General features: G+C 69.3%; 53 protein-coding genes. 35 read left to right on the forward strand and 18 right to left on the reverse strand.

Annotated features, from left to right (window positions below; translation table 11 throughout):
- Positions 1-94: hypothetical protein (locus ASC76_RS26675; RefSeq protein WP_371262165.1), on the reverse strand; the 94-nt coding region annotated here is incomplete at its 3' end.
- Positions 95-248: 154 nt separating this feature from the next.
- On the opposite strand from ASC76_RS26675, the gene ASC76_RS20690 reads away from it, so the two are divergent.
- The gene (locus ASC76_RS20690) at positions 249-752 is read left to right on the forward strand and encodes an RcnB family protein (RefSeq protein WP_056471240.1); all 504 of its coding nucleotides are present in this window, start codon (positions 249-251) and stop codon (positions 750-752) included.
- Positions 753-763: 11 nt separating this feature from the next.
- Here the strand turns inward: ASC76_RS20690 and ASC76_RS26285 are convergent, their stop codons facing one another.
- Positions 764-1,567 carry a PEP-CTERM sorting domain-containing protein gene (locus ASC76_RS26285; protein WP_056471243.1) on the reverse strand — a complete coding sequence of 268 codons (804 nt, stop codon included), beginning with the start codon at positions 1,565-1,567 and terminating at the stop codon, positions 764-766.
- 195 nt (positions 1,568-1,762) lie between these two features.
- On the opposite strand from ASC76_RS26285, the gene minC reads away from it, so the two are divergent.
- The 5 genes from minC (at position 1,763) to zwf (ending at position 5,691) form a co-directional block, all read left to right on the forward strand.
- Positions 1,763-2,551, forward strand: coding sequence for a septum site-determining protein MinC (gene minC / locus ASC76_RS20700; RefSeq protein WP_056471245.1), 789 nt, complete (start codon positions 1,763-1,765; stop codon positions 2,549-2,551).
- 19 nt (positions 2,552-2,570) lie between these two features.
- Positions 2,571-3,386, forward strand: coding sequence for a septum site-determining protein MinD (minD, locus tag ASC76_RS20705; protein ID WP_056471248.1), 816 nt, complete (start codon positions 2,571-2,573; stop codon positions 3,384-3,386).
- Between the two features lie 3 nt (positions 3,387-3,389).
- Positions 3,390-3,653 carry a cell division topological specificity factor MinE gene (gene minE / locus ASC76_RS20710; protein ID WP_056471251.1) on the forward strand — a complete coding sequence of 88 codons (264 nt, stop codon included), beginning with the start codon at positions 3,390-3,392 and terminating at the stop codon, positions 3,651-3,653.
- A gap of 147 nt (positions 3,654-3,800) precedes the next feature.
- A complete protein-coding gene (locus ASC76_RS20715) occupies positions 3,801-4,115 on the forward strand; it encodes a hypothetical protein (RefSeq protein WP_235580556.1) in 315 nt (104 codons plus the stop codon).
- A gap of 112 nt (positions 4,116-4,227) precedes the next feature.
- On the forward strand, positions 4,228-5,691 hold the full coding sequence (gene zwf, locus ASC76_RS20720; RefSeq protein ID WP_200947196.1) for a glucose-6-phosphate dehydrogenase: 1,464 nt from the start codon (positions 4,228-4,230) through the stop codon (positions 5,689-5,691).
- A gap of 9 nt (positions 5,692-5,700) precedes the next feature.
- On the opposite strand, the gene ASC76_RS20725 is transcribed toward zwf, so the two are convergent.
- The 6 genes from ASC76_RS20725 to ASC76_RS20750 all read right to left on the reverse strand — a co-directional run bounded on the left by ASC76_RS20725 (position 5,701) and on the right by ASC76_RS20750 (position 14,944).
- Positions 5,701-6,687, reverse strand: coding sequence for an LLM class flavin-dependent oxidoreductase (locus ASC76_RS20725; RefSeq protein ID WP_235580544.1), 987 nt, complete (start codon positions 6,685-6,687; stop codon positions 5,701-5,703).
- Positions 6,688-6,729: 42 nt separating this feature from the next.
- On the reverse strand, positions 6,730-7,971 hold the full coding sequence (locus ASC76_RS20730; RefSeq protein ID WP_056471262.1) for an HD-GYP domain-containing protein: 1,242 nt from the start codon (positions 7,969-7,971) through the stop codon (positions 6,730-6,732).
- 37 nt (positions 7,972-8,008) lie between these two features.
- Complete coding sequence (locus tag ASC76_RS20735) at positions 8,009-11,116, reverse strand: efflux RND transporter permease subunit (protein ID WP_056472099.1); 3,108 nt, start codon at positions 11,114-11,116, stop codon at positions 8,009-8,011.
- Positions 11,117-11,126: 10 nt separating this feature from the next.
- Entirely contained in the window at positions 11,127-12,263 is a 1,137-nt protein-coding gene (locus ASC76_RS20740) for an efflux RND transporter periplasmic adaptor subunit (RefSeq protein ID WP_056471265.1), read from the reverse strand.
- Complete coding sequence (locus ASC76_RS20745; RefSeq protein ID WP_235580545.1) at positions 12,260-13,696, reverse strand: efflux transporter outer membrane subunit; 1,437 nt, start codon at positions 13,694-13,696, stop codon at positions 12,260-12,262. The genes ASC76_RS20740 and ASC76_RS20745 overlap by 4 nt, the downstream gene beginning before the upstream one ends.
- Positions 13,697-13,843: 147 nt before the next feature.
- Positions 13,844-14,944 carry a hypothetical protein gene (locus ASC76_RS20750; RefSeq protein ID WP_157615937.1) on the reverse strand — a complete coding sequence of 367 codons (1,101 nt, stop codon included), beginning with the start codon at positions 14,942-14,944 and terminating at the stop codon, positions 13,844-13,846.
- A 162-nt stretch (positions 14,945-15,106) separates the two neighbouring features.
- Here ASC76_RS20750 and ASC76_RS20755 point away from each other — a divergent pair, with 162 nt between their 5' ends.
- On the forward strand, positions 15,107-16,138 hold the full coding sequence (locus ASC76_RS20755) for a YafY family protein (RefSeq protein ID WP_056471271.1): 1,032 nt from the start codon (positions 15,107-15,109) through the stop codon (positions 16,136-16,138).
- Here the strand turns inward: ASC76_RS20755 and ASC76_RS20760 are convergent.
- The gene (locus ASC76_RS20760) at positions 16,125-17,267 is read right to left on the reverse strand and encodes a ScyD/ScyE family protein (protein WP_056471274.1); all 1,143 of its coding nucleotides are present in this window, start codon (positions 17,265-17,267) and stop codon (positions 16,125-16,127) included. The genes ASC76_RS20755 and ASC76_RS20760 overlap by 14 nt on opposite strands.
- A gap of 169 nt (positions 17,268-17,436) precedes the next feature.
- Between ASC76_RS20760 and ASC76_RS20765 the strand changes: the two genes are divergently transcribed.
- Entirely contained in the window at positions 17,437-17,715 is a 279-nt protein-coding gene (locus ASC76_RS20765) for a DUF427 domain-containing protein (protein ID WP_056471277.1), read from the forward strand.
- A 90-nt stretch (positions 17,716-17,805) separates the two neighbouring features.
- Here the strand turns inward: ASC76_RS20765 and ASC76_RS20770 are convergent, their stop codons facing one another.
- Positions 17,806-18,921, reverse strand: a complete 1,116-nt coding sequence (locus tag ASC76_RS20770) for an extracellular solute-binding protein (RefSeq protein WP_056471282.1) — start codon at positions 18,919-18,921, stop codon at positions 17,806-17,808.
- A gap of 203 nt (positions 18,922-19,124) precedes the next feature.
- Here ASC76_RS20770 and ASC76_RS20775 point away from each other — a divergent pair, with 203 nt between their 5' ends.
- Positions 19,125-19,982, forward strand: coding sequence for a transporter substrate-binding domain-containing protein (locus ASC76_RS20775; RefSeq protein WP_056472103.1), 858 nt, complete (start codon positions 19,125-19,127; stop codon positions 19,980-19,982).
- 48 nt (positions 19,983-20,030) lie between these two features.
- Here ASC76_RS20775 and ASC76_RS20780 read toward each other — a convergent pair whose 3' ends face one another.
- The gene (locus ASC76_RS20780; protein ID WP_056471285.1) at positions 20,031-22,085 is read right to left on the reverse strand and encodes an NADPH-dependent 2,4-dienoyl-CoA reductase; all 2,055 of its coding nucleotides are present in this window, start codon (positions 22,083-22,085) and stop codon (positions 20,031-20,033) included.
- Positions 22,086-22,130: 45 nt separating this feature from the next.
- On the opposite strand from ASC76_RS20780, the gene ASC76_RS20785 reads away from it, so the two are divergent.
- The 8 genes from ASC76_RS20785 to ASC76_RS20820 are packed head-to-tail and all read left to right on the forward strand — an operon-like array spanning position 22,131 to position 31,575.
- Complete coding sequence (locus ASC76_RS20785) at positions 22,131-22,847, forward strand: hypothetical protein (protein ID WP_056471287.1); 717 nt, start codon at positions 22,131-22,133, stop codon at positions 22,845-22,847.
- A gap of 5 nt (positions 22,848-22,852) precedes the next feature.
- Positions 22,853-23,842: a DMT family transporter gene (locus ASC76_RS20790; protein WP_082549359.1), complete on the forward strand. Its 990-nt coding sequence runs from the start codon at positions 22,853-22,855 to the stop codon at positions 23,840-23,842.
- Positions 23,843-23,884: 42 nt separating this feature from the next.
- Entirely contained in the window at positions 23,885-25,546 is a 1,662-nt protein-coding gene (locus ASC76_RS20795; RefSeq protein ID WP_082549360.1) for a thioredoxin fold domain-containing protein, read from the forward strand.
- Positions 25,543-27,486, forward strand: coding sequence for an extracellular solute-binding protein (locus ASC76_RS20800; protein WP_056471289.1), 1,944 nt, complete (start codon positions 25,543-25,545; stop codon positions 27,484-27,486). The genes ASC76_RS20795 and ASC76_RS20800 overlap by 4 nt, the downstream gene beginning before the upstream one ends.
- A 25-nt stretch (positions 27,487-27,511) precedes the next feature.
- Positions 27,512-28,552 (forward strand): microcin C ABC transporter permease YejB, encoded by a 1,041-nt coding sequence (locus tag ASC76_RS20805; RefSeq protein ID WP_056471291.1) that lies wholly within the window; start codon positions 27,512-27,514, stop codon positions 28,550-28,552.
- A 1-nt stretch (position 28,553) separates the two neighbouring features.
- Positions 28,554-29,642 carry an ABC transporter permease gene (locus ASC76_RS20810; RefSeq protein WP_082549361.1) on the forward strand — a complete coding sequence of 363 codons (1,089 nt, stop codon included), beginning with the start codon at positions 28,554-28,556 and terminating at the stop codon, positions 29,640-29,642.
- A complete protein-coding gene (locus ASC76_RS20815) occupies positions 29,639-31,237 on the forward strand; it encodes an ABC transporter ATP-binding protein (protein WP_056471297.1) in 1,599 nt (532 codons plus the stop codon). The genes ASC76_RS20810 and ASC76_RS20815 overlap by 4 nt, the downstream gene beginning before the upstream one ends.
- A gap of 59 nt (positions 31,238-31,296) precedes the next feature.
- Entirely contained in the window at positions 31,297-31,575 is a 279-nt protein-coding gene (locus ASC76_RS20820) for a DUF3297 family protein (RefSeq protein WP_056471300.1), read from the forward strand.
- 13 nt (positions 31,576-31,588) lie between these two features.
- Here ASC76_RS20820 and ASC76_RS20825 read toward each other — a convergent pair whose 3' ends face one another.
- Positions 31,589-32,179 (reverse strand): 2-hydroxychromene-2-carboxylate isomerase, encoded by a 591-nt coding sequence (locus tag ASC76_RS20825; protein ID WP_056471304.1) that lies wholly within the window; start codon positions 32,177-32,179, stop codon positions 31,589-31,591.
- Between the two features lie 108 nt (positions 32,180-32,287).
- Here ASC76_RS20825 and ASC76_RS20830 point away from each other — a divergent pair, with 108 nt between their 5' ends.
- Together ASC76_RS20830 and ASC76_RS20835 are read left to right on the forward strand one after the other, a co-directional pair.
- Positions 32,288-32,851 (forward strand): TetR/AcrR family transcriptional regulator, encoded by a 564-nt coding sequence (locus ASC76_RS20830; RefSeq protein WP_056471307.1) that lies wholly within the window; start codon positions 32,288-32,290, stop codon positions 32,849-32,851.
- 65 nt (positions 32,852-32,916) lie between these two features.
- Complete coding sequence (locus tag ASC76_RS20835) at positions 32,917-33,657, forward strand: SDR family oxidoreductase (protein ID WP_056471310.1); 741 nt, start codon at positions 32,917-32,919, stop codon at positions 33,655-33,657.
- Between the two features lies 1 nt (position 33,658).
- Here ASC76_RS20835 and ASC76_RS20840 read toward each other — a convergent pair whose 3' ends face one another.
- Positions 33,659-34,036 carry a hypothetical protein gene (locus ASC76_RS20840; RefSeq protein WP_056471312.1) on the reverse strand — a complete coding sequence of 126 codons (378 nt, stop codon included), beginning with the start codon at positions 34,034-34,036 and terminating at the stop codon, positions 33,659-33,661.
- The gene (gene gstA, locus ASC76_RS20845; RefSeq protein ID WP_056471315.1) at positions 34,033-34,644 is read right to left on the reverse strand and encodes a glutathione transferase GstA; all 612 of its coding nucleotides are present in this window, start codon (positions 34,642-34,644) and stop codon (positions 34,033-34,035) included. The genes ASC76_RS20840 and gstA overlap by 4 nt, the downstream gene beginning before the upstream one ends.
- 138 nt (positions 34,645-34,782) lie before the next feature.
- Here gstA and ASC76_RS20850 point away from each other — a divergent pair, with 138 nt between their 5' ends.
- The 10 genes from ASC76_RS20850 to ASC76_RS20895 all read left to right on the forward strand — a co-directional run bounded on the left by ASC76_RS20850 (position 34,783) and on the right by ASC76_RS20895 (position 44,410).
- Positions 34,783-35,697: a pirin family protein gene (locus ASC76_RS20850; RefSeq protein ID WP_056471319.1), complete on the forward strand. Its 915-nt coding sequence runs from the start codon at positions 34,783-34,785 to the stop codon at positions 35,695-35,697.
- Between the two features lie 42 nt (positions 35,698-35,739).
- Entirely contained in the window at positions 35,740-36,108 is a 369-nt protein-coding gene (locus ASC76_RS20855; RefSeq protein WP_056471321.1) for a glutaredoxin, read from the forward strand.
- The gene (locus ASC76_RS20860) at positions 36,105-37,589 is read left to right on the forward strand and encodes an alpha/beta hydrolase (protein ID WP_056471323.1); all 1,485 of its coding nucleotides are present in this window, start codon (positions 36,105-36,107) and stop codon (positions 37,587-37,589) included. The genes ASC76_RS20855 and ASC76_RS20860 overlap by 4 nt, the downstream gene beginning before the upstream one ends.
- The gene (locus ASC76_RS20865; protein WP_082549362.1) at positions 37,586-38,392 is read left to right on the forward strand and encodes an ATP-binding cassette domain-containing protein; all 807 of its coding nucleotides are present in this window, start codon (positions 37,586-37,588) and stop codon (positions 38,390-38,392) included. Before ASC76_RS20860 ends, ASC76_RS20865 begins: the two co-directional genes overlap by 4 nt.
- A complete protein-coding gene (locus ASC76_RS20870; protein ID WP_056471326.1) occupies positions 38,389-39,561 on the forward strand; it encodes an ABC transporter permease in 1,173 nt (390 codons plus the stop codon). The genes ASC76_RS20865 and ASC76_RS20870 overlap by 4 nt, the downstream gene beginning before the upstream one ends.
- Positions 39,561-40,043: a GNAT family N-acetyltransferase gene (locus ASC76_RS20875; RefSeq protein ID WP_056471329.1), complete on the forward strand. Its 483-nt coding sequence runs from the start codon at positions 39,561-39,563 to the stop codon at positions 40,041-40,043. Before ASC76_RS20870 ends, ASC76_RS20875 begins: the two co-directional genes overlap by 1 nt.
- Positions 40,044-40,098: 55 nt before the next feature.
- The gene (gene mnmG / locus ASC76_RS20880) at positions 40,099-42,078 is read left to right on the forward strand and encodes a tRNA uridine-5-carboxymethylaminomethyl(34) synthesis enzyme MnmG (RefSeq protein WP_056471332.1); all 1,980 of its coding nucleotides are present in this window, start codon (positions 40,099-40,101) and stop codon (positions 42,076-42,078) included.
- A gap of 3 nt (positions 42,079-42,081) precedes the next feature.
- On the forward strand, positions 42,082-42,738 hold the full coding sequence (gene rsmG, locus ASC76_RS20885; RefSeq protein ID WP_056471335.1) for a 16S rRNA (guanine(527)-N(7))-methyltransferase RsmG: 657 nt from the start codon (positions 42,082-42,084) through the stop codon (positions 42,736-42,738).
- Positions 42,739-42,827: 89 nt separating this feature from the next.
- Positions 42,828-43,613, forward strand: coding sequence for a ParA family protein (locus ASC76_RS20890; protein WP_056471339.1), 786 nt, complete (start codon positions 42,828-42,830; stop codon positions 43,611-43,613).
- Entirely contained in the window at positions 43,610-44,410 is an 801-nt protein-coding gene (locus ASC76_RS20895) for a GNAT family N-acetyltransferase (protein ID WP_157615941.1), read from the forward strand. The genes ASC76_RS20890 and ASC76_RS20895 overlap by 4 nt, the downstream gene beginning before the upstream one ends.
- A 15-nt stretch (positions 44,411-44,425) precedes the next feature.
- On the opposite strand, the gene argC is transcribed toward ASC76_RS20895, so the two are convergent.
- Entirely contained in the window at positions 44,426-45,367 is a 942-nt protein-coding gene (argC, locus tag ASC76_RS20900) for an N-acetyl-gamma-glutamyl-phosphate reductase (protein ID WP_056471344.1), read from the reverse strand.
- Between the two features lie 48 nt (positions 45,368-45,415).
- Here argC and ASC76_RS20905 point away from each other — a divergent pair, with 48 nt between their 5' ends.
- From ASC76_RS20905 to ASC76_RS20925, 5 genes are all read left to right on the forward strand, one after another.
- Positions 45,416-45,964, forward strand: coding sequence for an alpha/beta hydrolase (locus tag ASC76_RS20905; RefSeq protein ID WP_056471349.1), 549 nt, complete (start codon positions 45,416-45,418; stop codon positions 45,962-45,964).
- Positions 45,965-45,981: 17 nt separating this feature from the next.
- Positions 45,982-46,896 carry a ParB/RepB/Spo0J family partition protein gene (locus ASC76_RS20910; RefSeq protein WP_056471352.1) on the forward strand — a complete coding sequence of 305 codons (915 nt, stop codon included), beginning with the start codon at positions 45,982-45,984 and terminating at the stop codon, positions 46,894-46,896.
- A 319-nt stretch (positions 46,897-47,215) separates the two neighbouring features.
- Positions 47,216-49,138 (forward strand): PrkA family serine protein kinase, encoded by a 1,923-nt coding sequence (locus tag ASC76_RS20915; RefSeq protein ID WP_056471355.1) that lies wholly within the window; start codon positions 47,216-47,218, stop codon positions 49,136-49,138.
- A 28-nt stretch (positions 49,139-49,166) separates the two neighbouring features.
- Entirely contained in the window at positions 49,167-50,447 is a 1,281-nt protein-coding gene (locus ASC76_RS20920) for a YeaH/YhbH family protein (RefSeq protein WP_056471358.1), read from the forward strand.
- Positions 50,448-50,460: 13 nt separating this feature from the next.
- Positions 50,461-52,080, forward strand: coding sequence for a SpoVR family protein (locus ASC76_RS20925; protein ID WP_056471362.1), 1,620 nt, complete (start codon positions 50,461-50,463; stop codon positions 52,078-52,080).
- Between the two features lie 8 nt (positions 52,081-52,088).
- Here ASC76_RS20925 and ASC76_RS20930 read toward each other — a convergent pair whose 3' ends face one another.
- On the reverse strand, positions 52,089-53,510 hold the full coding sequence (locus ASC76_RS20930) for an FAD-binding oxidoreductase (RefSeq protein WP_056472115.1): 1,422 nt from the start codon (positions 53,508-53,510) through the stop codon (positions 52,089-52,091).
- A 77-nt stretch (positions 53,511-53,587) separates the two neighbouring features.
- On the opposite strand from ASC76_RS20930, the gene ASC76_RS20935 reads away from it, so the two are divergent.
- On the forward strand, positions 53,588-54,181 hold the full coding sequence (locus tag ASC76_RS20935; RefSeq protein ID WP_056471365.1) for a cob(I)yrinic acid a,c-diamide adenosyltransferase: 594 nt from the start codon (positions 53,588-53,590) through the stop codon (positions 54,179-54,181).
- A 2-nt stretch (positions 54,182-54,183) separates the two neighbouring features.
- Here ASC76_RS20935 and ASC76_RS20940 read toward each other — a convergent pair whose 3' ends face one another.
- Together ASC76_RS20940 and ASC76_RS20945 are read right to left on the reverse strand one after the other, a co-directional pair.
- Complete coding sequence (locus ASC76_RS20940; protein WP_056471368.1) at positions 54,184-54,471, reverse strand: EF-hand domain-containing protein; 288 nt, start codon at positions 54,469-54,471, stop codon at positions 54,184-54,186.
- 120 nt (positions 54,472-54,591) lie between these two features.
- Positions 54,592-55,719 (reverse strand): 3-deoxy-7-phosphoheptulonate synthase, encoded by a 1,128-nt coding sequence (locus tag ASC76_RS20945; RefSeq protein ID WP_056471371.1) that lies wholly within the window; start codon positions 55,717-55,719, stop codon positions 54,592-54,594.
- Positions 55,720-55,725 lie beyond the last annotated feature (6 nt).

Here is a 55,725-nt window from a genome sequence, read left to right on the forward strand (position 1 = left end):
GCAGCACGCTGGTCTTGTACGCCGGCGTCAGCGCCGGCGGGTGCGACGTCGTGTCGCGCATCAGGTATTCGGCGTCGGGCGCGGGGGCTCTCATGGTGGCTTCCGTTTCTGTGGGATCTCGACTGTAGAAGCCCGCTTGCGAATTGTCACGACCGCGTGCCCTCCGATCGCCGCGGCGGATGTCGGCCTACAGCCCGGCGCCGGCGTTGAGTACAGACTGGTCTACCGGATCATCCAAGGAGCGTCCCATGAGATACCACGCCATCGTCAGCGCCGTCGCAGCCTTTTCCATGAGCGTCAGCGGTCTGGCGTTCGCTCAGAACGACAAGGATATCCGCGCCGACCGGGCCGGCCAGGGGAGCTACGACGTTCGCCTGCCGCGCCACGCCGATCCGCGCGACCGCCCGGTCGACACTCGCCGTGACGACCGCAGGAGCGATCGCCGCGATGACTACCGCAGCCGCAACGACCGCCGGGACGACTACCGTGGTCGTGACGACCGGCGAGGCCCGCCCGGCCATGCCCCCGCGTACGGCTACCGCGACGGTCGCGGCGCCGGTCCGAACCACAACTTCTACCGCGGCGGGCGCCTGCCGCCCGAGTGGCGCAGCCGCCAGTACGTGGTCGACGACTGGCGCGGCCACCGCCTCACCGCGCCGCCGCGCGGCTACCACTGGGTGCAGACCGGCGGCGACTACGTGCTGGTGGCCATCGCCACCGGCATCATCGCGTCGATCCTGTTGAACCAGTGATCGCCTGAGGCTCAGGCGCGGCGCCGCCGCGCCGCGAACCCGAGCGCGCCGAGACCGACGAGCATCAGCGCGTAGGTCCCGGGCTCGGGGATCGGCGTCACCGGCACACCGCCGGTCTGCGTGAAGCCCGCGTAGGTCACGTTCGCCTGCGAGTTGTTGAAGAAGCCGAACTGACCGCCGGTGAAGGTGGTGTCGACGACCGTGGTGTCCCACAGCGTCGTCGCGCCGTTCTTCACGACGACGTGGATCTCCCCCGGGTTCTGGTCGAAGTCGAGGTGGAAGCTGTAATCGGTCGCCGCGAGCCAGCCGGCCGAGGACGACTGGTTCTTCGCCAGCACGACCATGTCACCGAAGCTGACCTGGTTCTCCCAGAACTCCTCGAGCGAGAGATCGGTGGCGCCGTTGCCGGTGCCGCCGGTGAACTTCTTGATCGCCATGCCCTCGGCCGCGGTGCGGCCGACGTAGCCCTGCGTGCCCTGCTTCCAGTCGAACAGGTAGAAGTTGCTCGAGTTCTGGTAGCCGAACACGAAGCCCATGTAGTCGTCGTCGCCGGTGCCGGCGTCGACGCGCCAGGTGCCGTCGATCGAGTACTTCGTCTGGTTCAAATTGTTCAGATAGAAGGACGGATCGGCGTTGATCACCTGCTTCACCGTGGTGTTGCCGGCCGAGAGCACCCAGCTGCCGAACCCCTGGCCGCCCGGGTAGTTCAGCGTGAGCGGCGTCCAGGACGACAGGTCGAGCGGGTCCGCGGACACGGCGAACGGGGCGGCCGACAACAGTGCGGCGAGCGCGAAGCGGTTCAGGCGAGTGGTCACGGGTGGTCTCCTCGAAGGTGGACGTGGCGGGCAATTTGTCTGTATTGCGACAATGAAATGCGCGAAGGTGGACTGTCGGAGTCGTCAACCCGTCTGAACACCCCAAGTCCTAGGGGCAGGACCCCTGAATCGGGGGATACCGCGGTCGGCCGAGGGCACCCGCTAAACTCGACGCCTTTGCCGCCGCACGAATCCATGGCTGTCGTCCTCCAGGCTCCTGCTGCCTTCGAACTCAAGAGTGCCGCGCTCACGCTGGTGGCGGTGATGTTGAAGACCACCGACCTCGCGCGCCTGTCGCAGGCGCTCGACGAGCGCTTCGCCGACGCACCGGGCCTGTTCGACAACGATCCGGTCGCGATCGACCTCTCGCACGTGCGCGACGCCGACGAGCCGATCGACTTCGTCGTGCTCATGCACCTGCTGCGCGGTCACAAGATGTTGCCGGTGGCCGTCAAGTCCGGCAATGCGCAGCAGATGGAAGACGCGCTTGCCGCCGGTCTCAGCGAGGCCCACGGCAGCGGCCCGGGCGCGTTGCCGGTGCGCCAGCACGCGCCGATCGATGCCGGGGCGGAGCCGCCGGCGAAGGCAGTGGCGGCGGCGGCACCGGCCACCGAGCCCGAGCCCGAGCCGATGCCCGAACCCCCGCGCACGGCGCTGGTGATCGACAAGCCGCTGCGGTCCGGTCAGCGGGTCTATGCCAAGGGCGCCGACCTGATCGTGCTCGCGGTGGTCAGCTTCGGCGCCGAGGTGATCGCCGACGGCAACATCCACGTCTACGCGCCGCTGCGCGGCCGGGCGCTGGCCGGCGCGCTGGGCGACACCCGCGCGCGCATCTTCACGACCTGCATGGAGCCGCAGCTGCTCTCCATCGCCGGCATCTATCGAACCACCGAACACGAATTGCCCGCCGCCGTGCTGGGCAAGCCCGCACAGGTGCGGCTCGCGGGCGAGAAGCTCGTCGTCGAGCCCCTCCAATCAGATTGAACCAAAGGATTCCGAGACCATGGCCAAGATCGTCGTCGTGACCTCCGGCAAGGGTGGCGTGGGCAAGACCACCACCAGCGCCAGTTTCGCCTCGGGCCTCGCACTCGCCGGCCACAAGACCGCGGTGATCGACTTCGACGTCGGCCTGCGCAACCTCGACCTGATCATGGGTTGCGAGCGCCGCGTCGTCTACGACCTGATCAACGTGATCCAGGAAGAGGCCAACCTCAACCAGGCGCTGATCAAGGACAAGCAGTGCGACAACCTGTTCGTGCTCGCTGCCTCGCAGACGCGCGACAAGGACGCGCTGACGCAGGAGGGCGTCGAGAAGGTGCTGAACGATCTCGCCGCGATGGACTTCGAGTACATCGTCTGCGACTCGCCGGCTGGCATCGAGACCGGCGCGCTGATGGCGATGCACTTCGCCGACGAGGCGCTGGTCGTGACCAACCCCGAGGTCTCGTCGGTGCGCGACTCCGACCGCATCCTCGGCATGCTGTCGTCCAAGACCAAGCGCGCGATCGACGGCAAGGAGCCGATCAAGGAGCACCTGCTGATCACCCGCTACAACCCGAATCGGGTCGAGGGCGGGCAGATGCTGTCGCTCGGCGACATCAAGGACATCCTGCGGATCGACCTGATCGGCGTGATCCCCGAATCGGAGACCGTGCTCGACGCCTCCAACCAGGGCGTGCCGGCAGTGCACCTGAAGGGCACCGACGTGTCCGAGGCCTACAAGGACGTGGTGGCGCGCTTCCTCGGCGAGAGCCGACCGATGCGCTTCACGGAGGCCGTGAAACCCGGCTTCTTCAAACGCGTCTTCGGAGGGAGGTAAGGCATGTCTCTGCTGTCCTTCCTGCTCGGAGAAAAGAAGAAGACCGCCAGCGTCGCCAAGGAGCGGCTGCAGATCATCCTCGCGCACGAGCGCAGCGGGCGCGGCGCGAGCCGCCCCGACTACCTGCCCGCGCTGCAGAAGGAGCTGATGGCGGTGATATCGAAGTACGTGTCGATCAAGCCCGAGGACATCAAGGTCGAACTGGAACGCCAGGACAACCTCGAGGTGCTGCAAGTCAAGATCGAGCTGCCCGACGCGTTGCGCTGAGGTCCACAAGGGAATAGCGGCGCCGTCCCAAGCGTCTACCGAGGGCGGACACCTCGTCCGCGCCTCCGGACTGCCGCCATGCGTTTCGCTCTTCGCCCCATTTCGCTCCTGATCGTCAGTGCCGCGTTGCTCGGCGCCTGCGCCGTCATGGCGCCCGCCCCGACGCGGACCGCCGACGGCGTGCTCGTCGGCGCCAACGGCATGACGCTCTACACCTTCGACAAGGACACCGCCGGCAGCGGCAAGTCCGTCTGCAACGGTGCGTGCGCGACCAACTGGCCGCCGTTGATGGCCACCGACCTGGACAAGCCTGCCGGCGACTACAGCGTCGTCACCCGCGACGACGGCAAGAAGCAGTGGGCCCTCAAGGGCAAGCCGCTGTACTACTGGGTCAAGGACACGAAACCCGGCGACAGGACGGGCGACGGCGTGCTCGGCGCCTGGCACACCGCCAAGCCCTGAGCAACTCGCCGCGCGCGGGCGCCAGGCCCGCTCCTTGCGTCCGCTGACGCAGAATGCCGCTGGGCGTCGACACGTGGGTCGGCGCGGGCAGGGCTGACGAAGGGTGGGCGCGGTGGCAAAGATTCCTCCAGGTGTGGGCCCGCGGTTTCCGCAGGTCGTGGTGCTGTTCGGCGCGACCGGCGACCTGGCGCGGCGCAAGCTGCTGCCCGGCCTGTTCCACCTCGCGAGTGCCGGCTTCATTCCGGGCTGCCGGATCATCGGCGTCTCGCTCGACGAGTACGGCGTCGAGGAGTTCCGCGCCGCGGCACGCAGCGCGCTCGACGAGTTCGCGGCGCGCAAGGTCAGCGACGCCGACTGGGACACCTTCGCCGCCACGCTCGACTACGTGCCGCTCACGGCCGGCCCGGCCGCGCTGCGCGCCGCGGTCGATGCCGCCGAGGCCACGCTCGCGGGCGAGAGCCGCCGGCTGCACTACCTGAGCGTGCCGCCGAGCGCCGCGCTGTCGGCGGTGCGCATGCTGGGCGAGGCGGGTCTGGTCGAACGCTCGCGCATCGTGATGGAAAAGCCCTTCGGCACCGACAAGGCCAGCGCCGTGTCGCTGAACGCCAGGCTGCACGAGGTCTTCGCCGAGGAGCAGATCTTCCGCATCGACCACTTCCTCGGCAAGGAGCCGGCGCAGAACATCCTCGCGTTCCGGTTCGCGAACGGCCTCTTCGAGCCGATCTGGAACCGCAACTTCATCGACCACGTGCAGATCGACGTGCCGGAGACGCTGGGTCTGGGCAAGCGCTCGGGCTTCTACGAGCAGACCGGCGCCTACCGCGACATGGTGGTCACGCACCTGTTCCAGATCCTCGGCTTCATGGCGATGGAGCCGCCGACCTCGCTCGAGCCCGCGCCGATCAGCGAGGAGAAGAACAAGGTCTTCCGCAGCATGCTGCCGATCCAGCCGAGCGACGTGGTGCGCGGCCAGTACAACGGCTACCGGCAGGAGGACGGCGTCGACCCCGAATCGGAAACCGAGACCTTCATCGCGCTGAAGTGCTTCATCGACAACTGGCGCTGGGCCGGCGTGCCGTTCTTCCTGCGCACCGGCAAGCGCCTCGCCGAGGGCCAGCGGATCATCTCGATCGCGTTCCGCGAGCCGCCGAAGAGCATGTTCCCGGCCGGCTCGGGCGTCGGTGCGCAGGGGCCCGATCACCTGACCTTCGACCTGGCCGACGCGTCGAAGATGAGCCTGTCGTTCTACGGCAAGCGGCCCGGCCCCGGCATGCGGCTGGACAAGCTTAGCCTGCAGTTCGCGATGCACGACACCGGGCTGATCGGCGACGTGCTCGAAGCCTACGAGCGCCTGATCCTCGACGCGATGCGCGGCGACCGCACGCTGTTCACGACCGCCGAAGGCATCGAGCGGCTCTGGGAAGTGTCGACCCAACTGCTCGAAGCGCCCCCGCCGGTGCGGCTGTACCCGCCGGGCTCGTGGGGCCCGAAGTCGATCCACCAGCTGATCGCGCCGCATGCCTGGCGGCTGCCGTTCGAGCGGGCCTGGCGCGATCCGAACAAGTCGGGCGGGTGACCGCGGCCTTCAGCCGCGTGCGACCTCGGCGGTGATCTCGTAGGAGCGCAGGCGAGCCGCGTGGTCGAAGACCTGCGAGGTGATCATCAGCTCGTCGGCGCCGGTGCGGTCGATGAAGGCGCGCAACTCGCGCCGCACCGTGTCGGGCGAACCGACCGCAGAGCACGACAGGACCGAGTCGAGCAACGCGTTCTCCTGCGGGCCGAGGCGCTCGCGGTAGCCGGCCTGCGGCGGCTGCAACTGGCCCGGCCGGCCGCTGCGCAGGTTCACGAAGGCCTGCTGCATCGACGTGGCGAGGAACTCCGCCTCGTCGTCGGTGTCGGCCGCGAAGACATTGAAGCCCAGCATCACGTGCGGCTTGCCACCCGGCGCCGAGGGCCGGAACTGCTGCCGGTACAGCGCGATCGCCTGCATCATCTGCGCCGGAGCGAAGTGCGACGCGAAGGCGTACGGCAGCCCGAGGGCGGCCGCGAGCTGCGCGCCGTACAGGCTGGAGCCGAGGATCCACAGCGGCACGTTCGCACCGCGCCCGGGCACCGCGAGCACCGGCTGGCGCGGCGCGTCGCTCAGGTAGTCGGCCAGTTCGAGCACGTCCTGCGGGAAGCTGTCGACGTCGGACCCGAGGTGGCGGCGCAGCGCGCGGGCGGTGGGCTGGTCGGAGCCCGGCGCACGGCCGAGGCCGAGGTCGATCCGGCCCGGGTACAGCGCCGCCAGCGTGCCGAACTGTTCGGCAATGACCAGCGGTGAATGGTTGGGCAGCATGATGCCGCCGGCGCCGACGCGGATCGTCGAGGTGCCGCCCGCCACGTGGCCGATCAGCACCGCGGTCGCGGCGCTGGCGATGCCCGGCATGCCGTGGTGCTCGGCGAGCCAGAAGCGGTGGAAGCCGAGGCGCTCGGCATGGCGCGCCAGGTCGAGCGTGCGGCGGAACGATTCCGCGGCGTCGCTGCCCTGCGTGATCGGCGAGAGGTCGAGTACGGAAAGCGGCGTCTTCATCCACCGCATCTGGGGGCGGCCGGGCCGCCTGCAACCGCCGATTCAGCCGCGCAGCGCGTCGCCGGCCCACAGCGCGTCGAGCTGCGATGCGCTCCAGTCACCGCGCGGCTCGCGAGCGGTGATGGCGTCGCTGGCGTCGGCGCGCGCCAGATCGATCTGCTGCGCGGCGATCGGCATGTTCGAGCGGGTCGAGAAGAAGACCTTGACGGTCGGCGCGGTCAGGTTGGTCGCGTGCTGCTTGACGACCACGGCGAGGCGCCCGGAGCGCAGCCGCACCATCGAGCCGGTCGGGTAGATGCCCAGGCTGCGCACGAACACCGCGAACAGCGTCGGGTCGAAGTGGCCGGCCCAGGAGGCCATGCGCGAGATCGAGTCGGCCGGGTCCCAGGCTGCCTTGTACGGGCGGTTCGAGCTGATCGCGTCGTAGACATCGCAGATGGCGCCCATGCGCGCCATCTGGGAGATCGCGTCGCCCGTCAGTCCTTGCGGGTAGCCGCGCCCGTCGACGCGCTCGTGGTGGTGCAGGCAGACGTCGAGCGCGACCGCGCCGGCCGTGCCGCCTTCGAGCAGCACGGCGTGGCCGCGGGCCGGATGCGAGCGCATCACGCCGAACTCGGCGTCGGTCAGTTTGCCGGGCTTGTTGAGCACCTCCAGCGGCATCAGCGCCTTGCCGACGTCGTGCAGCAGCCCGGCCAGCCCGGCCTCGCGGCACGCCGCGGCGCCGAGGCCCGCTTCGCGCGCCAGCGCGATCATCAGCGCGCAGACGGCCACCGAGTGCATGTAGCTGTAGTCGTCCTTGGTCTTGAGCCGCGCCAGGCTGACGAGCGCGCCCGGGTTGCGGAACACCGAAGCCGCGAGTTCCTCGACCAGCGGCTGGAAGGCCTCGGCATTGAGCGCCTTGCCCATGCGCAGCTCGCCGAACAGCTGCTGCACCGCGAGCTTGGACTTCCTGCACAGGCGCGCGGCCTGGGCCAGCTCCTCCTCGAACGCGACGCTCGGCGCCGGCACGGTGTCGGGCGGGTCGGGCAGCTCGGCGAACGACGCGGGCGCGGTCGGCGAGTCCTTCACCCCCGGCGTCGCAGGCGCCGCAGGGGCCGCCACGTCGAGGCCCTTGGACGAGTCGATCCAGCAGTGCGTGACGCCGCTGGTACGAACGGCGCTCAAGTCTGCCGCGTCAGCGAGTACAAACTTCGTTCGCCAGAAGGGGTGATCGAGCCACGGCCCCTCCAGGGCATGCAGGTGCATGCCCAGGCGAAGATCGGCGGTGGCGATTTTCTTCAGCATCGGGTGGGGTGCCCGCGCCGCGTCGAGCCGGCACCGGTCAGTGGATATCGGCTGTTGCCGGCTCGGCCTGAGCCGGGCCTTTTCCGGTCCGCCGGCGATGCAGCTTGCGCCGCGCCCATTCCATCAGGTCGTCGATGACGCTGAAGATCACCGGGATCACCAGCAGGCTGATGAAGGTCGAGGTGATCAACCCGCCGATCACGACAATCGCCATCGGCGCGCGGAAGCTCGGGTCGGTGCCCAGGCCAATCGCGATCGGCAGCATGCCGGCGCCCATCGCGATCGTCGTCATCACGATCGGGCGGGCGCGCTTGTGGCAGGCGTCGAGCAGCGCGTCGGTGCGTGACATGCCGAGGTCGCGCCGCGCCATGATCGCGTACTCGACCAGCAGGATCGAGTTCTTCGACGCCACGCCCATCAGCATGATCAGCCCGATCATCGACGGCATCGACAACGCCGTCTGCGTGACGAACAGCGCCAGGAACGCGCCCGGGATCGCCAGCAGCAACGCGCCCAGGATGCTGACCGGCTGCACGAAGTCGTGGAACAGCAGCACCAGCACGATGTAGATGCACAGCACGCCGGTCAGCATCGCCAGGCCGAAGCTCGCGAACAGCTCGCCCATCGCCTCCACGTCGCCGACGCCGCGCTGCGAGATGCCGGGCGGCAGGTCCTTCAGGCTGGGCAGCGCCTGTGCCTGCTTCTCGACCTCGCCGAGCGGCTGCTGGTTCAGCTCGATCTCGAAGTTGATGTTGCGCTGGCGGTCATAGCGGTCGATCTGCGCCGGGCCGCTGTCGATCGCGAGCGTCGCGACGTTGCCCAGCATCACCGGCCCGCGTGCGCCGGGCACGGCCAGGCGCGCGAGCAGGTCGAGGTCGGTGCGGGCATCGGCCTTCAGCTTGACGACGATCGGCACCTGGCGCTGGCTCAGGTTCAGCTTGGGCAGCGCCTGGTCGTAGTCGCCGGCGGTCGCGATGCGCAGCGTGTCGGCGATCGCGGCGGAGGTGACGCCCAGGTCGGCGGCGCGCGCGAAGTCGGGCCGCACGATCAGCTCGGGCCGCACCAGGCTCAGCGTCGACGTGACCGCGCCGATGCCGGGGATCGTGCGCAGGTCGCGCTCTACCAGCTTGGCATGCGCGGCGAGGGCGTCGCCGTCCTCGCCGGCCAGCACCAGCACGTACTTCTCGCTCGAGCCGCCGAAGCCGACCTTCACGCGCGCGCCGGGCAGCACCTCGAGTGCGTCGCGCAGCTGCGCCTCGACCGCCTGCTTCTTGATGCCGTGGCGCTGGTCGCGCGGCGTCATGTTGATCGTCAGCGTGGCCTTGCGGACCTCGGCCGCGCCGCTCGGCGCGAACGGGTCGGCACCGGTGTTGCCGCCGCCGATCGCGGTGTAGACGAGCTTCACATGCTCGTTCTTCTGCACGATCGCCCGCGCCGCCTCGGCGGTCGCGAAGGTCTGGGCGAAGGTGGCGCCCGGCGGCAGCGAGATCGAGACCTGGGTCTGCGACAGGTCGTCCGGCGGAATGAAGCCGGTCGGCAGCAGCGGCACCAGCATGAACGAGCCGACCAGGAACACGGTGGCCGCGATCGTCGTCCACACCCGGTGCTTCAGCGCGCCCTGGACCCAGCGCATGTAGATGCCGAGCCACGCGCCTTCGCGGTGTTCCTTCTTCGGCACCTTCAGCACGTAGGCGGCCATCATCGGCGTGAGCAGCCGCGCGACGACCAGCGACATGAACACCGCGATCGCCGCGGTCCAGCCGAACTGCACGAAGAACTTGCCCGGCACGCCGCTCATGAACGCGGTCGGCAGGAACACCGCGATCAGCGTGAAGGTGGTTGCGATCACCGCGAGGCCGATCTCGTCGGCCGCCTCCATCGCCGCCTCGAACGGCTTCTTGCCCATGCGCAGGTGCCGCATGATGTTCTCGATCTCGACGATCGCGTCGTCGACCAGGATGCCGACCACCAGCGACAGCGACAGCAGTGTCACGCCATTGAGCGTGAAGCCGAACAGGTACATCGCCGCGAACGCCGGGATGATCGACAGCGGCAACGCCGTGGCCGAGACCAGCGTCGCACGCCAGTCGCGCAGGAACAGCCAGACGACCAGCACCGCCAGCGCCGCGCCCTCGTACAGCAGGATCATCGAGCCGTCGTAGTTCTCCTGAACCGGGTCGACGAAGTTGAAGGCTTCGGTGATCGCGATGGCCGGGTGCGCGGCCTTCAGCGTCTCGAGCTGCTTGCGCACGCCGGCCGCGACCTCGGTCTCGCCGGCGCCGCGGGTGCGCGTGATCTCGAAGCCGACCACCGGCTTGCCGTTCAGCAGCGCCGCCGAGCGCTGCTCGCCAACCGTGTCCAGCACGCTCGCCACCTGGTCGAGCCGCACGCGGCGGCCGTCGCCGAGCGTGATCTCCATGCGTGCGAGTTCGTCGGCCGACTTGACCGTGGCGATCGTGCGGACCGACTGCTCGGCGCCGCCGACATCGGTGCGCCCGCCCGAAGCCTCCTGCTGCACCATGCGCAGCTGGCGCGAGATGTCCGCCGCGGTCGCGTTCAGCGCCTGCAACCGGCCCGGGTCGAGCTCGACCCGCACCTCGCGCGTCACGCCGCCGACGCGGCTGACCGCGCCGACGCCGGGCACGCTGAGCAGCGTCTTCGCGACCGTGTTGTCGACGAACCAGCTGAGCGCCTCGTCGTCCATGCGGGTCGACGCGACCGTGAAGGTCAGGATCGGCGCGCCGGACAGCTCCATCTTCGTGACCACCGGGTCGCGCAGGTCGCCGGGCAGGTCGGAGCGCACCCGCGAGACCGCGGCGCGCACATCGTCGACCGCCTCCTGCGTCGGCTTCTCCAGGCGGAACTCGGTCGTGACGATCGCCGAGCCGTCCTGCACCGTGGTGTAGATGTGCTTGACGCCCTGCAGCGTTGCAATCGAGTTCTCGAGCTTGCGCGCGACCTCGGTCTCGAGCTGCGCCGGCGACGCGCCGGGCAGCGCGGCCGTGACGGTGACGGTGGGCAGGTCGATGTCGGGGAAGTTCTGGATCTTCATCGCCTTGAAGGCGACCAGGCCGACCAGCGTCAGCATGATGAAGAGCAGCACGCCCGGCACCGGGTTGCGGATCGACCAGGAAGAGACGTTCATCGCGCGGGCCTCACTTGGCGGCCGACGCGGCGGCGGGCGCTGCGACCACGCGCACCAGGTCGCCATCGGCCAGGAAGCCGCCGCCAGCCGCGACCACGCGCGCCGTCGGGTCGAGCCCGCCGGTGATCTCGATCCGGTCGCCCAGGCGCCGGCCGACGCCGACCTTGACCTGCGCGACCTTGGAGTCCGGCCCGACGCGCAGCACGTAGCTGAAACCATCGCGCAGCAGCACCGCGCTCTGCGGGAGCGTCAGCCCCGAACCATTGCCGATCTCGAACTCGCCGCGCGCGAACATGCCGGCGCGCGCCGCGCCGGCCGGCGCCGGCAGGTCGACGTAAACGATGCCGTTGCGGGTCTGCGGGTCGACCGTCGGCGCGACCATGCGCACCGTGCCGCGCACCGGTGCCGCATCGCCTGCGGTGACCTGCGCGACCATGCCGGGCTTCAGTTTCGCCATGTCGTTGGCCGCGACCTCGGCGCGCCATTCGAGCCGGCCCTGGCGGATCATCCGGAACAGCTCCTGCCCGGCAGGAAGCACCGCACCGACGGTGGCGCTGCGCGCCGAGATCACGCCGAAGTCGGGCGCCAGCACCTGCGTCTGCTTCAACCGCAACTGCTGCATGCCGGCCAACGCGCGTTGGGCGTCGAGCCGCGCCTTCGCGGTGCGTTCGGCCGTCAGGTACTGGTTGATCGCCGCCTCGCTGAGCGCGCCGGTGGCCTGCAGGCCGCGCGCGCGCTGCGCGTTGGCCGAGGCCTCGGCGAGCGTGGCCTCGGCCTCGGCGACCGCGGCGCGCACCTGGGCCACGTCGGCCTGCATGGTGTCGGGTGCGAAGGTCGCGAGCACCTGGCCGCGCTTGACGACGTCGCCGACGTTGACCAATACGGTCGCCAGCCGCAGCCCGTTGGCCTCGGTGCCGACGCTGGCCTCCTGCCAAGCGGCGATGCTACCGTTGGCAGTGATGCGCAACGGCAGCGCGATCGACTGCGGTTGCGTGACGGTGACCGTCAACGCGGGGCGGGCCGGCGCGGCAGCGGCCTTGTCATCGGCCGCACGCACGGCGAGCGTGCCGGTCGCGAGTGCCGCCGCGACGATCAACAGCGTCGCGGGCAGTGCGCGCGACCAGGGAAAACGGATGATGGGAGTCATGGGGTCAGCGTGGCGAGTGACGTGTCGGCGGCGGACCAGCCGCCGCCGAGCGCGCGGTACAGCGAGATCCAGGCGGTGGCGCGTTCGCGCTGCAGGTCGATCAGGGCAATCTCGGCCTGCAGGGCCGAGCGGCGCGCGTCTTCAAGTTCGTACAGGCTCGCCAGGCCGCCCTTGAAACGCGCCTCGGTGGCGCGGAACGAGGCCGCGTAGCCGGCGCTCGCGGTCTGCGCATCGGTGCCGCGGTCGGCGGTGCTCTGCAGCGCCACCAGCGCCTCCTCGACCTCGCGCACCGCCGTGCGCAGGCGGGCGCGGTAGAGCAGGCCGGCCTCGTCGTAGCGGGCGCGCGCGGCGTCGACATTGGCGCGGCGCGTGCCGCCGTCGAACAGGGGCAAGGCCACGGTGATCGGGCCGATGGACCACAGCGTGCCGCTGCTGTTGCCGAAATCCGCGGACTCGATGCGCGCCGCACTCAGACTGCCGTTCAACGTGATGCGCGGCAGCCGTGCGGCGCGCGCCTGGGCCACCTCGGCGCTGGCCGCGACGACCTCGCGCTCGGCCGCCGCCAGATCGGGCCGCTGCGCCAGCACCTGCGCCGGCACCGCGGTCAACGCGATCGGCGCGGGCTGCGGCAGGCGGGCCGCGTTCGGCGCGAGCCGGCTGCGCAGGCCCGGCTCGTCGATGCCGGTCAGCGCGACCAGGCCCTTGACCAGCACGTCGCACTGCGCACGGCGCTGGGTCAGCAGGCCGTTGCCCTGGGCGGCGCTGGCACGCGCGAGGGCGGCGTTGGCGGGCGATTCGAAACCGGCCTTCGTGCTCAGGTCGGTCAACCGCGCGGTCTCGTTGCGCGAGCGGCTGTCGATCTCGCTCTGCGCCACCTGCGCCTCGCACGCGCGCAGGCTGGTGTAGGCGGTACCGACCTCGGCGGCGACCGCGACACGCGCGTCGTGCCAGCCGGCCTGCGCGCCTTCGAAGCGCGCCTGGGCGGCCTCGCTCGCGGCGCGGCGGCCGCCGAACAGGTCGATCTCCCAGGCGGCCTGCACGCCGGCGCTGGCGCTGTTGCCCAGGCCGCTGATGAAGTCCTGCCGGCCGCGCACCGCGCTGGCGTTCGCATCGACCGACGGCAGCAGCGCGGCGCCGGCGGCCACGCGCGTCGCCCGCGACTGCGCGATCCGCGCCGTCGCGGTCGCGAGCGTCGGACTCGCCGCCTGCGCGGCGTCGATCAGCGCCGTCAGCATCGGGTCGTCGAATTGCCGCCACCACTCGGCGAGCGCCGTGAGCTCGCCACGATGCGGCACCGGCGCCTGCCATTGCGGTGGCGCATCGGTGCCGGCGGACGGCGGGCGCGCCGGCGGCCCGCTGCTGCAGGCGGCAAGCGCCGCCGCTGTCGCGGCCGCCAGGGTGGTGCGCCACGGGTTGAACGAGGGTCTGATCACAGGTCGCTTTCGTTGTCGCGTGCACCCGTCGCAACGGGGTCGGCCTCGACGAGGCCCGCAGCATAGCAACGAGACGACGTTCGTCGCGGCCCGAAATCGACACGGCCGCGCGGCTGCTGACAACACGGTGTCAGCAGCCGCGCGAGCTCACCAGGCGAACTGGCGCTGTGCCGGCTCGGCACGCGCGCCGGCGACGGGCGCGGCGTGCGGTACGTAGCCGCGGGTCGCGAGGTTCCAGCCCTCGGTGGCGCTGGCCTCGCTCAGCGGCAGCATCACCGCCGAACTCAGCTTGCGGGCGACCGCGCGCGCGAGCAATGCCTCGCACGACGCGGCGCTGAGCTGGCGCGCGAAACGGGTCCAGCGCTGCTGCACCAGCGTCGCGCGCCATGCGTCCTCGACGGCCCAGCGCGCGTGGCACTCGTCGCCGGCACGCCCGGCCTCGATCACGCGCGGCAGCAGGCTCATGAAGAAGCTGCGGAAATCCCGCTTCAGCGCCTTGCCGGGCAGCAGGTCCTCGAAGCGGCTGATGCGGTGGCTCCAGCCCGGCTTCAGCAACTGCTGGCTGACGAAGGCCTGCAGCGCCTGCACCGGGTTGAACAGGCGCAGCCGGTTCGGCGGCAGCACCAGCAGCGGCAGGGCGCAGGCCTCGTCGTGCGGCAGCGGCTCGACGAAGCTGCACAGCACCGCGGTGCGCGACCACTGCTCGACCGACAGTCCGCCCAGGCCGGGCAGTTGCTCGGCCTCGATCTGCTGCACGAAGCCGATCGCATCGCGGAAGCCGTGCGCGCCCTTCGCATGGTTGGCCTTGGTGCTCATCACCGCGAGGTTGCCCGCGGCGTAGCCGGCGTCGTTGCGAACGCGGTCGATCGACCCGTCGCTGCCCTCGAGCGTGGCGCTGGACAGCGGCACGCGGGTGATCGGGCAGTGGCTGGCGTCGATCTGCTGCAGGTAGTTCGGCGTCACCTGCACCAGCTCGACGCTGCGGCCGCGCAGCCAGGCGTTCAGGCGCAGCTGCAGCCACTTGCGCACGTGGCGGTTGGCGGCCAGCGTGCGCGTGCCGAACGCGGCATCGCCGGCGAGCAGGCCGTTGCGCAGCGGGGACGGCTCCTGCGCAAACGGCGCCGGCAGTGCGACGCGGTAGTGGGCGTAGTCCCAGCCGAGTTCGAACCCGACGTGCTCGTGCGCCGTCAGGCCGGAGGTGGGGAGGCCGGTTTGCAGGTCGATCAGGATCGCGGCGGTGTGGGTCATGGCAGGGCTCCAGAACATTCGCGGCGACCGTTTCGCAGCGATGGAGGCAGTGTGGCGGTCAGGTAGCTCAAGGCATGAGCTACCCATGACCGAACCGCTCGGGGTATGCTCTGCGCCACTGGCTCACCTGGTGAGCCACCGACCTGATCCAGGATCGCCGCGATGGACCGTACCGAACGCTTCTACAAGATCGAGCTGCTGCTCAAGAGCCGGGGCTGCGTCAGCTTCGCGGCGCTGCAGGCCGAGCTCGATGTCTCGCCGGCGACGCTCAAGCGCGACCTGCAGTACCTGCGCGACCGGCTGGCCGCGCCGATCGTCTACGACGCGTTCGCCAACGGTTACCGCTTCGCCGCGGCCGAGTCGGGGCCGTCGGCCGACACACGCCGCGAACTGCCCGGCCTGTGGTTCAGCGAGAACGAGATCCACGCGCTGCTGACGATGCACCAGCTGCTGGCCGGCCTCGACGACGACGGCGTGCTGGCGCGCCACCTGCAGCCGCTGATGGAGAAGCTGCAGGGCATGCTGGGCACCGACGAGGGCGCGGCGCGCGAGCTGATGCGCCGCGTCAAGGTGATCGGCACCGCGCGCCGCCGTGTGCCGAGCAAGCATTTCGAACTGCTCGGCAGCGCGCTGCTGCAGCGGCGCCGGCTGCGGCTGCGCTACTTCAAGCGCAGCGACCGCACGACCAGCGAGCGCGAGGTCTCGCCGCAACGGCTGGTGAACTACCGCAACACCTGGTACCTGGACGCGTGGTGCCACGCCAGCGACGGGCTGCGCCGCTTCGCGCTCGATGCGGTGCGCGACGCGGCGCTGCTGGCCGAGAAGGCCAAGCACGTGCCGTTGCGCGAGCTCGAAGGCGCACTCGATGCCGGCTACGGCATCTACGGCGGCGGCGATGCCAAGGTCAAGTGGGCGACGCTGGTGTTCAGCGCCGAGGCGGCGCAATGGGTCGCGAACGAGGAGTGGCACCCGCAGCAGAAGGCACGCTGGCTCGATGGCGCGGTCGGCACGGGCCGCTACGAGCTGCAGGTGCCGTACAGCGACCCGACCGAGCTCGCGATGGACATCCTGCGCCACGGCGACAGCGTCGTCGTCACCGGCGACAAGGCGCTGGCGGCGCTGATCGCACAGCGCCTGCGCAGCGCGGCGGCGCGCTATGCGGCGCCGCCCGCCGCCAAGCTCACTCCAGCGTGATGCGCAGCACTTGTCCGCCGTCCGGGAACGCGCCGGGGATCGGCCCCGGCACGATCCCGAAGTTCGTCACGTAGGCGGCGCCGTCTGGCCCGATCGCGAGGCCGCCCGGGTAGAACAGCCCGGCATAGACGATCGTCTGCGCGCCGTTCGCCGCGACGCGGATCAGTTTGCCCGGCGCCTTCAGCGGTGGCCCGCCGGGGCCGGCGAAGCCGTCGCCGATCTGCAGCACGTAGAGCGTGCCGCGGGCGTCGAACGCCAGCCCGGCGATGTTGGTGAAGCCGCTCGCGTAGACCTGCGGCGTGCCGCCCTGCGGCGGGATGCGGTAGACGTTCGCCGCGCCGACCGGGAACGGGAAGCCGGTCAGCTGCCCGGCATACAGCCACCCGTCCGGCCCCTGCGCCACGCTGGTCGGCACCGCCTGCATCGGGATGTTGGTGCCCGCCGGCAGGCCGAGGAAGGGCGGCGCCGCCACCATGCGCGCCGGGAACACGGCCAAGGTGCTGATGGTCCCGTTGGCGGCAACCTCATACAGCGCGTTCGCGCCGGCGTCGGCGACGATGTGGCGCGACGGCAGCGCGACGATGCCAAACGGATTGCTGTCGTTGCCGCCGGGGACGGGGTTGTTGACCTGCTCGAACGCCGCGATGTCCGCGCCGGGTTTCCAGCCCCCGGCGACATTCACCCGCAACGTGGTGCCGAACAGCGCGGCCTTCGCGCCCAGCCCCTGGCGCGCGGACCCGACCGTGCCGAGCCCGATCGCGAGCTGGCCGTTGCCGGTGCCGACGAAGGAGATCGCCGTCGGCCCGCCGGCACCGAAGCCGCCCGCCGGCGCCAGCGAGGGCAGCCCGCTGATCACGCGCACCGGCGCGCTCGCGCCGGTCGGGTCGACGCGGGTCAGCGCGCCGGTTTCGCCGTAGCAGGCGGTCTGCCCGTCGCCCAGCACGGTGCAGGCGCCGTTCCCGCCGCTGCCGGCCTCGGCGACGAACAGCTGGCCGTTGGGCGCGAAGCCGATGCCGCGAGGATTGGCCAGGCCGCGGGCGATCACGTCGACCTGCGGCGCCGCCTGCGCGCATGCCGCGGCCAGCAGGCCCAGCGCCAGCGCGCTGCGGAACAGTGTCGGAAGGGTCATGGGAAGTCTCCTTGGCAACGGTGTTCAGGCAACCGCCTGGGGGACCGAAGTGTGAACTTCCGAATACCGCTTCGCCCCCCAGTGCCGGCCCTCAAACTAGGGAGGCCAGCACGGTCCCGGCAGATGCGCGATCATCCGGGCCGACCGACCCACCGAGAGGCCACACCCCATGAAAGCAAGCTGGAACGGCGTCACGATCGCCGAGAGCGACGACACCGTGATCGTCGAGGGCAACCACTACTTTCCCGAGAGCAGCCTGAAGCGCGAGTACGTGACCTTCAGCAACCACCGCAGCAGCTGCCCGTGGAAGGGCCAGGCGTACTACTACAGCCTGTTCGTCAACGGCGAGATGAACGAGAACGCGGTCTGGTACTACCCCGAGCCGAGCGAGGCCGCCGCCAACATCAAGGGCCGCGTCGCGTTCTGGAAAGGGGTGGTCGTCAGCTGATTCGCGGCACGAGCCGCCGCGCCGGGCCGCCCGAAGCAAGGCCCGACCCTTCCGAAGAGTCGCACGCCGTACCCGGCGTGCGGGGTGGCGTCACTTCCCCGCCTTGAACGACGTGAAGATCCGGGTCTGCACGCGGCGGATCTCCTGCGGCGCGGCGTCGGGCGGGGTCAGGCGCTTCAGGTCGGCGTCGCTCAGGAAGATCGTCTTGTTCGCCGCCACATCCTTCTTGACGAACTTCAGCGAGGCCGCGTTCGGGTTCGCGTAGAAGACCTTGTTCGTCAGGCCGGCCGCGACCTCCGGCCGCAGGATGTAGTTGATGAACAGGTGCGCGTTGTTCGGGTGCGGCGCGTCCTTCGGGATCGCCATCGTGTCGAAGAACAGCGTGGCGCCGCCCTTTGGGATCAGCGCCTCGATCACCGGCGGCGCCTTGGGTGCCGCCTCGATCGCCCGGGCGCGGGCGATGTTGATGTCGCCCGAGTAGCCCATCACCGCGCACAGCTGGCCGCTGGCCAGGTCGTTGATGTAGCCCGACGACGAGAAGCGGGTGACGAACGGGCGCACGCTCTTGAGCATCGCCGCGGCGGCGTCGTAGTCGGCCGCCTTGGTGCTGTACGCGGGCTTGCCGACGTACAGCATCGCGACCGGCAGCACCTCGGACGCCGAGTCGAGGAAGTTCACGCCGCAGCTCTTCAGCTTGGCCGCGTACTTCGGGTCGAAGATCAGCGACCAGGCGTTGTCGGGCATCGGCAGGTCGCCCAGGGCCGCCTTGACCTTCGCGGTGTTGATGCCGACCGTCACGTAGCCCCACATCCAGTCGACCAGGTACTGGTTGCCGGGGTCCACGTTGGCGAGCTGCTCGAGCAGGCCCTTGTCGAGGTTGCCCCAGTTCGTCAGCTTGCTGCGGTCGAGCTTCTGCAGCAGGCCGCCGGCGATCTGGGTCTTCGCGAAGTGCGAGCCGGGCACGACGATGTCGTAGCCGGTCTTGCCGGCCACCAGCTTGGCGTGCAGGATTTCATTGGCATCGTAGTTGTCGTAGTTGACCTTGATGCCGGTCTCTTTCTCGAAGTTCTTGATCGTGTCGTCGGCGATGTAGTCGGACCAGTTGTAGATGTTCAGCACCTTCGGCTCGTCGGCCGCGTGGGCGACGAGGGCGCACGCCCCCAGGGCGAGCAGCAGCGCGGTCTTCTTCAGCTTGGACGTGGTCATCACGGGTCGGGCTCCTCGGAAAGTTGTGGCTCGGGTCCAGGTGCAAATGCTAGCGGCAAACCCTCATGCGACCGGAATTTGCTTGCCGGGGATTTCGCGACGCAGGCATGATCGGCGCCGCTCTCAACCCCACCCCACAAGGACTCTCCATGCGCCTGAACGTTCACAAGACTTTGCCGCTGCTGGCTTTGGCCGCTCCGCTGATGGGGATGATCCCGGAGCTGGCCCAGGCCCAGGCCGGCGGCACGCTCGACAAGGTCAAGGCCTCGGGGACGATCACGCTGGCCTACCGCGAGTCGTCGATCCCGTTCTCGTACCTGGACGACAAGGCCCAGCCGGTCGGCTTCGGCCACGAGATCTGCCTGAAGATCGTCGACGAGGTCAAGAAGGCCACCGGCCGCGCCGACCTGAAGGTGGCGCTGCAGTCGGTGACCTCCGCCAATCGCATCCCGCTGCTGCAGAACGGCACGATCGACATCGAATGCGGCTCGACGACCAACAACAGCGCCCGCGGCAAGCAGGTGCAGTTCGCAACCAACTACTTCTACACCGGCACCCGGTTCCTGGTGAAGACCGGCACCACGATCAAGACCATCGACGACCTGAAGGGCAAGACCGTCGTCTCGACCGCCGGCACGACCAACTTCCAGATCCTGCGCAACCTCAACGAGCAGAACAAGCTCGGCATGGACCTGATCGCCGCGAAGGACCACGCCGAATCCGCGCTGCTGGTCGAGAGCGGCCGCGCCGTCGCGTTCGGCATGGACGACATCCTGCTGTACGGCCTGCGCGCCAGCAGCCAGAACCCGGCATCGCTGGCGGTGGTCGGCGAGCCGATCCAGGTCGAGCCGTACGCGATCATGCTGCGCCTGGACGACCCGGCGTTCAAGAAGCTGGTCGACACGACGCTCGCCAACCTGATGGCCAGCGGCGAGTTCACCAAGCTCTACACGAAGTGGTTCATGTCGCCGATCCCGCCGAAGGGGATCAACCTGAACGCGCCGATGAGCAAGGAACTCGTCGACAACATGAAGGCGCTGAGCGACAAGCCGGCCACTTGATCGGCGGCAACCGAGAGGCCGCGCCCGGCGCGGCCTCTCCTTGACGCCTCAGAGCGTCGCTGCCAGCCGCGTGCCCTGGTCGATCGCGCGCTTGGCGTCGAGTTCGGCCGCTTCGTCGGCGCCGCCGATCAGGTGCGTCCTGATGCCTGCCGCCTTCAGCGGTGCGAGCAGCTCGCGCAGCGGCTCCTGGCCAGCGCACAGCACGACCGTGTCGCACTCGATCAACTGGCCATCGGCGCGCTTGTCGCCGTAGGTCACGAACAGGCCCTGCGGACCGATGCGCTCGTAGTTGACGCCGCCGATCATCTCGACCTGCTTCATCTGCAGCGCGGCCCGGTGGATCCAGCCGGTCGTCTTGCCCAGCCCCTTGCCGAGCTTGCCGGACTTGCGCTGCAACAGCGTCACCTGGCGCGCCGGCGCGGCGGGCTGCGCACGCACGACACCGCCGCGCACCGTCGCCGGATCGGCCACGCCCCATTCGGCCAGCCACTCGTGCAGGTTCAGGGTCGGCGAGTGGCCGGGCGTGGTCACGAGGTACTCGGCCACGTCGAAGCCGATGCCGCCGGCGCCGACGATCGCGACGCGCGCGCCGACCGGCTTGCGGTGCAGCAGCACGTCAACATAGCTCAGCACGTTCGGCCCGTCGGCGCCCGGGATCTTCGGCATGCGCGGCAGCACGCCGGTGGCGAGCACGACCTCGTCGAAGCGCTGCGCGATCAGCGCCGCCGCCTCGATGCGGCGCGACAGGTGCAGCTGCACGCCCGTCAGCGCCAGGCGCCGGGCGAAGTAGCGCAGCGTCTCGCTGAACTCCTCCTTGCCCGGGATGCGCCGCGCCATGTTGAACTGGCCACCGATCTCGGACGCGGCCTCGAACAGGTGCACCTCGTGGCCCCGCTCGGCCAGCGCCGTCGCCGTGGCCAGCCCGGCCGGACCGGCGCCGACCACGGCGATGCGCTTGCGCCGCACCGCCGGCCGCAGCACCAGCTCGGTCTCGTGCCCGGCGCGCGGGTTCACCAGGCAGGACGCGAGCTGCGCCTTGAAGGTGTGGTCCAGGCAGGCCTGGTTGCACGCGATGCAGGTGTTGATCTCGTCGCGCCGGCCCTGCGCCGCCTTGACGACGAACTCGGCATCGGCCAGCAGCGGCCGCGCCATGCTGACCATGTCGGCGCAGCCTTCGGCCAGGATCGCCTCGGCGACCTCGGGCATGTTGATGCGGTTGCTGGTGACCAGCGGAACGGTCAGCCCGGCGCCGCGCAGCTCCTTGCGCATCTTCTGCGTCACCCACGCGAACGCGCCGCGCGGCACGCTGGTCGCGATCGTCGGCACCCGGGCCTCGTGCCAGCCGATGCCGGTGTTGATGATGGTCGCGCCCGCGCGCTCGACCGCCTTGGCGAGCGTGACGACCTCGGGCCAGCTGCTGCCGTCCGGGATCAGGTCGAGCATCGACAGCCGGTAGATCAGGATGAAGTCGGGCCCGACCGCCTCGCGCACGCGCTGCACGATCTCGACCGCCAGCCGCATGCGGTTCTCGTACGCGCCGCCCCACTCGTCGGTGCGGTGGTTGGTGTGGGTGACCAGGAACTGGTTGATGAAGTAGCCCTCGCTGCCCATCACCTCGACGCCGTCGTAGCCGGCCTCGCGCGCCAGCGTCGCGCAGCGCACGAACGCGGCGATCTGGCGCTCGATGCCGCGCACGCTGAGCTCGCGCGGCGTGAACGGCGAGATCGGGCTCTGGATGCGCGACGGCGCGACGCAGAACGGCGAGTAGCCGTAGCGCCCCGTGTGCAGGATCTGCAGCGCGATCTTGCCGCCCTCGGCATGCACGGCGTCCGTGACGACGCGATGGCGCCGCGCCGCGCCACCAGTGCTCAGCGTGCCGGCCAACGGCTTGGCCCAGCCCTCGACGTTCGGCGCGAAGCCGCCCGTCACGATCAGCCCGACGCCGCCGCGCGCCCGCTCGGCGAAGAACGCGGCCATCGCCGGGAAGTGCCTGCGCCCGTCCTCCAGCCCGGTGTGCATGCTGCCCATCAGCACCCGGTTCCGCAGGGTCGTGAAGCCGAGGTCGAGCGGCGCGAGCAGATGGGGATACGGGCTGTTGGCCAAGGCGGCTCCGGGGTCGGACAAGGTGGCGCATCGTAAGCTTGGCGCATGGTCGACGTGACGATCACCGTGGTGCACCGGCGCCGGCTGCGCGAGGTCTATCGCTCGGCCGGCTGGCCGTGCCTGGACGGCATCGAGATCGAGCTGCTGGCCGCGGGCCTGCTCGAGCGTCAGCGCGCCGCGCCGGGCCACGAGACGGTGCGCGTGACCGACGCCGGCCTCGCCCTGATCGCCGACACGCTGCAGCGCAACCGCGCGCGGCGCGACGCACACGAGGTGCTGGTCGAGCGCGTCGCCCGCGAGATGACGCGCGCCGGCCGCCTCGCGTGGCGCGGGCTGAGCCTGCGCGCGAAGGTGGGCGAGACGTGGGCGATGGCGATGCCCGATGTCTTCTCGATCCGCCACACCAGCGTCGAGGCCTACCTCGAGCCGATCGTCCACGAGGTCAAGGTCAACCGCGGCGACCTGCTGTCCGACCTGCGCAGCGCGACCAAGCGGGCCGCCTACCTGCAGCTGAGCAGCGAATGCTGGTACGTGATCCGCGCCGGCATCGCGACGCCGGACGAGATCCCGCCCGAGTGCGGCGTGCTGGTCGCGCACGACGGCGCGCTCGACGTGGCGCGGCCCGCGCCGAAGCGGCCGATGCGAATGCCGTTCGGGCTCTGGATGGCGCTGGCGCGCGCCACACCGCTGGAAGGGTGGCGGCTCGACGAGGCACAGGGCCGGCTCGGCGACACTTCGGGTTGCTCCACCGAAGAAAGTTGACCCGGATGCCGCCTGCGTTCGACGCGCCCATCGATTCCGACCTGCCGCCGCCCGCGCGGCACGATCCCGCCCGCCAGGCCCGCCACGCGCTGTGGGCCGCGATCGCGATGGTCGCCGTCTGGGGCAGCAACTTCAGCGTCCAGAAGGCCGTGTTCACGGCCTTGTCGCCCGGCGGCTTCCTGTTCGCGCGCTACCTGATGATGCCGGCGGCAGCGGCCGGGCTGCTGCTGTGGCGCAACGGCCTGGCCTGGCCGCGCGTGCCGCGCGCCGACCTGTTCGCGCTGCTGAAGCTCGGTCTCGCCGGGCACCTGCTGCACGTCGGCCTGGTGACCTACGGCATCCACTGGTCGACGGCGTTCTCGAGCTCGCTGATCCTGGCGTGCGGGCCGGTGTTCACGCTGCTGATCCTGCGCTGGCAGGGCGTCGAGCAGCTGACCCGCGGGCAGGTGGCAGGCGTCGCGGTGGCGTGCGCCGGCGTGCTGGTGTTCCTGTCCGACAAGCTGCTCGGGGGCCACTGGCAGGCCAGCGGCGGCGACATCACGCTGCTGGTCGCGGCGTCGTTCTTCTCGTACTACACGGTCAGCGCCAAGCCGTTGATCGAGCGCCACGGCGGTGTCACGGTGATGACCTATGCAACGCTGCTCGGCAGCGGCCCGGTCGTGCTGCTGAGCCTGCCGGCCGGGCTGGCGGTCGACTGGCGCGCGGTCAGCCCGGCGATCTGGGCCGGCCTGTGCTACGCGGTGCTGATCTCGGCCTTCCTCGGCTGGCTGGTGTGGGGCTGGGTCAATGCGGTGCGCGGCGTGGCCCGCAGCGCGCCGCTGATGTACCTGATGCCGCCGGTGGCCGGGCTGGTCGCGTGGGCGCTGACCGGCGAGCGCTACACGGGCACCAAGCTCGCGGGTGCGGCACTGACGCTGGCGGGCGTCGCGGTCGCGCAGTTCGCGTCGACGCGGCCCGGCGATCCGGTGCGCGAAGCCCCCGCCCTGGTCGACTGATTGACACACTTCGTACACTTCGCACTTCGACGAGGAGCCGTCATGTTCCAACCGCCCCGCCACGCCCTGTCCGCCATTGCCGTCGCCGCGCTCTGCGCGGTGACGCTCGGCGGCTGCTCGAAGCCCGCCGACAAGACGCCGAAGCCGAAGACCGCCGAGGTCACCGCGACGGCGCCCGCCACGGTGGCGGCCGCGCCCGCGCCGGCCGACCATGCCGCCGGCATCGCGTGGAAGAACGCGTCGAACGACGCCGACGTCGATGCCGCGTTCGCGCAGGCCAAGGCCGAGACCAAGCCGGTGTTCGTCTACTGGGGCGCCAAGTGGTGCCCGCCGTGCAACCAGGTCAAGGCGACGCTGTTCAATCGCCAGGATTTCATCGAGCGCTCACGCGCGTTCGTGCCGGTGTACGTCGACGGCGACAGCCCCGGCGCGCAGAAGCTGGGCGCGCGCTTCAAGGTCAGCGGCTACCCGACGATGGTGCTGTTCACGCCGCAGGGCGCCGAGCTGACGCGCCTGCCCGGCGAGGTCGAAGCCGAGCGTTACACGCAGGTGCTGACGCTCGGCATGAACGCGCAGAAGCCGGTGAAGGAGGTGCTGGCGCAGGCCAGGACCGGCGGCGCGGGCCTGACTGCGAACGACTGGCGCCTGCTCGCCTTCTACTCGTGGGACACCGACCAGCAGCAGCTCGTGCCGAAGGACGGCGTGCCCGCGCTGCTGAAGCAGCTCGCCGACGCCTGCCCGGCCGACCAGACCGAGATCGCGACCCGGCTGCGCCTGAAGGCGCTCGCCGCGGTCGACGACAAGGCCCCGGCGAAGCCGGACCCCGCCGCCCAGGCCACGCTGCTCAAGGTGCTCGCCGACGCGGCAGCCGCGCGCCCGTACATGGACGTGCTGACCAACTACGCCACCGACATCACCCGTGCGCTCAGCGCCAAGGGCACGCCGCAGCGTGCCGAGCTGCTGGCTGCATTCGACGGCGCGCTCAAGCGCTTCGAGGCCGACACCACGCTCTCGCGTGCCGACCGCATGGGCGCGCTGATCGCACAGGTCGACCTGGCCACCATCGATGCGCCCAGGGACGCGAAGGCCAAGCCGACGTTGCCGGCCGCGCTGCTCGCCGACATCCGTGAACAGACCGCACGCGCCGACCGCGAGATCACCGACGGCTACGAGCGCCAGGCCGTCATCACCGCGGCCGCCTACCTGCTCGAGAAGGCCGGGCTCGGCGCCGAGTCGGACACGCTGCTGAAGGCCAACCTCGCGAAGAGCCACTCGCCCTACTACCTGATGAGCGAGCTGGCCAGCAACGCGAAGGCGCGCGGCGACAAGGCCGAGGCGCTGAACTGGTACGAGCAGGCGTTCGACAAGAGCGAAGGGCCGGCGACGCGCCTGCAATGGGGCTCGAGCTACATCAACGCGCTGGTCGAGCTCGGCCCGACCGAAGAGGCGCGGATCGAGAAGGCCGCGAGCCAGCTGTTCGCCGAAGCCGCGAAGCAGCCGGACGCGTTCTACGAGCGCAGCGGCCGCTCGCTGCAGCGCGTCGGCAGCAAGCTGCAGGCGTGGAACAAGGGCGGCGCGCACAGCGCCGCGATGAAGCGGCTGCAGGCGCAGCTCGACGGTGTCTGCAACGCGCTCGACGCGAACGACCCGAAGCGCGCCAACTGCGCCGCGCTGCTGAAGCCCGCGGCGAAGACCACCGCGTGAAGCCGCCCGCACGCGACCCGGTGCCGGCGCCCTCCTCCTTCGACGCGACGCGCCGCGCGGTGCTGTCCGCCGCCGCCGCGACGCTGGGCGGCTCGATGTGGCCGCGCGCGTCCGCTGCCGACGATGCGACGGCCGGCGACGGCCCGCTGCTCGGCGTCTGGACCCACGGCTATGCGGCGTTCGGCAAGCCGAAGTACGCCCGCGGGTTCGCGAACTTCGACTACGTGAATCCGGCGGCGCCCAAGGGCGGCACGCTGTACCTGCGCAACCCCGACCGCCGCTCCAGCTTCGACAAGTTCAACGGCTTCACGCTGAAGGGCGCGGCGCCGGCCGGCATCACGATCTTCATGTTCGAGACGCTGGCCGTGCTCTCCGGCGACGAGCCGCAGACGATGTACGGCCTGCTTGCCGAGGAGATGCTGATCGCCCCGGACAAATCGTCGATGACGATCCGCCTGCACCCGAAGGCGCGCTTCTACAACGGCGACCCGGTGACCGCGGCGGACGTGAAGCACAGCTTCGATTCGATGGCCGGCAAGCTCGCGTCGCCGGCGCTGCAGAGCCAGCTCGCCGTGATCAGCGCCGCGGTCGTGCTCGACCCGCGCACCGTGCGCTTCGACCTGAAGGAACGCAGCACCGACACGCTGTTCGTCGTCGGCAGCCTGGCGATCTTCTCGGCCAAGTGGGGCGTCGGGCCGGACGGCAAGCGCAAGCCCTTCGACCAGATCATCACCGAGTATCCGATCACGACCGGGCCGTACACGATCGGCGTGGTCGACTCGAACCGCCGCATCGAGTTCGCGCGCAACCCCGACTACTGGGCCCGCGACCTGCCCGTGCGCCGCGGCTTCTTCAACTTCGACCGCATCGTCTACCGCTACTACAAGGACAACGACGTCGCCCGCGAGGCCTTCCGGGCCGGCGAGTTCGACATCCTGAAGGAGTACAGCGCGCGCAGCTGGGTCCGCCAGCACGCGGGGCCCAAATGGGACAGCGGGCAGATCATCAAGGACCCGTTCCCGACCGCGTTCGGGCAGATGCAGCAGGCCTTCGATCTGAATCTGCGCCGGCCGAAGTTCCAGGACCTGCGGGTGCGCCGCGCGATCGACCTGACCTACGACTTCAAGATGGTCGTGAACCGCTACGGCCAGTACACCCGCGGCGACAGCATGTTCGCGAACAGCGAGTTCGCCGCGACCGGCACGCCGTCGGCCGCGGAACTCGCGCTGCTCGAGCCGTTCCGCAAGGAGCTGCCGCCGGAAGTGTTCGGCCCGGCGTTCGTCGCCCCGCGCACCGATGGCGACCCGGCGAAGCTGCGCGCGAACCTGCTGCAGGCACGCGCGTTGTTCAAGGCCGCCGGCTGGGCCCTCGCGGCCGACGGGCGCCTGCGCAATGCCGCCGGCGAGGCGTTCACGATCGAGTACATGCGGCCCGGCGAGGCGAGCAACAACCTGCCCGAGTGGCAGACCAACCTCGAGAAACTCGGCGGCCGACTGACCTTCCGCGATGTCGACTTCGCGCTCTACCAGCGCCGGCTGGAGGAGTACGACTTCGACATGGTCGCGATCGTCGAGGGCAAGTTCACCCTGCCGCCGGTCACCGACCTCGTCAGCCTCTACGGCTCGAAGGCCGCCGACGAGAAAGGCAACAGCAACTACCGCGGCGTGAAGAGCGCCGCGGTCGACAAGCTGCTCGAGGTGATGGGTGCGGCGACCACGATGGACACGCTGGTCACCGCGAGCCGCGCGCTCGACCGGGTGGTGATGTGGAGTGCCTGGCAGGTGCCCGGCTACTACACGGCCAACGAGCGCGCCTCGTACTGGAACAAGTTCGCCAAACCGGCGGTGCGGCCGCAGTACTACACCGTCGAGAGCCCGAGCGATTTGCAACCCGCCTGGCCGATCACGACCTGGTGGATGAAGCCCGGCGCTGCCGCCTGAGCCCCGAACCGAGAGCGACGACTCGATGCTGAGCTACATCCTCAAACGCGTGCTGCTGATGATCCCGACACTGTTCGGCGCGCTGGCGATCACGTTCATCGTGATCCAGTTCGTGCCCGGCGGCCCGGTCGAGCAGTTGATGGCCGAGGCCCGCGCGGGGCAGCGCGGCGGCGGCGAGGGCGGCGGCTACCGCGCCTCGCGCGACAACGACGCCAAGCAGATCGCCGCACTGAAGAAGCAATACGGCTTCGACAAGCCCGCGCCCGAACGCTTCGTCGAGATGGTCGGCAACTTCCTGCGCTTCGACCTGGGCCGCAGCTTCCTGCAGAACAAGGACGTGTGGCAACTGCTCAAGGAGAAGCTGCCGGTGTCGATCAGCCTGGGCCTGTGGACCTTCCTGTTCACCTACCTGATCTCGATCCCGCTCGGCGTCATCAAGGCGGTGCGCGAGGGCTCGCGCTTCGATGCCGTCACGTCGATGATCGTGCTGATCGGCTACGCGATCCCCGGCTTCGTGCTCGGCCTGTTCCTGATCGTGCTGTTCGCGGGCGGCACGTTCTTCGAGTGGTTCCCGCTGCGCGGGCTCACGTCGGACAACTGGGCCACGCTGGGCTGGCCGGCACGGATTGCCGACTATTTCTGGCACATCACGCTGCCGCTGATCTGCATGGTGATCGGCAGCTTCGCGATCGTCACGATGCTGACCAAGAACACCTTCGTCGAGGAGATGCGCAAGCAGTACGTGCTGGTCGCGCGCGCCAAGGGCCTGTCGCAGAAGCGCGTGCTCTACAAGCACATCTTCCGCAACGCGCTGATCCCGCTGATCACCGGCTTCCCGGCCGCGTTCGTCGGCGCGTTCTTCGCCGGCTCGGTGCTGATCGAGACGTTGTTCTCGCTCGACGGCCTGGGGCTGCTGTCGTACGAATCGGTTGTGCGGCGCGACTACCCGGTCGTGCTGGGATCGCTCTACCTCTTCACGCTGATCGGGCTGGTCGTCAAGCTGATCGCCGACCTGCTGTACGTGCTGGTCGACCCGCGTGTGCAGTTCAGCAGCGTGGGCAAGTGACATGAGCGCGATTCCGACACCCCTGCCGGCAGCCCCGACCGCGCCAGCCCTCGCACCGGTGGCTCACGCGAAGCCGATGTCACCGAATCAACGCGCCTGGGCGCGCTTCAAGCGCAACCGGCTCGGCTACTGGTCGCTCTGGATCTTCGGCGTGCTGTTGTTCCTCGCGACCTTCGCCGAACTGGTCAGCAACGACCGGCCGCTGCTCGCGCGCTACAACGGCGAGTTGGTCACGCCGCTGTTCCACAACCCGCCCGAGACCCGCTTCGGCGGCGACTTCGGCACACCCACCGACTGGAAGGACCCGTTCGTGCGCGAGCAGTTCGCCAAGCCGGGCAACTGGGCGGTGTTCACGCTCAACGAGCACTCCGACCAGTCGCAGGACTACTTCCTGAAGGCGCCCGCGCCCTCGGCGCCGAGCGCGCAGAACCTGCTCGGCACCGACGGCGACTCGCACGACATGGTCGCGAAGCTGATCTACGGCTTTCGCGTCAGCATCTGGTTCGCGTTCGCGCTGACGCTGGTCGGCACCGTGCTCGGCATCCTGGCCGGCGCGGTGCAGGGCTACTTCGGCGGGCGCACCGACCTGTTCCTGCAGCGGATCTTCGAGATCTGGGGCGCGGTGCCGGAGCTCTATCTGCTGATCATCTTCGCGTCGATCTTCGAGCCGTCGATGCTGTTGCTGCTGGTGCTGCTGTCGCTGTGGGGCTGGCTCGGCCTGTCCGACTACGTGCGCGCCGAGTTCCTGCGCAACCGCGGGCTCGAGTTCGTCAAGGCGGCGCGCGCGCTGGGCCTGTCGAACGCGCAGATCATCTGGCGCCACGTGCTGCCGAACTCGCTGACGCCGGTCATCACCTTCCTGCCGTTCCGGATGAGCGCGGCGATCATCGCGCTGACCTCGCTCGACTTCCTCGGCCTGGGCGTGCCGCAGGGCACGCCGTCGCTGGGTGAACTGCTGCGCCAGGGCAAGGCCAACCTCGACGCATGGTGGATCATCTTCCCGACCTTCGCGGTGCTGGTGCTGACGATGCTGCTGCTGACCTTCATCGGCGACGCGCTGCGCGACGCCTTCGACACGCGCAAATCATGAGCACCACACGCCTGCTGTCGGTCGAGCACCTGACGGTGCGCTTCGGTGCGAGCACCGTCGTCGACGACGTGTCGTTCGCGATCGCGCCGGGCGAGAAATTCGCACTCGTCGGCGAATCGGGTTCGGGCAAGTCGATCACCGCGCTGTCGGTGCTGCGGCTGGTCGATGCGGCGACGACGAGCGGCGCGATCCGCTTCGACGGCGCCGACCTGCTGAAGAAGTCCGAGCGCGAGATGCGCGGCATCCGCGGCGCCGACATCGCGATGATCTTCCAGGAGCCGATGACGGCGCTGAACCCGCTCTACACCGTGGGCAACCAGATCGGCGAGGTGCTGGAGCTGCACGAGGGCCTGCGCAAGAACCAGGCGCGCGAGCGCGCGATCGAGCTGCTGCGCCGCACCGGCATTCCCGAACCGGAGCGCCGCATCGACGCGTTCCCGCACCAGCTCTCCGGCGGCCAGCGGCAGCGGGCGATGATCGCGATGGCGCTGGCCTGCAAGCCGCGCCTGCTGATCTGCGACGAGCCGACCACCGCGCTCGACGTGACGATCCAGGCCCAGATCCTCGCGCTGCTCGACGAGCTGCAGGCCGAGATGGGCATGGCGCTGCTGTTCATCACCCACGACCTGAACCTGGTGCGGCGCTTCACCCACCGCGTCGGCGTGATGGAGCGCGGCAAGCTGGTCGAGATCGGCGAGACCGCCGCGGTGTTCGCCAAGCCGCAGCACCCCTACACGCGCAAGCTGATGGCGAGCCGGCCGCAGCGCGTCGTCGAGCCGCTGGCCGCGAACGCGCCGATCCTGCTGGCGGGGCGCGCCGTGGGCGTGAACTTCACGATCGCGCAAGGCTGGTTCGGCAAGCGCGTGTTCGAGGCGGTGCGCCGCGCCACGCTGCAGCTGAAGCGGGGCGAGACGCTCGGCATCGTCGGCGAATCGGGCTCGGGCAAGACGACGCTGGGCATGGCGCTTCTCGCACTGCAGCCGATCGCGAGCGGCGAGGTCGAGATGGGCGGCCAGCGCATCGACAACGCCGACCGCGGCGTGCTGCGCGCGATGCGCAAGCGCATGCAGGTCGTGTTCCAGGATCCGTTCGCGTCGCTGAGCCCGCGCCTGACGGTCGGCCAGATCGTCGGCGAGGGACTGGCGCTGCACCGGCCGGAGCTGACCCCCTCGGCGCGCAACAAGCTGGTGCTGGAGATGCTCGCCGAAGTCGGCCTGAGCGAGGCGAACGGCGTGTTCAACGTGCTGCAGCGCTACCCGCACGAGTTCTCGGGCGGCCAGCGCCAGCGGATCGCGATTGCGCGCGCGGTGGTGCTGAGGCCCGAGGTGCTGGTGCTGGACGAGCCGACCTCGGCGCTCGATGTCTCGGTGCAGCAGCAGGTGCTCGCCTTGCTGGCCGAGCTGCAGCGCCACTACGGACTGAGCTACGTGTTCATCAGCCACGACCTGGCAGTGGTGCGCGCGATGTCGCACCGCGTGATGGTGATGCAGAACGGCGACGTGATCGAGGAGGGCGAGGCGCTCGCGCTGTTCGACGCGCCGCGCCAGGACTACACCCGCCGCCTGCTCGCAGCCGCGCACCTGGCCGCGGCCTGAATTTCGTCGGGCGCGGCTTCTGGCATGCTCCGCCACCTGCTTCCATTGGCCCGTTCCGAATGACCGATTCCGCCCCCGCCCCTGCCCCTGCCCCCGAGACAGCGTCGAAGCCCGAGCTGCCCGACCGCCTGTCGGTCGACCCGCGCAGCCGCCATCACGTGGCCGCCGTGTTCGAGCACCCGATCGGCATCCGCCTGAACGGCAAGGAGCGCTTCGATGTCGAGGAGTACTGCATCAGCGAAGGCTGGGTGCGCGTGCCCGCCGGCAAGACGCTGGACCGCAAGGGCCAGCCGTTGATGATCCAGCTGAAGGGGCGCGTCGAAGCGTTCTACCGCTGAGCGCGGGCTGGCCTCAGGCCAGCGCCTCGCGCACGGCGTCGAGCCGGTCCTGGCCGAAGAACATCTCGGTGCCGACGAACATCGTCGGCGCGCCGAACACCCCGCGCGCGACGGCCTCCTCGGTGGTCGCGCGCAGGGCGGCCTTGACCTCGGCGTCGTTCGCCCAGCCCATCACTTCCGCGGGGTCGAAGCCGGCGGCCGCGAGCGCCTTGGCGGCCGTGGCCGGGTCGTTCAGGTTCTGCGGCTCGACCCACATCGCGTGGAAGACGCCGCGCAGGTACGCATCGAAGCGCGCCGGCGCGCGCAGCTGCACGCCGGTGGCGCCACGCATCAGCACCAGCGTGTTGATCGGGAAGAACAGGTTCGAGGCGAGCGGCACGCCGTAGCGGCGCGCGTAGCGAGCCATGTCGGCGTCCATGTAGCGGGCCTTGGCCGGCACGTTGGCGGGCGAGGCGTTGCCGGTCGCCTGGAACACTCCGCCGAGCAGCATCGGCCGGTAGACGAGTTCGGCCCCGGCCTGCGCGCACAACCCGGGCAGCTGCGTCCACGCCAGGTAGGTCGTCGGGCTGCCGACATCGAAGAAGAACTCGACTTGCTTGCTCATGGCATCATCCTGATTCAATCAACGATCGTTCAATGAATGGATTGAATGTGAGGCTCCGGTCGGTGTCAACCGGGCGAGTCTCTAGCGTTTCCGGAAAGGTCGACCGCCGTGCGCTACGCCGCTACCCACAAGCAGGAAACCCGCGCGAAGCTGCTCGCCAGCAGCCGCGCGATCGCCAAGAAGGGCGGCTTCGCCTCGACCGGCGTCGACGCGCTGATGGCCGCGATCGGCCTGACCGGCGGCGCGTTCTACAGCCACTTCAAGTCCAAGGACGAGCTGTTCGCGGCGATCGTCGCGCAGGAGATGGACAACAGCACCGCGATGCTGGCCGGCGACGACGACTCGGCGCCCGACCACGTCGAGAAGGCGCTGCGCGGCTATCTGAGCACCCGCCACGCACTGCATCCCGAAGCCGGCTGCGCGCTGACCACGCTCGGGCCCGAGATCGCGCGCGCCGACCCGGCCGTGCGCGCCGGTGTGGAACGCGCGCTGAAGAAACTGCAGCGCAGCTGGAGCGCACGGCTGGACGGCGACAGCGACAAGGCCTGGGCGCTGCTGGCGCAGTGCATCGGCGCCATCGTGATGGCGCGGGTGGTCGAGAGCGAGCGCACGCGGCAGGAGATCCTCGCCGCGAGCCGGCGCTCGGTCGAGAAGGCGACGCGGGCGGGTTGACAGCCGTGGGCGCGTCGCCTACCGTCAATGCCTGAACGATCGTTTTTCAAAACAGGAGGCAGGGCATGACCACGGACACGGACCGCCCCGGCGTCGCGCTGGTGATCGGGGCCGGCGACGCCACCGGCGGCACGATCGCGAAGCGCTTCGCCGCCGGCGGCTACACCGCCTGCGTGACGCGCCGCGAGGCCGACAAGCTCGAGCCGCTGCTGCAGGCGATCCGCGTGGCCGGTGGGCGGGCCCACGGCTTCGGCTCCGACGCGCGCAAGGAAGATGAAGTGGTCGCGCTGGTCGAGCGGATCGAGCGCGAGATCGGCCCGATCGAGGTGCTGGTGTTCAACATCGGTGCCAACGTGCCGTGCAGCGTGCTCGACGAGACCGCGCGCAAGTACTTCAAGATCTGGGAGATGGCCTGCTTCGGCGGCTTTCTCAACGGGCGCGAGGTCGCGAAGCGCATGGTCGCGCGCGGCCGCGGCACGATCATCTTCACCGGTGCGACCGCGGCGCTGCGCGGGGCCGCGAACTTCGCGGCGTTCGCCGGCGCGAAGCACGCGCTGCGCGCGCTGGCGCAGAGCATGGCGCGCGAGCTCGGGCCGCAGGGCGTGCATGTGGCACACGTGGTGGTCGACGGCGCGATCGACACCGAGTTCATCCGCAGCAGCTTCCCCGAGCGCTACGCGCTGAAGGAGCAGGACGGCATCCTGAACCCCGAGCACATCGCCGAGAACTACTGGCACCTGCACCTGCAGCCGCGCGATGCGTGGACCTTTGAACTCGACCTGCGCCCCTACATGGAGCGTTGGTGAGTCAGCGCTTCACGGACGAGAAGCGAACCTCGTAGCGCGAGCGGCGTTCGTTGTCGACGAATTGCAGCGTCGGGCCGAGCCATTCGTACGGGGCGGTGAACTCGTCGATCTGCACCACGTGGTGCATAACGATCACGTCGACCTGGCTGCTGTGGAGCTTCAGGTTGTAGACGATGTCGTCGACGCGCATGCGCAGCGAGCCGTCCGCGCGCAGATCGACTTGCGCCGGGCCGCAACTCGGCGGCTTCGGCAAGGTGGCCACGCAGAGCTCGGCGGCATGGCGGCCGACTTCGGGTCGCGCCGGCGCTGCGGCCACCGCGAGGCTGCCGACCGCCGAAGCGAGCAGCGCGGCAACGATCGGCCGCGCCGCTGCCCTCACTTCACCAGGCCTTCGGCCTTCATGGCCGCCTGCACCGCCGGGCGTGCCGCCATGCGGGCCTGGAACGCACCGAGGTTCTTCAGCTTCGAGATGTCGATGCCGGTGTGCGCGGTCCAGTTGGTGACCGTGAACAGGTAGGCATCGGCGACCGAGAACGCGTCCCCCATCAGGTACTGCTTGCCTTCCAGCTGCTGGTCGACCCATTCGAGCTTGGAAAGCGCCTTGGCGCGGATCACGGCCTTGCCCTCTTCCGGCATTGCCGGATTGAACAGGCCGCCGATGCCCTTGTGCAGCTCGCTGGTGACGAAGTTCAGCCACTCCTGCAGGCGGTAGCGGGCCATCGTGCCGTTGGCCGGCGCGAGGTTCTTGGCCGGCACCTGGTCGGCGATGTACTGGGTGATGGCCGGGCCTTCGGTCAGGCGATCGCCGCCGTCGAGCTCGAGCATCGGCACCTGGCCCTTGGGCGCGACCGGGTAGTAGTCGCTGCCGTCGGCGGCGAGGGTGTGGGTCTTCAGGTCGGCCTTGACCAGCGTGAACGGCAGGCCCGCTTCGTTGAGGACGATGTGCGGGGCGAGCGAGCAGGCGCCGGGGCTGTAATAGAGCTTCATGGTCGGTCGGTCGGAAGTCGGGGGACCCGCATTACACCGCGTTCCGGACAACCGCGCTGACGGGCCGTTCAAGCGCTTTGAAGGGTGTGTGCAGTCGCCGCCGTTTGCGTGGCGCGGACGCGGCACTACATTGATCCCATGAACACCACCACCTCCTCCTCCCTCCCGGCCGCCTCTTCCACGCTTCGGCGCTCGCGCCAGGTCGAGCGGCTCGTGCGCGGCCAACCCACGTCCGACGGCGACGGCGTCAAGCTGACCCGCGTGCTGACCCAGCCGCTGCAGAAGCGGCTCGATCCGTTCCTGATGCTCGACGCCTTCGGCAGCGACGCCGCGAGCGACTACATCGGCGGCTTCCCGAGCCACCCGCACCGCGGTTTCGAGACCGTGACGATCATGCTGGAGGGCCGCATGCGGCACCAGGACAGCGTCGGCAACGTCGGCCTGCTGGAGCCGGGCAGCGTGCAGTGGATGACGGCCGGGCGCGGCATCATCCACTCGGAGATGCCGGAGCAGGACGAAGGCCGCATGGCCGGCTTCCAGCTGTGGGTGAACCTCGCGGCAAAGGACAAGTTGCAGCCGCCCGCTTACCGCGACGTGCCGCCGGCCGACGTGCCGGTGGTGGCGCAGGGCGGCGGCGTGAAGGTGCGCGTGATCGCGGGCACGGCGCTCGGCGTGACCGGCGCAGTGACGCGGCCGACGACCGAGCCGCTGGTGCTCGACATCGTGCTGCCGGCCGGCCGCTCGTTCGAGGCTGCGCTGCCTCCGGGGCACAACGCGTTCGCGTACGTGTACGGCGGCGGCGTGGTGACGATCGGCGATGGCCAGGCTGCCAACAGCGCGGCGCGCGTCGAGAGCGAGCGCATGGCGATCCTCGGGAACGACGCGCAGGCCGATGGCGTGCGGTTCACCGCCGAGTCGGACGCCCGCGTGCTGCTGGTCGCCGGCGCGCCGCTGAACGAGCCGATCGCGCAGTACGGCCCGTTCGTGATGAACTCGACTGCCGAGATTCATCAGGCCGTGGCCGACTTCCAGCGCGGCGCGCTCGCGGTGTAGGCTAGGCTCTCGGCTTTCCAGACCACGGAAAGCCGAGACACCATGCCCCGCCAGACGCTCGACGACTCCCGCCTCCACCCTGCGATCCGCGACAAGGTCGAGAACCTGCACGCGGACATCGTGCACAACGTCAACGCGGCGGCGCTGTCGAACCCGGTGCTCGTCGTCGGCATGGCCGGCAACCCGCACTGCCGGCGCGCCCGGCGGCTGCTCGAGGAAGCGGCGATCCCGTTCCACTACCTCGGCTACGGCAGCTACCTGGCCGAATGGCGGCCGCGCGGGGCGCTCAAGGCCTGGACCGGCTGGCCGACCTTCCCGATGGTGTTCGTGAAAGGCAACCTCATCGGCGGCGCCGCGGACCTGGAGCGGCTGATCAAGAGCGGCGAGATCAAGCGCCTGCTCGGCGAATGACGCTGGCGGCCGTGCGGCGCAGCGCGCTCGCGCTGGCCGGCCTGCTGGCGGCCGGCGCGGCGCAGGCGCAGGTGTCATCGCTGGTCGATTGCCGCGTCGCCGGGCTGCGCAACAGCGTCAAATGCGGCGTGGTGCCACGCGCACTCGATCCGGCGCGGCCGGACGGTCCGAAGATCGACATCAAGTACGTCGTCGTGCCCGCGATGGCGCGGCGCAAGCTGCCGGATCCGGTGTTCCTGATCGCCGGTGGCCCGGGCCAGAGCGCGATCGACGTGGCGCCGCAGGTCATGCCGCTGTTCACTCGGCTCAACAACCGCCGCGACATCGTCTTCGTCGACCAGCGCGGGACCGGCCAGAGCGCGCCCTTGGCCTGCCCCGATGCCAAGCGCGAGAGTCTGGCCGAGCAGGCCGACGAAGGTGCGCAGCTGCGCCAGCTGCAGGAGTGCAAGGCCGCGCTGCTGAACAAGCCGTACATCCGGGCACCCGAGGACCTGGGCTTCTTCACGACGACGCTGGCGATGGGCGACCTGGACGCGGTGCGGGCGCAACTCGGCGCGCCGCAGGTCGACCTGGTCGGCGTCTCGTACGGCACGCGCGCGGCGCTCGAGTACATGCGACTGTTCCCGGGCGCGGTGCGCCGCGCGGTGCTCGATTCGGTCGCGCCACCGGACATGGTGTTGCCGACCAGCTTCTCCACCGACGGGCAGGCCGCCCTCGACGCGCTGCTGACTGGGTGCGAACGCGAGCCCGGCTGCGCCACCTCGTACCCGACGCTGCATATCGACTGGGCGGCACTGCTCGCCAGCCTGCCCAAGCCCGTGAGCGCACCGCACCCGCTGAGCGGCGCGATGGAGCACTTCACGCTGACGCGCGAGATGGTGCTCGGCGCGGTGCGCGGTGCGCTCTACAACCCCGCGATGGCCGCCGCGCTCCCGGCCGCTGTCACCGCGGCGAAGGCCGGGCACTACGAGGGCCTCGTCGGCATGGGTTCGCTGCTCGGCTCGCGCCGCGGGCTGCAGCTGGCGATCGGCATGCACTTCTCGGTCGTCTGCGCGGAGGACATGCCGCTGGTGGCCAAGGCCACCGACGCGCCGGGCGCCGACTTCGGCAACGCGCAGGCCCGGGTCTACCAGCGCGCGTGCGCCGACTGGCCGCGCGGCGCGGTGCCGGACGCGTTCTACCGGATCCCGCCGTCGCGCACGCCGGTGCTGCTGCTCAGCGGCGGGCTCGATCCGGCCACGCCGCCGCGCCACGGCGCGCGCGTCGCGGCGGCGCTGGGGCCGGCGGCGCAGCACGTGATCGTGCCGAACGCGGGCCACAGCGTGCTCGGCGTCGGCTGCGCGCGCGACGTGCTGTTCCGCTTCGTCGACGCGGCCGAGGACGCGGCGGCAACCGCGGTCGACGCCGGCTGCCTGAAGGCGATCCCGCGGCCCGGCGTGTTCCACCCGATCGATCTCGACGCGGGCCGCGCGAAGCCATGATCCACATCGAACACCTGGCCAAGTCGTTCTCGGCACCGGCGGGCGGCGCGCGGCGGCTGGCGCTGAAGCGCACGCCGCCCCGCATCGTGCACGCTGCGCGCGACGTCAACCTGCACGCCCCGGACGGCCACATCACCGGCCTGCTCGGCCCGAACGGCGCCGGCAAGACGACGACGCTGCGGATGCTCGCTGGGCTGATCCCGGCGGATGCCGGCCGGATGCAGGTGGATGACATCGATGTGAGCGCTCGCCCGCGCGCCGCGCTCGCGCGCATGGGCGTACTCTCGGACGCCCGCGGCCTGTACCCGCGGCTCACGGCGCGCGAGAACATCGCCTATTACGGCCGCCTCCAAGGCATGCCGGCCGACGCGGCCGACGCGCGCGCCGAGTCGCTGGCCAGCATGTTCGACATGCGCGCGCTGCTCGATCGCCGCACCGACGGCTTCAGCCAGGGGGAGCGCATGAAGACGGCGCTGGCGCGCGCGCTGGTGCACGACCCGGCCAACATCATCCTCGACGAGCCGACCAACGGCCTTGATGTGCTCGCCACCCGCGCGCTGCGCGAGAGCCTGCGCTGGCTGCGCACGCCCGCGGGCGGCGCGAAGTGCATCGTGTTCTCCACGCACATCATGCAGGAGGTGGAACGGCTGTGCGACAGCGTCGTCGTCGTCGCGCACGGGCGCACGGTGGCGAGCGGCACGGTCGACGAGCTCCTCGCGCAGACGGGCGAGACCGACTTCGAGGAGGCGTTCGTCAAGCTCGCGTTCGCCGAGGAGCAGGCGCAACAGGGAGCCGCGGCATGAACCGCCTCGCGACCGGCCTGACAATCTACCGCAAGGAGATCGTTGACGCGCTGCGCGACCGCCGCACGCTGCTGACCGTGCTCGCGTCGTCGGTGCTGATGGGCCCGCTGGTGCTGCTGGCGATCTCGGCGCTGGTGGCGTCGCTGGAAGCGAATGCGGAACAGCGCGAGGTCGCGATCGCCGGCCTCGAACGCGCTCCGACGCTGGTCAACTTCATCGCCCGCCAGACCTACACCGTGAAACCCGCGCCGGCCGACTACGAGCAGCGGCTGCGCAAGGCCACGCTGGCGGACGCGGTCGTCGTGGTGCCGGACGACTTCGAGGCGGCGCTGGTGCGAGGCGAGGCGCCGATCGTCGAGATCGTCTCCGACAGCGCCAACCAGCGCTCGCAGGCCAGCGCGGCGCGCGCGGTGCGGCTGGTCGAAGGCTTCAGCCGCGAACGCGCGCTGCTGACGCTGGCGCTGCGCGGCGTCTCGCCCGACGCGCTCGAGCCGCTGCGCGTGGCCGAGCGCGACCTGGCCAGCACGCAGACGCGCGCGACGCAGATCACCGGCATGCTGCCGTTCTTCGTGCTGATGGCGGTGCTCACCGGCGCGCTCAATGCGGCGCTCGACACCACCGCCGGCGAGCGCGAGCGCGGCTCGCTGGAACCGCTGCTGATGAACCCGGCCGAGCGCTGGGTGCTGGTGCTCGGCAAGTGGGGCGCGGTCGCGAGCGTCGGCATGCTGATCGCGGTGCTGGCGTGTTCCAGCTTCCTGCCCGGCCAGTGGTTGCTGCGCAGCGACACGCTGGCGGCGATGTTCCAGTACGGGGTGCCGGAGCTGCTTCGGTTCCTGGTCGTGCTGCTGCCGTTCGCCGCCGCGGCATCGGCGCTGCTGATGGCGGTGGCGATCCGCTGCAAGACCTTCAAGGAGGCGCAGGCGAGCACCACCGTCGTGATGCTCGCGGCCTCGCTGCTGCCGTTGATCAACGTGTTCAGCCTCGGCGAGGAATCGCCCTGGTACCTCTGGGTGCCGGCGCTGGCGCAGAACGTGTTGATGACCCACGTGCTGAAAGGCGAAGCCCTCGGCATCGACCGGCTCGCGCCGCCGCTGCTGGTGTGCGCGGCCATCGCCGTGGCCTCGGTCTGGTTCGTCGCGCGCACCCTGCGCAGCGCAGCGGTGCGGTGATGGACCGCCCCGCCCTGCCGCCGCCGGCCTGGCGCTGGTGCCGCTTCGACGAACTGAGCGTGGTCGAGCTCGATGCGATCTACCGCGCACGCCAGCAGGTCTTCACGATCGAACAGCAGTGCATCTATCTGGATGCGGACGGCCACGATGCGCATTCGCACCACCTCGCGGCGTGGGCGGGCGACGACCGGACGCTGCCGCTCGCCTACGCGCGGCTCGTGCACCCCGGGCGCAAGTACGCGGAGCCCTCGATCGGCCGCGTGATCACGACCGAGGCGGCGCGCGGCACCGGCCTGGGCCGCGAGCTCGTAGCGCGGGCGACGGCGCTGTGCGTGCGGACTTTCCCGGCCCGCGGCATCCGCATCTCGGCGCAGTCGCGGCTCGAGCGCTTCTACGCCGGGTTCGGTTTCGTCGCGGTCGGCGAGCCGTACCTCGAGGACGGCATCCCGCACACCGAGATGCTGCGGCACCCCTGGCCGTGACGTGCCGGCGGGCACTCCCTACAATCCGGGGTGCTCAAAAAATAGGCAAGACGAGATGCTGTTCCCGAAGGAATTCGACGTGATCGTGGTCGGCGGCGGCCACGCCGGCACCGAGGCGGCGCTCGCGTCGGCGCGCATGGGGGCCGCCACGCTGCTGCTGACCCACAACATCGAGACGCTCGGCCAGATGAGCTGCAACCCGTCGATCGGCGGCATCGGCAAGGGGCACCTGGTGAAAGAGGTCGATGCGCTGGGTGGGGCGATGGCTGCCGCGACCGACGAAGCCGGCATCCAGTTCCGCATCCTGAACGGCTCGAAGGGTCCTGCCGTGCGCGCGACCCGCGCGCAGGCCGATCGCATCCTGTACAAGGCCGCGATCCGCCAGCGCATCGAGAACCAGCCGGACTTGTGGTTGTTTCAAGGCGCCTGCGATGACCTGATCCTCGACGGCGACCGGATTGCCGGTGCGATTACGCAAGTGGGCATTCGCTTCAAGTCTCGCGCGGTCGTGCTGACTGCCGGCACGTTCCTCGACGGAAAGGTGCACGTCGGCTTGCAGAGCCACAGCGCGGGTCGGGCCGGCGATCCGCCGGCGGTGGCGCTGTCGGCCCGCCTGAAAGAGCTGAAACTGCCGCAAGGCCGCCTGAAGACAGGCACGCCGCCGCGCCTGGACGGCCGCACCATCGACTTCAGCGCGCTGACCGAACAGCCGGGTGATCTGGACCCGGTGCCGGTGTTCAGCTTCATGGGCGACGCGGCGCAGCACCCGCGCCAGCTGCCCTGCTGGATCACCCACACCAACGAACGCACCCACGCGATCATCCGCGCCGGCTTCGACCGCAGCCCGATGTTCACCGGCCTGATCGACGGCGTCGGCCCGCGCTACTGCCCGAGCATCGAGGACAAGGTGAACCGGTTCGCGGACAAGGATTCGCACCAGATCTTCCTCGAGCCCGAAGGCCTGACGACGCACGAGTTCTACCCGAACGGCATTTCCACCTCGCTGCCGTTCGACGTGCAGCTCGCCGCGGTGCACAGCATGGCCGGGCTGGAGAACGCGCACATCCTGCGGCCCGGCTACGCGATCGAATACGACTACTTCGACCCCCGCGAGCTGAAGGCGTCGTTCGAGACGCGCTCGATCGGCGGGCTCTACTTCGCCGGCCAGATCAACGGCACGACGGGCTACGAAGAAGCCGCGGCCCAAGGTCTGTTCGCGGGCATCAATGCGGCGCTGCAAGTGCGTGGGGACGCACCGTGGCTGCCCCGGCGTGACCAGGCCTACCTCGGCGTTCTGGTCGACGACCTGATCACCAAGGGCGTGACCGAGCCGTACCGCATGTTCACCAGCCGCGCCGAGTTCCGGTTGCAGCTGCGTGAGGACAACGCGGACATGCGACTGACCGAGGCCGGTCGATCGATGGGGCTGGTCGACGACGCGCGTTGGGCCGCGTTCAACCGGAAGCGGGATGCGGTCGCACGGGAGACGGAGCGAATGAAGTCGACCTGGGTACAACCTTCGACCCTGTCGGCTGAGAACGCCACCCGCCTGCTGGGCGCACCGATCGAGCACGAGTACAGCCTCGCCGATCTGCTGAAGCGGCCGGATGTCGAGTTCGACCGCCTGGCTGAGATTGCACACATCGCGCGCCCGGACATCGCTGTTTCACGTGAAACACTGCGGGCCGAGTTCGGCGTGTCGCTGGCGGATTCGGTGATCGAGCAGGCCCAGATCTCGATCAAGTACGCCGGCTACATCGACAAGCAGATCCGCGATGTCGAGCGCGCCGCGTCGTTCGAATCGCTGCGGCTGCCGGATGATCTCGACTATGCGCAGGTTGCGGCGCTGTCGTTCGAGGCCCGCCAAAAGTTGGCCAAGCACCGCCCCGAGACATTGGGCCAAGCCTCGCGCCTGTCCGGCATCACGCCGGCTGCGGTCTCGTTGCTGTTGGTGCACTTGAAGAAAGGCAAGTTCAAGGGCTTCGCGACGCTGCCGCTGCCCGCCGACGCCGAGTCGATAACGTCGGCGCGTTGAGCGATGCCTGCCCCGACTGAGGCGCTGCGCCCCGCCTTGCGCACCATCACTGCTGAACTTGCGCTGGACCTCACCGAGCAGCAGGCCGATACCCTTCTCGGCTATCTGGCGCTGCTCCAGCGGTGGAACGCCCACTACAACCTGACCTCCGTGCGGGACCCGGCGCAGATGCTGACCCACCATCTCGCCGACTGCCTCGCGATCATGGCACCGCTGCGCCGCCAGGCCGGCACTGCCCCGCTGCGCATGCTGGACGTCGGCAGCGGCGGCGGCTTGCCCGGAGTGGTCATTGCGGCCTTGAACCCGGAGGTCGACGTGACCTGTGTCGACACCGTCGGCAAGAAGGCGGCGTTCGTCCAGCAGGTCGCAGGAGAGCTGCGGCTGAAGAACCTCCATGCGGCGCATTCGCGTGTCGAGAACCTGGTGGCCGCACCGTTCGACCTGATCACCGCTCGGGCATTCGCGTCGTTGGCCGACTTCGTCGCGTTGACCCGGGCGCGGCTCGCAGTTGGCGGAATCTGGCTCGCGATGAAGGGGAAGACGCCGACCGCGGAGATCGAGTCCCTTCCCGCCGACATCGACGTGTTTCACGTGGAACAACTTGCGGTGCCGGGCCTGGGTGCCGAACGCTGCATCGTCTGGATGCGCCCCAAGGGCTGAAACAGCGCCGGTCGCGGGTGCCGCTCTCCCTATAATTCCCTCTCTACGCCGGGCACTCGCCCCTCCTCCCACCCCTTTCTCGAGCGCCAATGGCCAGGATTTTCTGCATCGCGAATCAGAAAGGCGGCGTCGGCAAGACCACGACGACGGTCAACCTTGCGGCCGGTTTGTCGCAAATCGGCAAGCGCGTGCTGGTGGTCGACCTGGACCCCCAGGGCAACGCGACGATGGGTTCAGGTGTCGACAAGCGCGCGCTCGACCTGACCGTCTATGACGTTCTGTTGGAAAACGCGTCGATTGCGGAAGCTCGTCAGGTCCAGACCAAAGCTGGCTACGACGTGCTGGGCGCCAACCGCGAACTGGCGGGGGCCGAAGTGGAGTTGGTCGAACTCGAACGCCGCAACGGCCGGCTCAAGGGGGCGCTGCAGGCGGTGCGGGACGACTACGATTTCGTGCTGATCGACTGCCCGCCTTCGCTGAGCCTGTTGACGCTGAACGGCCTGTGCAGCGCCCACGGCGTCGTCGTGCCGATGCAGTGCGAGTATTTCGCGCTCGAAGGCTTGAGCGACCTCGTCAACACGATCAAGCAGGTGCATGCCAACCTCAACCCCGAGCTGGAGATCATCGGCCTGCTGCGCGTGATGTTCGACCCCCGCATCACGTTGCAGCAGCAAGTCAGCGAACAGCTCAAGGCGCACTTCGGCGAGAAAGTGTTCAACACCGTGATTCCGCGCAATGTGCGGTTGGCCGAGGCGCCGAGTTACGGGCTGCCGGGCGTCGTGTTCGACCCGGCGTCCAAGGGCGCGATCGCGTTCGTCGAGTTCGCGAAGGAAATGTCGCAGCGCCTGGGCGCACCGGTGCGCGTCGCCGCGTGACCCCCGGTCCCACCTCGGCGCTTGCCTCCGGTCTGGCTTTTTCCCTGCTGTCGCGAATCGAAGACGCTGGTCTGAACGCCAGCGCGCCCCCGCAGCAGCGCTGGGTCGATGGGTGGCTGGTGCGCTTCTCGCCCGGCAAGGCCAAGCGGGCTCGATGCGTCAACGCAGTGGCCGACGGGCGGCTGCCGATCGCCGAGCGGCTCGCCGCCTGCGAAGCGGTGTTCGCCGAGGTCGGATTGCCGCTGATCGTCCGGATCACCCCGTTCACGCGGCCTGCCGAGCTGGACGCGCAGCTCGAAAGTCGAGGCTTGCGCAGCTTCGATGACACCCGAGTGATGGTGCTCGGCGAGCTGGGCCGCCTCGCGGCGCGGCCGATTGCACACGGCATCACGATCACGGCGATCGGCGCCCACGCCTTCGCGCGCCGGGTCGGCGGCTTCCGCGGCTCGCCGCTCGCTCAGCAGCAAGCGCAAGCGGAACGTCTGATCAACTCGCCGGTCCCTTTCAGCGCGTACGAGCTGCGGGAGGACGGTGAGACGGTCGCCTGCGGACAATTTGCCCGCGAGGGCGAACTGGTCGGCCTGTACGACGTGTTCACCGCGCCCGCCGCGCGTGGCCGAGGCCTCGCCGGCGTGCTGTGCCGCCACCTGCTGGTCGAAGCGCAAGCGCAGGGGGCGCGCCACGCCTACCTGCAGGTCGAAGGCGACAATCACGCCGCCCGGGCCGTGTACCACCGCCTCGGCTTCACCGATGGCTACGCGTACCACTACCGCACGCGCGATCCCTCCGCCGCCTGAGCGGCGCCCCGGGCGTCAGAGCCCCTTCGACTCGTCCACGCCGAGGTGCACGTTCATCGACTGGACCGCCGCGCCGCTCGCCCCCTTGCCCAGGTTGTCCAGCCGGGCCATCAAGATCAGTTGGTGGTCGTTGGCGAACACGAAGATATCGACGCGATTGGTGTCGTTGCACGCCTGGACGTCGAAGAAGCCGTCTTCCAGCGTCGGCGCATCCCGCAATGGCATCACGCGGACGAAACGCTCGCCCGCGTAGCGCTTTTCGAACGCGGCCTGTACCGACTCGGGCGTGGCGCCTGCCGACAACTGCGAGAGATGTAAGGGCACGCTTACCGACAATCCCTTGTAGAACTTGCCGACGATTGGCATGAAGATCGGCTTCGTGGTCAGCCCCGTGTGCGCCGTCATCTCCGGCACGTGCTTGTGGCCGAGGCCCAGCGCGTAGGGGCGCGGCGCATCGAGCCGCGCGTCGCCACCGGCTTCGTACTGCTCGATCATCTTCTTGCCGCCACCCGAGTAACCGGTGATCGAACTGGCCGAGATCGGCAGCCCGGGCGGCACCAGGCCGGCGTCGACCAGCGGGCGCAGCAGCAGGATGAATGCCGACGCATGGCAGCCAGGGTTCGAGATGCGCTTCGAGTCGCGGATGAGTTGGCGCTGCGACGGCGCCAGCTCCGGCAGCCCGAAGGCCCAGCCCGGCGCAGTGCGGTGCGCGGTACTGGCATCGATCAGGCAGGTGTTCGGGTTGGTGACCAACGCCGCCGCCTCCTTGGCCGCCGCATCGGGCAGGCACAGGAACGCCACGTCGGCCGCGTTCAGCAAGCGCGCGCGCTCCGCGGCATCCTTGCGCTTGTCGGCATCGATGCGCAGGACCTCGATGTCGTCGCGCTGCGCGAGATACTCGTGGATGCGCAGGCCGGTCGTGCCCTCCTGGCCATCTACAAAAGCGCGGTAAGCCATGGCACCTTCTCCTTCAAAACAGCAGCTCGCAAGGATAAACCAGCGCCCATGACCGACGATGCCACCACGCCCCGCATCCTGCTGCTCCCCGGCTGGCTCGACTCCGACGCCGCGCACTGGCAGACGCTTTGGGAGGCGCGGCATGGCGACCGCCGCGTGCAACAGGACGACTGGCAGTGGCCGCGGCGCGGCGACTGGATGGCGCGGCTCGACGAAGAGCTGCTGGCGTCCGACACGCCCGCCGTGCTGGTCGCGCACAGCCTGGGCTGCCTGCTCGTCGCCGCGTGGGCGGCCCACTCGCAGCACACGGCGCGGGTGCGCGGCGCGCTGCTGGTCGCGCCGCCGGATGCCGAGCGGGACGACATGCCGCCGCACCTGTTCAGCTGGCGCCCGATCGTCCGCACGCGCCTGCCGTTCGCGAGCCTGGTCGCCATCAGCAGCGACGATCCGTATTGCGACGCATTGCGCGCACAGCAATTCGCGAGCGACTGGGGCGCGCAGTCGTTCGACGCCGGCCCGCGCGGTCACCTGAACGGCGAGTCGGGCCTGGGCGACTGGCCGCAGGGTCGCGCCCTGCTGCGGACCCTGCTCGACTGATCACCGACAATCCGCGCATGGTCACCAAGAAACCCAAAGGCCTCGGCCTCGGCCTCGAAGCGCTGCTCGGCCCGCGTGTCAAAGAGGCCGGCGACGCGCCCGCCACAGTCAGCGACGGCGTGCCGCACACCCTGAAGCTCGCGCAGCTGCAACCCGGCAAGTACCAACCACGCACACGCATGGACGAAGGCTCGTTGTACGAGCTGGCCGAGAGCATCAAGGCGCAGGGCGTGATGCAGCCGATCCTGGTGCGTCCGGTCGGCGGCGACCGCTTCGAGATCATCGCCGGCGAACGCCGCACGCGCGCCGCGCGCCTGGCCGGGCTCGACGAGGTGCCGGTGCTGGTGAAGGACGTGCCGGACGAATCCGCCGCGGCGATGGCGCTGATCGAGAACATCCAGCGCGAAGACCTCAACCCGCTCGAGGAAGCGCAGGGCCTGAAGCGCTTGACCGACGAGTTCGGCCTCACGCACGAACTCGCGGCGAAGGCGGTCGGTCGCTCGCGCAGCGCGGCGAGCAACCTGCTGCGCTTGTTGAACCTGACCGAGCCGGTGCAGCAGATGCTGATGGCCGGCGACATCGACATGGGCCACGCCCGCGCACTGCTTCCGCTCGACGGCGCACAGCAGATCCTCAGCGCCAACGCGATCGTCTCGAAGAAGCTCTCGGTGCGCGAAGCCGAGAAGCTGGTCGCCCGCGCGAGCGCGAGCAGCAGCGCCGGCCGTCAGACGCCGTTGCTGCGCGCGCGCCACGACAAGCCGCGCGACCTGCAACGCATCGAACAGGAATTGTCGGATGCGTTGACGGCACAGGTCGACATCCGCGTGAAGAAGCGGACCAAACGCGGCGAACAGGGCGAGGTCGCGATCGCCTTCGGCTCGCTCGACGAACTCACCGGGTTGCTGCACAAGCTCGGCCTGCCGCCACGCTGAGAAGCGTCGCACGGAACTTCATGCATCCAGCGGCGCTCTGTGACGTAACAGGGTCAACCGGCAGCGCATCGGCACGTTGTTTGCTAAACACCCGTACCGACATTTGTTGTTGTGCGAGCCCATCGAAAAGGGTGGTCTTGAACCTTGTACTCGAAGGACCGCCTGGCGCAGAATGAACGAAGCTTGATTCACACACCGCTCCGCTGAAACGGAAAGCTCTGATGGCGCCCCACCGGGTTTCATCAGAACTTCCCCAAGACGTTGAAGCCGAAGGCATCGCCCGCTTCAACGTCTCCTTGGCAACCACCCAGGAGTCAGCATGGACGTGATCAGCAACTTTGCCGCTCGGTTCGAACGCAGCCGCGAAGAAGAACTCTCGATCGAGGAGTACCTCGCCGAGTGCAAGCGCAACCCGATTGCGTATGCGACCGCCGCCGAGCGCATGCTCAAGGCGATCGGCGAACCCAAGTTCGTCGACACGCGCAACGACCCGCGCATGTCGCGGCTGTTCGCGAACAAGGTCATCAAGATCTACCCTGCGTTCGCCGAGTTCTACGGCATGGAAGACGCGATCGAGCAGGTCGTCTCGTACTTCCGCCACGCCGCCCAGGGCCTCGAGGAAAAGAAGCAGATCCTCTACCTCCTCGGCCCGGTCGGCGGCGGCAAAAGCTCGATCGCCGAGCGCCTGAAGCAGTTGATGGAGCACGTGCCGTTCTACGCGATCAAGGGCTCGCCGGTGAACGAATCGCCGCTCGGGCTGTTCGACCCGACGGAAGACGGGCCATTGCTCGAGAAGGAGTACGGCATCCCGGCGCGCTACCTGCAGCGCATCCTCAGCCCGTGGGCCGTCAAGCGCCTCGAAGAGTACGGCGGCGACATCCGCAAGTTCAAGGTCGTCAAGCGCCTGCCGAGCGTGCTGAAGCAGGTCGGCGTCGCGAAGACCGAGCCCGGCGACGAGAACAACCAGGACATCTCGGCACTGGTCGGCAAGGTCGACATCCGCAAGCTCGAGACCTACGCGCAGGACGACCCGGATGCCTACAGCTTCTCCGGCGGCCTGTGCCTGGCGAACCAGGGCCTGCTCGAGTTCGTCGAGATGTTCAAGGCACCGATCAAGGTGCTGCACCCGCTGCTGACCGCCACGCAGGAAGGCAACTTCAAGGGCACCGAAGGCTTCGGCGCGATCCCGTTCGACGGCATCGTGCTCGCGCACAGCAACGAGAGCGAGTGGAAGACCTTCCGCAACAACAAGAACAACGAGGCGTTTCTCGACCGCATCTACATCGTCAAGGTCCCGTACTGCCTGCGCGTCTCGGAAGAAGTGAAGATCTACGAGAAGCTGCTGCGCGGCTCGTCGCTGGTCGACGCCAAGTGCGCCCCCGGGACGCTGAAGATGATGAGCCAGTTCGCGATGCTGACGCGCCTGAAAGAGCCCGAAAACTCGTCGCTGTACTCGAAGATGCAGATTTACGACGGCGAGAATCTCAAGGACACCGACCCGCGCGCCAAGAGCTACCAGGAGTACCGCGACTATGCCGGGGTCGACGAAGGCATGAGCGGCGTGTCGACGCGCTTCGCATTCAAGATCCTGTCGAAGGTCTTCAACTTCGACCCGGCCGAAGTCGCCGCGAACCCGGTGCACCTGATGTACGTGCTCGAACAGCAGATCGAGCGCGAGCAATTCCCGGCGGAGCTCGAGCAGAAGTACCTGGGCTTCATCAAGGAACATCTGTCGGCCCGCTATGCCGAGTTCATCGGCAAGGAAATCCAGACTGCTTACCTGGAGAGCTACAGCGAATACGGTCAGAACATCTTCGACCGCTACGTGACCTACGCCGACTACTGGATCCAGGACCAGGAGTACCGCGACACCGACACCGGCGAAGTGTTCGATCGCGCCTCGCTGAACGCCGAACTCGAAAAGATCGAGAAGCCCGCCGGCATCAGCAACCCGAAGGACTTCCGCAACGAGATCGTCAATTTCGTGCTGCGGGCGCGGGCCAGCAACGCCGGCAAGAACCCGCTGTGGACCAGCTACGAGAAGCTGCGCACCGTGATCGAGAAGAAGATGTTCTCGAACACCGAGGAGCTGTTGCCGGTCATCAGTTTCAACGCCAAGGCCAGCGCCGACGAGGCCAAGAAGCACGAGAACTTCGTCAACCGGATGGTCGAGAAGGGCTACACCGCCAAGCAGGTCCGTCTTCTTTGTGAGTGGTACCTGAGGGTGCGCAAGAGCAGCTGATCCGCCCGGGGCGACCAACGGAGTATTCATGCTTCAGCAGATCATCGATCGCAGGCTCGCAGGCAAGAACAAGTCGATCGGCAACCGCGAGCGCTTCCTGCGTCGCCACCACGCGCAGGTGCGCGATGCCGTGCGGCGCGCGGTCGACGGCCGCGGCATCCGCGACATGGAGCGCGGCGAAGACATCCGCATCCCGAAGAAGGACATCTCGGAGCCGGTGTTCGGCCACGGCCCCGGCGGTACCCGCGAGATGGTGCACCCGGGCAACCAGGAGTACGTGACCGGCGACCAGATCGAGCGGCCCAAGGGCGGCGGCGGCAAGGGCAGCGGCAAGGGCGAGGCCGGCGACTCCGGTGAAGGTGAAGACGATTTCGTCTTCCATCTGACCAAGGAAGAGTTCATGCAGATCTTCTTCGACGATCTCGCGCTGCCACGGATGACGCAGACGCAGCTCGCCGAGACGCCCGAATGGAAGAGCCATCGCGCCGGCTTCGTCAGCGACGGCACGCCGAGCAACCTCAGCGTCGTGCGCTCCATGCGCGGCGCGATCGGGCGACGGCTGGCCATCGGCGCGGGCTCGCGCGGTGAGTTGCGCGAACTCGAGGAGCAACTCGCCGCGGTGCTTCTCGAACCCGCCAGCGAATTGCGCGACGCGCACCGCGACGACCTGATGCTGCGCATCGATGCGCTGAAGAACCGGTTGTCACGAATCCCCTACCTCGACCCGATCGACCTGCGCTTCCGCAGCCGCGTTCGCGTGCCTGTGCCGACCACCAAGGCGGTGATGTTCTGCCTGATGGACGTGTCAGGCTCGATGGACGAGGCGCGCAAGGAGTTGTCCAAGCGCTTCTTCATCCTGCTGTACCTGTTCCTGACGCGGCACTACGACAAGATCGATCTGGTCTTCATCCGCCACCACACGCAGGCGCAGGAGGTCGACGAAGAGAACTTCTTCCATGCGCGCGAGACCGGCGGTACCGTCGTCTCCAGCGCGCTGGTGCTGATGGACGAGATCATCAAGGCCCGCTACTCGCCGACCGAATGGAACATCTACGGCGCGCAAGCCAGCGACGGCGACAACTGGCACCACGACAGCGGCCGCTGCCGCGAGATCCTGACCGAGAGCCTGCTGCCCGCGTGCCGCTACTTTGCCTATGTGCAGGTCGCGGAGGAGGAGCAGAACCTGTGGGAAGAGTACTCGCGCCTGCAGGAAAGCCATCCGGCGTTCGCGATGCGCAAGGTCACGCAGGCGTCGCAGATCTACCCGGTTTTCCGCGAGCTCTTCAAGAAGGAAGGCGCTGCGGCATGAGAAGGGCACCATCATGAGCACGTTTCCCGGCGAGCGCCGCGTCGGCGTCGAGCCGCCCCAGCCCTATCCGCACGACCGCCGCAAGGCCGAGCTCGGCCCGCTCCAGGCGCCGCGGCCGCCCGGCCCGCGTCCCGCCGCCCCGCTTCCGGACCCGAGCGACTGGAGCTTCGAGCTGATCGAGCAGTATCACGAGGCCATCCGCGCGACCGCGGCGCGCTTCGGCCTCGACACCTACGCGAACCAGCTCGAGATCATCACCGCCGAACAGATGATGGACGCCTACGCGTCGATCGGCATGCCGGTGAACTACCGCCACTGGAGCTACGGCAAGGAATTCATCGCCAACGAGAAGAACTACAAGCGCGGCCACATGGGGCTGGCGTACGAGATCGTCATCAACTCCGACCCCTGCATCAGCTACCTGATGGAGGAGAACACGACCGCGATGCAGGCGCTCGTGATTGCCCACGCCGCCTACGGCCACAACAGCTTCTTCAAGGGCAACTACCTCTTCAAGCTGTGGACCGACGCGTCGTCGATCATCGACTACCTCGTCTACTCGAAGAACTACATCGCCGAGTGCGAAGAGAAGCACGGCCTCGGCCCGGTCGAGGAACTGCTCGACAGCTGCCACGCGCTGCAGAACTACGGCGTCGACCGCTATCGCCGCCCGAGCAAGCTCTCGTTCGCCGAGGAACTCGAGCGCCGCAAGGACCGGCTGGCACACGCGCAGTCGCAGGTCAACGACATCTGGCGCACGTTACCTCGCAAGGTCGAGAAGACCGGCGAAGCCGCTGAGGTCAAGCGCTTCCCGGCCGAGTTGCAGGAGAACATCCTGTACTTCATCGAGAAGAACGCACCGCTGCTCGAACCGTGGCAGCGCGAGATCGTGCGCATCGTGCGCAAGATCGCGCAATATTTCTATCCGCAGCGCCAGACGCAGGTGATGAACGAAGGTTGGGCGACGTTCTGGCATCACCACCTGCTGAACACGATGTACGACGACGGGTATCTGACCGACGGGGTGATGATCGAGTGGCTCAAGTCGCACACCAACGTGATCTACCAGCCACCGGTCGGGCACCGCGCGTACAGCGGCATCAACCCGTACGCGCTCGGCTTCGCGATGTACACCGACATCAAGCGCATCTGCGAGCACCCGACCGACGAGGACCGCGAGTGGTTCCCGAACTTCGCCGGCCAGCCCTGGCTGCCGACGCTCGACCATGCGATGCGCAACTTCAAGGACGAAAGCTTCGTCGGCCAATACCTGTCGCCCAAGCTGATGCGCGACCTGCGCCTGTTCGCGATCCTCGACGACGAAAAGGCCGAGAACCTGCAGGTCTCGGCGATCCACGACCCGTCGGGGTTCAAACGGCTGCGCGAGGCGTTGTCGAAGCAGTACGACCTCAGCTCCCGCGAGCCCGACATCCAGGTCTGGAACGTGAATCTGCGCGGCGACCGCTCACTGACGCTGCGCCACACCCGCCACAACAACCGCCCGCTGCACGAGGGCTCGCACGAGGTGCTTAAGCACGTGGCGCGGCTGTGGGGCTTCGGCGTGCACCTCGAGAGCGTGGACAGTTCGGGGACGAGTCAGCAGACCTTGTCGGTCCCGGCGCCGACCAGTTGAGCGCGCGGTCAGAGCGAGAAGATCTTCCCGGGGTTCATGATGTTCTTCGGGTCGAGCGCGCGCTTGACCGTGCGCATCATGTCGATCGCACCGGCGCCCGCCTCGTTGACGAGGAAATCCATCTTGTGCAGCCCGATGCCGTGCTCGCCACTGCAGGTGCCCTGCACGTCGATCGCCCGCTGCACCAGTTCCTGATTCAACCGCTCCGCCAGTTCGCGCTCGGCCGGTACGGTCGGATCGACCAGATAGGCGATGTGGAAGTTGCCGTCGCCCACGTGGCCGACGATGTAGTGCTGCATGCCGGCGGCCGTGGCCGCCTCGGAGGCCGTCGTCACGCACTCGGCGAGGCGCGAGATGGGCACGCAGGTGTCCGTGCTCACCGTGCGGCAGCCCGGCTTCATCTGCGCGCCGGCGAAATAGGCGTGGTGGCGCGCCGTCCACAGCCGGGTGCGCTCCTCCGGCGTCGTCGCCCACTGGAAGCCGGAGCCGCCGAACTCGCTCGCGATGTCCTGCACCGTCGCGGCCTGCTCGGCGACGCTCGCCTCGCTGCCGTGGAACTCCATCAGCAGCAGCGGTGACTCCGGCAGGCTCAGCTTGTCGTGGCGGTTCACGGCGCGCACCGCGTGCGCGTCGAGCAGCTCGCAGCGCGCGATCGGAATGCCCATCTGGATGATCTGGATCGTCGTGCGCACCGCCGCATCGATGCTGGGGAAGGTGCAGGTCGCCGCCGAGATCGCCTCGGGCAGCGGGTACAGGCGCAGCGTGATCTCCGTCATCACGCCGAGCGTGCCTTCGCTGCCGACCATCAGGCGCGTCAGGTCGTAGCCGGCCGACGACTTGCGCGCGCGCGTGCCGGTGTGGATGGTCTCGCCGCTCGCGGTGACCACGGTCAGCCCCAGGACGTTCTCGCGCATCGTGCCGTAGCGCACCGCGTTCGTGCCACTGGCCCGCGTCGCACTCATGCCGCCGAGACTGGCATCGGCGCCCGGGTCGATCGGGAAGAACAATCCGGTGTGGCGGATCTCGTTGTTCAGCTGCATCCGCGTCACACCGGCCTGCACCGTCACCGTCAGGTCCTCCGGTTGCACCGCGATGATCCTGTTCATGCGCGACAGGTCGATGCTGATGCCGCCCTGCACCGCGAGAAGATGACCTTCGAGCGACGAGCCGACGCCGAACGGGATCACCGGCACCGCATGCTGGTCGGCCAGCTTGACCACCGCCGCGACGTCCTCGGTGCTCTCGCAGTACACCACCGCCTCGGGCGGCGGCGCGTCGATCGGCGACTCGTCGCGGCCGTGCTGCTCGCGCACCGCCAGCGCCGTCGAGCAACGCGCGCCGAACTGCGCCTGCAGCGCGGCCAACATCGCGGCCGGCACGGGACGCGGCTCCAGGCGGGGCAACAGGTGGGCGGGCAGCGGTGCGTTCATGCGGGTCTCCGTGGCCACGCAAGGCATGACCGAATGTCGATTGTGCCAAGGTCGACGCACCGCGCTAGCATCCGCCGATGGCCAACCGACTCTCCCAGATCGCGACGCGCACCGGCGACGATGGCACCACCGGTCTCGGTGACGGCACGCGCGTGCCGAAAGACCACCTGCGCGTGCAGGCGATGGGCGATGTCGACGAACTGAACTCGCAGCTCGGCGTGCTGCTGGCCGAGCCGCTGCCGGCCGACGTGCGCGAGCTGCTGGTCGTGATCCAGCACGAGCTGTTCAACCTCGGCGGCGAGCTGTCGATCCCGGGCTTCGAGCTGCTGAAGGCCGCCGCGGTGTTGCGGCTCGACGAGGCACTCGCGCACTACAACGACCAATTGCCGCGCCTGAAGGAGTTCATCCTGCCGGCCGGCACGCGCAGCGCGGCGCTCGCGCATGTCGGGCGCACCATCGCTCGCCGAGCCGAGCGCGCAGTCGTGGCGCTGACGGCCGCCGACGCGGTGCGCGCGGAGCCACGCCACTACCTGAACCGCTTGTCCGACCTGCTGTTCGTGCTCGCGCGCGTGCTGAACCGGGCCAACCTCGACGGCCTGGGCGGCGACGACGTGTACTGGAAGAGCGAGCGCCTCGCGCGCGACACCGCCGGCGACGAGCCCGCTAATTGAGCCTACTGCTTGACCGGCGGCGTCGCGCCGACGGCGAACTCGGCGAACGACAGGAAGCTGTCGCGGTCGCGGTCGAGCTCGTCGAAGCGCGCAGCGATTTCGGGGAAGCGCTGCGCCTCGTCGCGGGACAACTTGCCGTCGCCGTTGGTGTCGGCGCGCGCGAAGGCGGCCTCGATCGCTTCCCGGTCGACGGCCGACAACCCGGCCGCGGCCGGCAGCGCCGTCGCGAGCAGCCCGGCCAGCACCATCAACAGGCCGACGTGCAGCGGCCGATCCAGCTTGTCAGGCATCTCGTGGGTTCCATGCGCCGCTCCGGGCGCCAGCGGCGGTGATCGATTGGACCTGCTCGGCCGCCGCCGCGCCACTCCGCTTGCGCACCATTACGTCGGTTACCGACGCCGCGGGCCGGTTCACTTCAGCGCGGCGCGGGCCTTCACCGCTTCGCTGAGGACGTCCAGCACCTCGAGCGAATGCTCCCAGCCGATGCACGCATCGGTGATGCTCTTGCCGTACTCGAGCTTGGCCGGATCGTCCTTGCCGGCGCTGAACTTCTGCGCACCGGCGTGCAGGTGGCTTTCGACCATCACACCGAAGATGCAGCGGCTGCCGGCGCGCAGCTGCGCCGCCACGTCGCGCGCCACGTCGACCTGGCGCTCGTGCTGCTTGCTGCTGTTGGCATGGCTGCAGTCGACCATCAGCGTGCAGTCGAGCTTGGCGGCCTCGATCTCCTTGCAGGCGGCGGCCACGTGCGCGGCGTCGTAGTTCGGCGCCTTGCCGCCGCGCAGGATCACGTGGCAGTCCTTGTTGCCGCGCGTCTCGACGATCGCGACCTGGCCGTTCTTGTGGACGGACAGGAAGTGATGCGGCCGCGCCGCCGCCTGGATCGCGTCGATCGCGATCCGGATGTTGCCGTCGGTGCCGTTCTTGAAGCCGATCGGCGCCGACAGGCCCGACGCCAGCTCGCGATGCACTTGGCTCTCGGTGGTGCGCGCGCCGATCGCGCCCCACGAGATCAGGTCGCCGATGTACTGCGGCGAGATCACGTCGAGGAACTCGCTGCCGGCCGGCATGCCCGAGCGGTTGATCTCCAGCAGCAGCTGGCGCGCGATGCGCAGGCCCTCGTCGATGCGGTAGCTCTCGTCGAGGTACGGGTCGTTGATCAGGCCCTTCCAGCCGACCGTCGTGCGCGGCTTCTCGAAGTAGACCCGCATCACGATCTCGAGCGTGTCCTTGTACTTCTCGCGCTGCACCAGCAGCCGGCGCGCGTACTCGGCGGCGGCGACCGGGTCGTGGATCGAGCACGGCCCCATGATCACGAGCAGCCGGTCGTCCTTCTTCTGCATGATCCGGCGGATCGCGGCGCGGGTGTTGCCGATCAGCGTCTCGACCGGGGTGCCGGCGATCGGGAAGAAGCGGATCAGGTGCTCCGGCGGCGGCAGCGGCGTCACGTCCTCGATCCGCTGGTCGTCGGTCTGGCTGGTGCGTTCGCTGTGCGCATACCAACCCTCGGCGGATGCGGTGTTCGTCTTGTTCGTCATGGCGGT

Source organism: Rhizobacter sp. Root404 (assembly GCF_001425865.1).
GTDB lineage: Bacteria > Pseudomonadota > Gammaproteobacteria > Burkholderiales > Burkholderiaceae_C > LMDS01.

What these genes read in the sequence shown, in the direction of transcription:
- ASC76_RS20930 (WP_056472115.1), bottom strand. Translation starts at nt 53,510, where the DNA reads ATGAACGCACCGCTGCCCGCCCACCTGTTGCCCCGCCTGGAGCCGCGT.
- minD (WP_056471248.1), top strand. Translation starts at nt 2,571, where the DNA reads ATGGCCAAGATCGTCGTCGTGACCTCCGGCAAGGGTGGCGTGGGCAAG.
- ASC76_RS20890 (WP_056471339.1), top strand. Translation starts at nt 42,828, where the DNA reads ATGGCCAGGATTTTCTGCATCGCGAATCAGAAAGGCGGCGTCGGCAAG.
- ASC76_RS20935 (WP_056471365.1), top strand. Translation starts at nt 53,588, where the DNA reads ATGGCCAACCGACTCTCCCAGATCGCGACGCGCACCGGCGACGATGGC.
- ASC76_RS20790 (WP_082549359.1), top strand. Translation starts at nt 22,853, where the DNA reads ATGCCGCCTGCGTTCGACGCGCCCATCGATTCCGACCTGCCGCCGCCC.
- ASC76_RS20915 (WP_056471355.1), top strand. Translation starts at nt 47,216, where the DNA reads ATGGACGTGATCAGCAACTTTGCCGCTCGGTTCGAACGCAGCCGCGAA.
- ASC76_RS20855 (WP_056471321.1), top strand. Translation starts at nt 35,740, where the DNA reads ATGCCCCGCCAGACGCTCGACGACTCCCGCCTCCACCCTGCGATCCGC.
- ASC76_RS20820 (WP_056471300.1), top strand. Translation starts at nt 31,297, where the DNA reads ATGACCGATTCCGCCCCCGCCCCTGCCCCTGCCCCCGAGACAGCGTCG.
- ASC76_RS20835 (WP_056471310.1), top strand. Translation starts at nt 32,917, where the DNA reads ATGACCACGGACACGGACCGCCCCGGCGTCGCGCTGGTGATCGGGGCC.
- ASC76_RS20945 (WP_056471371.1), bottom strand. Translation starts at nt 55,719, where the DNA reads ATGACGAACAAGACGAACACCGCATCCGCCGAGGGTTGGTATGCGCAC.
- ASC76_RS20905 (WP_056471349.1), top strand. Translation starts at nt 45,416, where the DNA reads ATGACCGACGATGCCACCACGCCCCGCATCCTGCTGCTCCCCGGCTGG.
- ASC76_RS20815 (WP_056471297.1), top strand. Translation starts at nt 29,639, where the DNA reads ATGAGCACCACACGCCTGCTGTCGGTCGAGCACCTGACGGTGCGCTTC.
- ASC76_RS20795 (WP_082549360.1), top strand. Translation starts at nt 23,885, where the DNA reads ATGTTCCAACCGCCCCGCCACGCCCTGTCCGCCATTGCCGTCGCCGCG.
- ASC76_RS20755 (WP_056471271.1), top strand. Translation starts at nt 15,107, where the DNA reads ATGGACCGTACCGAACGCTTCTACAAGATCGAGCTGCTGCTCAAGAGC.
- rsmG (WP_056471335.1), top strand. Translation starts at nt 42,082, where the DNA reads ATGCCTGCCCCGACTGAGGCGCTGCGCCCCGCCTTGCGCACCATCACT.
- ASC76_RS20775 (WP_056472103.1), top strand. Translation starts at nt 19,125, where the DNA reads ATGGGGATGATCCCGGAGCTGGCCCAGGCCCAGGCCGGCGGCACGCTC.
- ASC76_RS20810 (WP_082549361.1), top strand. Translation starts at nt 28,554, where the DNA reads ATGAGCGCGATTCCGACACCCCTGCCGGCAGCCCCGACCGCGCCAGCC.
- ASC76_RS20920 (WP_056471358.1), top strand. Translation starts at nt 49,167, where the DNA reads ATGCTTCAGCAGATCATCGATCGCAGGCTCGCAGGCAAGAACAAGTCG.
- gstA (WP_056471315.1), bottom strand. Translation starts at nt 34,644, where the DNA reads ATGAAGCTCTATTACAGCCCCGGCGCCTGCTCGCTCGCCCCGCACATC.
- ASC76_RS20725 (WP_235580544.1), bottom strand. Translation starts at nt 6,687, where the DNA reads ATGAAGACGCCGCTTTCCGTACTCGACCTCTCGCCGATCACGCAGGGC.
- ASC76_RS20760 (WP_056471274.1), bottom strand. Translation starts at nt 17,267, where the DNA reads ATGACCCTTCCGACACTGTTCCGCAGCGCGCTGGCGCTGGGCCTGCTG.
- ASC76_RS20910 (WP_056471352.1), top strand. Translation starts at nt 45,982, where the DNA reads ATGGTCACCAAGAAACCCAAAGGCCTCGGCCTCGGCCTCGAAGCGCTG.
- ASC76_RS20860 (WP_056471323.1), top strand. Translation starts at nt 36,105, where the DNA reads ATGACGCTGGCGGCCGTGCGGCGCAGCGCGCTCGCGCTGGCCGGCCTG.
- ASC76_RS20865 (WP_082549362.1), top strand. Translation starts at nt 37,586, where the DNA reads ATGATCCACATCGAACACCTGGCCAAGTCGTTCTCGGCACCGGCGGGC.
- ASC76_RS20875 (WP_056471329.1), top strand. Translation starts at nt 39,561, where the DNA reads ATGGACCGCCCCGCCCTGCCGCCGCCGGCCTGGCGCTGGTGCCGCTTC.
- ASC76_RS20770 (WP_056471282.1), bottom strand. Translation starts at nt 18,921, where the DNA reads ATGACCACGTCCAAGCTGAAGAAGACCGCGCTGCTGCTCGCCCTGGGG.
- ASC76_RS20785 (WP_056471287.1), top strand. Translation starts at nt 22,131, where the DNA reads ATGGTCGACGTGACGATCACCGTGGTGCACCGGCGCCGGCTGCGCGAG.
- ASC76_RS20940 (WP_056471368.1), bottom strand. Translation starts at nt 54,471, where the DNA reads ATGCCTGACAAGCTGGATCGGCCGCTGCACGTCGGCCTGTTGATGGTG.
- ASC76_RS20740 (WP_056471265.1), bottom strand. Translation starts at nt 12,263, where the DNA reads ATGACTCCCATCATCCGTTTTCCCTGGTCGCGCGCACTGCCCGCGACG.
- minE (WP_056471251.1), top strand. Translation starts at nt 3,390, where the DNA reads ATGTCTCTGCTGTCCTTCCTGCTCGGAGAAAAGAAGAAGACCGCCAGC.
- ASC76_RS20735 (WP_056472099.1), bottom strand. Translation starts at nt 11,116, where the DNA reads ATGAACGTCTCTTCCTGGTCGATCCGCAACCCGGTGCCGGGCGTGCTG.
- argC (WP_056471344.1), bottom strand. Translation starts at nt 45,367, where the DNA reads ATGGCTTACCGCGCTTTTGTAGATGGCCAGGAGGGCACGACCGGCCTG.
- ASC76_RS20805 (WP_056471291.1), top strand. Translation starts at nt 27,512, where the DNA reads ATGCTGAGCTACATCCTCAAACGCGTGCTGCTGATGATCCCGACACTG.
- ASC76_RS20850 (WP_056471319.1), top strand. Translation starts at nt 34,783, where the DNA reads ATGAACACCACCACCTCCTCCTCCCTCCCGGCCGCCTCTTCCACGCTT.
- ASC76_RS20750 (WP_157615937.1), bottom strand. Translation starts at nt 14,944, where the DNA reads ATGACCCACACCGCCGCGATCCTGATCGACCTGCAAACCGGCCTCCCC.
- minC (WP_056471245.1), top strand. Translation starts at nt 1,763, where the DNA reads ATGGCTGTCGTCCTCCAGGCTCCTGCTGCCTTCGAACTCAAGAGTGCC.
- ASC76_RS20730 (WP_056471262.1), bottom strand. Translation starts at nt 7,971, where the DNA reads ATGCTGAAGAAAATCGCCACCGCCGATCTTCGCCTGGGCATGCACCTG.
- ASC76_RS20925 (WP_056471362.1), top strand. Translation starts at nt 50,461, where the DNA reads ATGAGCACGTTTCCCGGCGAGCGCCGCGTCGGCGTCGAGCCGCCCCAG.
- ASC76_RS20765 (WP_056471277.1), top strand. Translation starts at nt 17,437, where the DNA reads ATGAAAGCAAGCTGGAACGGCGTCACGATCGCCGAGAGCGACGACACC.
- ASC76_RS20715 (WP_235580556.1), top strand. Translation starts at nt 3,801, where the DNA reads ATGGCGCCCGCCCCGACGCGGACCGCCGACGGCGTGCTCGTCGGCGCC.
- ASC76_RS20690 (WP_056471240.1), top strand. Translation starts at nt 249, where the DNA reads ATGAGATACCACGCCATCGTCAGCGCCGTCGCAGCCTTTTCCATGAGC.
- ASC76_RS20870 (WP_056471326.1), top strand. Translation starts at nt 38,389, where the DNA reads ATGAACCGCCTCGCGACCGGCCTGACAATCTACCGCAAGGAGATCGTT.
- ASC76_RS20825 (WP_056471304.1), bottom strand. Translation starts at nt 32,179, where the DNA reads ATGAGCAAGCAAGTCGAGTTCTTCTTCGATGTCGGCAGCCCGACGACC.
- mnmG (WP_056471332.1), top strand. Translation starts at nt 40,099, where the DNA reads ATGCTGTTCCCGAAGGAATTCGACGTGATCGTGGTCGGCGGCGGCCAC.